Source organism: Actinokineospora sp. (genome assembly GCF_052390155.1).
Taxonomy (GTDB): domain Bacteria; phylum Actinomycetota; class Actinomycetes; order Mycobacteriales; family Pseudonocardiaceae; genus Actinokineospora.
Genome location: NZ_JBQTHF010000030.1, coordinates 1 through 55,248, shown reverse-complemented (window position 1 = coordinate 55,248; position 55,248 = coordinate 1). Strand labels below are relative to the sequence as shown.

General features: G+C 69.2%; 60 protein-coding genes and 1 tRNA gene (1 of these 61 only partly in view). 38 read left to right on the top strand and 23 right to left on the bottom strand.

The window, feature by feature from the left end:
• On the top strand, positions 1-629 hold the 3' portion of the coding sequence (gene paaE, locus ACT4N7_RS11810; protein ID WP_444828709.1) for a 1,2-phenylacetyl-CoA epoxidase subunit PaaE. It extends 448 nt beyond the left edge of the window; the window shows 629 of its 1,077 coding nt (coding positions 449-1,077); the start codon falls outside the window, past its left edge; it ends in the stop codon at positions 627-629.
• Positions 630-638: 9 nt separating this feature from the next.
• On the opposite strand, the gene ACT4N7_RS11805 is transcribed toward paaE, so the two are convergent.
• A complete protein-coding gene (locus ACT4N7_RS11805; RefSeq protein WP_444828707.1) occupies positions 639-1,103 on the bottom strand; it encodes an SRPBCC family protein in 465 nt (154 codons plus the stop codon).
• A 72-nt stretch (positions 1,104-1,175) separates the two neighbouring features.
• Positions 1,176-2,009, bottom strand: a complete 834-nt coding sequence (locus tag ACT4N7_RS11800; protein ID WP_444828706.1) for an inositol monophosphatase family protein — start codon at positions 2,007-2,009, stop codon at positions 1,176-1,178.
• A gap of 176 nt (positions 2,010-2,185) precedes the next feature.
• Between ACT4N7_RS11800 and ACT4N7_RS11795 the strand changes: the two genes are divergently transcribed.
• The 3 genes from ACT4N7_RS11795 to ACT4N7_RS11785 are packed head-to-tail and all read left to right on the top strand — an operon-like array spanning position 2,186 to position 5,121.
• Positions 2,186-3,301 carry a glycosyltransferase family 4 protein gene (locus tag ACT4N7_RS11795; RefSeq protein WP_444828705.1) on the top strand — a complete coding sequence of 372 codons (1,116 nt, stop codon included), beginning with the start codon at positions 2,186-2,188 and terminating at the stop codon, positions 3,299-3,301.
• 1 nt (position 3,302) lies between these two features.
• Positions 3,303-4,412: a glycosyltransferase gene (locus tag ACT4N7_RS11790; RefSeq protein ID WP_444828704.1), complete on the top strand. Its 1,110-nt coding sequence runs from the start codon at positions 3,303-3,305 to the stop codon at positions 4,410-4,412.
• Between the two features lie 22 nt (positions 4,413-4,434).
• Positions 4,435-5,121, top strand: a complete 687-nt coding sequence (locus tag ACT4N7_RS11785; RefSeq protein ID WP_444828703.1) for a demethylmenaquinone methyltransferase — start codon at positions 4,435-4,437, stop codon at positions 5,119-5,121.
• Here the strand turns inward: ACT4N7_RS11785 and ACT4N7_RS11780 are convergent, their stop codons facing one another.
• Both ACT4N7_RS11780 and ACT4N7_RS11775 read right to left on the bottom strand, forming a co-directional pair.
• A complete protein-coding gene (locus tag ACT4N7_RS11780; protein ID WP_444828702.1) occupies positions 5,122-5,841 on the bottom strand; it encodes a DUF4328 domain-containing protein in 720 nt (239 codons plus the stop codon). It lies immediately after the preceding gene.
• Positions 5,842-5,873: 32 nt separating this feature from the next.
• On the bottom strand, positions 5,874-6,572 hold the full coding sequence (locus tag ACT4N7_RS11775; RefSeq protein WP_444828701.1) for a DUF4328 domain-containing protein: 699 nt from the start codon (positions 6,570-6,572) through the stop codon (positions 5,874-5,876).
• A gap of 113 nt (positions 6,573-6,685) precedes the next feature.
• Here ACT4N7_RS11775 and ACT4N7_RS11770 point away from each other — a divergent pair, with 113 nt between their 5' ends.
• The gene (locus ACT4N7_RS11770; protein WP_444828700.1) at positions 6,686-7,987 is read left to right on the top strand and encodes a geranylgeranyl reductase family protein; all 1,302 of its coding nucleotides are present in this window, start codon (positions 6,686-6,688) and stop codon (positions 7,985-7,987) included.
• Between the two features lie 2 nt (positions 7,988-7,989).
• On the opposite strand, the gene ACT4N7_RS11765 is transcribed toward ACT4N7_RS11770, so the two are convergent.
• From ACT4N7_RS11765 to ACT4N7_RS11755, 3 genes are all read right to left on the bottom strand, one after another.
• The gene (locus tag ACT4N7_RS11765; RefSeq protein WP_444828699.1) at positions 7,990-8,424 is read right to left on the bottom strand and encodes an Imm1 family immunity protein; all 435 of its coding nucleotides are present in this window, start codon (positions 8,422-8,424) and stop codon (positions 7,990-7,992) included.
• Positions 8,424-8,645 carry a DddA-like double-stranded DNA deaminase toxin gene (locus tag ACT4N7_RS11760; RefSeq protein WP_444828935.1) on the bottom strand — a complete coding sequence of 74 codons (222 nt, stop codon included), beginning with the start codon at positions 8,643-8,645 and terminating at the stop codon, positions 8,424-8,426. Before ACT4N7_RS11760 ends, ACT4N7_RS11765 begins: the two co-directional genes overlap by 1 nt.
• Positions 8,646-9,042: 397 nt before the next feature.
• Positions 9,043-9,267, bottom strand: a complete 225-nt coding sequence (locus ACT4N7_RS11755) for a hypothetical protein (RefSeq protein ID WP_444828698.1) — start codon at positions 9,265-9,267, stop codon at positions 9,043-9,045.
• A gap of 194 nt (positions 9,268-9,461) precedes the next feature.
• Here ACT4N7_RS11755 and ACT4N7_RS11750 point away from each other — a divergent pair, with 194 nt between their 5' ends.
• The 26 genes from ACT4N7_RS11750 (at position 9,462) to ACT4N7_RS11625 (ending at position 34,756) form a co-directional block, all read left to right on the top strand.
• A complete protein-coding gene (locus ACT4N7_RS11750; protein WP_444828697.1) occupies positions 9,462-10,334 on the top strand; it encodes a DUF5753 domain-containing protein in 873 nt (290 codons plus the stop codon).
• Positions 10,334-10,546 carry a DUF397 domain-containing protein gene (locus tag ACT4N7_RS11745; RefSeq protein ID WP_444828696.1) on the top strand — a complete coding sequence of 71 codons (213 nt, stop codon included), beginning with the start codon at positions 10,334-10,336 and terminating at the stop codon, positions 10,544-10,546. The genes ACT4N7_RS11750 and ACT4N7_RS11745 overlap by 1 nt, the downstream gene beginning before the upstream one ends.
• 118 nt (positions 10,547-10,664) lie before the next feature.
• Positions 10,665-10,985, top strand: a complete 321-nt coding sequence (locus tag ACT4N7_RS11740) for a hypothetical protein (protein ID WP_444828695.1) — start codon at positions 10,665-10,667, stop codon at positions 10,983-10,985.
• Entirely contained in the window at positions 10,982-11,563 is a 582-nt protein-coding gene (locus ACT4N7_RS11735; RefSeq protein ID WP_444828694.1) for a hypothetical protein, read from the top strand. The genes ACT4N7_RS11740 and ACT4N7_RS11735 overlap by 4 nt, the downstream gene beginning before the upstream one ends.
• Positions 11,541-12,359 carry an alpha/beta hydrolase gene (locus ACT4N7_RS11730; protein WP_444828693.1) on the top strand — a complete coding sequence of 273 codons (819 nt, stop codon included), beginning with the start codon at positions 11,541-11,543 and terminating at the stop codon, positions 12,357-12,359. The genes ACT4N7_RS11735 and ACT4N7_RS11730 overlap by 23 nt, the downstream gene beginning before the upstream one ends.
• A 29-nt stretch (positions 12,360-12,388) precedes the next feature.
• Positions 12,389-12,976, top strand: coding sequence for an LppA family lipoprotein (locus ACT4N7_RS11725; RefSeq protein ID WP_444828692.1), 588 nt, complete (start codon positions 12,389-12,391; stop codon positions 12,974-12,976).
• Between the two features lie 86 nt (positions 12,977-13,062).
• Positions 13,063-13,224, top strand: coding sequence for a hypothetical protein (locus ACT4N7_RS11720; RefSeq protein WP_444828691.1), 162 nt, complete (start codon positions 13,063-13,065; stop codon positions 13,222-13,224).
• A complete protein-coding gene (locus ACT4N7_RS11715) occupies positions 13,221-13,616 on the top strand; it encodes an LppA family lipoprotein (RefSeq protein ID WP_444828690.1) in 396 nt (131 codons plus the stop codon). Before ACT4N7_RS11720 ends, ACT4N7_RS11715 begins: the two co-directional genes overlap by 4 nt.
• A 215-nt stretch (positions 13,617-13,831) precedes the next feature.
• Positions 13,832-14,230 carry an NADH-quinone oxidoreductase subunit A gene (locus ACT4N7_RS11710; protein WP_444828934.1) on the top strand — a complete coding sequence of 133 codons (399 nt, stop codon included), beginning with the start codon at positions 13,832-13,834 and terminating at the stop codon, positions 14,228-14,230.
• A gap of 25 nt (positions 14,231-14,255) precedes the next feature.
• Positions 14,256-14,804, top strand: a complete 549-nt coding sequence (locus tag ACT4N7_RS11705) for a NuoB/complex I 20 kDa subunit family protein (RefSeq protein ID WP_444828689.1) — start codon at positions 14,256-14,258, stop codon at positions 14,802-14,804.
• Positions 14,805-14,811: 7 nt separating this feature from the next.
• A complete protein-coding gene (locus ACT4N7_RS11700) occupies positions 14,812-15,576 on the top strand; it encodes an NADH-quinone oxidoreductase subunit C (protein ID WP_444828688.1) in 765 nt (254 codons plus the stop codon).
• Positions 15,573-16,901: an NADH-quinone oxidoreductase subunit D gene (locus tag ACT4N7_RS11695; protein ID WP_444828687.1), complete on the top strand. Its 1,329-nt coding sequence runs from the start codon at positions 15,573-15,575 to the stop codon at positions 16,899-16,901. The genes ACT4N7_RS11700 and ACT4N7_RS11695 overlap by 4 nt, the downstream gene beginning before the upstream one ends.
• Positions 16,898-17,755, top strand: coding sequence for an NADH-quinone oxidoreductase subunit NuoE (gene nuoE, locus ACT4N7_RS11690; protein WP_444828686.1), 858 nt, complete (start codon positions 16,898-16,900; stop codon positions 17,753-17,755). The genes ACT4N7_RS11695 and nuoE overlap by 4 nt, the downstream gene beginning before the upstream one ends.
• Positions 17,752-19,050 carry an NADH-quinone oxidoreductase subunit NuoF gene (nuoF, locus tag ACT4N7_RS11685; protein WP_444828685.1) on the top strand — a complete coding sequence of 433 codons (1,299 nt, stop codon included), beginning with the start codon at positions 17,752-17,754 and terminating at the stop codon, positions 19,048-19,050. Before nuoE ends, nuoF begins: the two co-directional genes overlap by 4 nt.
• Positions 19,047-21,485 carry an NADH-quinone oxidoreductase subunit G gene (locus tag ACT4N7_RS11680; protein ID WP_444828684.1) on the top strand — a complete coding sequence of 813 codons (2,439 nt, stop codon included), beginning with the start codon at positions 19,047-19,049 and terminating at the stop codon, positions 21,483-21,485. The genes nuoF and ACT4N7_RS11680 overlap by 4 nt, the downstream gene beginning before the upstream one ends.
• Complete coding sequence (nuoH, locus tag ACT4N7_RS11675) at positions 21,482-22,786, top strand: NADH-quinone oxidoreductase subunit NuoH (protein ID WP_444828683.1); 1,305 nt, start codon at positions 21,482-21,484, stop codon at positions 22,784-22,786. The genes ACT4N7_RS11680 and nuoH overlap by 4 nt, the downstream gene beginning before the upstream one ends.
• On the top strand, positions 22,783-23,304 hold the full coding sequence (gene nuoI, locus ACT4N7_RS11670) for an NADH-quinone oxidoreductase subunit NuoI (protein WP_444828682.1): 522 nt from the start codon (positions 22,783-22,785) through the stop codon (positions 23,302-23,304). The genes nuoH and nuoI overlap by 4 nt, the downstream gene beginning before the upstream one ends.
• A 55-nt stretch (positions 23,305-23,359) precedes the next feature.
• Positions 23,360-24,196: an NADH-quinone oxidoreductase subunit J gene (locus ACT4N7_RS11665; RefSeq protein ID WP_444828681.1), complete on the top strand. Its 837-nt coding sequence runs from the start codon at positions 23,360-23,362 to the stop codon at positions 24,194-24,196.
• Positions 24,193-24,492 carry an NADH-quinone oxidoreductase subunit NuoK gene (gene nuoK / locus ACT4N7_RS11660; protein WP_187218470.1) on the top strand — a complete coding sequence of 100 codons (300 nt, stop codon included), beginning with the start codon at positions 24,193-24,195 and terminating at the stop codon, positions 24,490-24,492. Before ACT4N7_RS11665 ends, nuoK begins: the two co-directional genes overlap by 4 nt.
• A 21-nt stretch (positions 24,493-24,513) precedes the next feature.
• Positions 24,514-26,457, top strand: coding sequence for an NADH-quinone oxidoreductase subunit L (gene nuoL / locus ACT4N7_RS11655; protein WP_444828933.1), 1,944 nt, complete (start codon positions 24,514-24,516; stop codon positions 26,455-26,457).
• Entirely contained in the window at positions 26,454-28,148 is a 1,695-nt protein-coding gene (locus ACT4N7_RS11650; RefSeq protein ID WP_444828680.1) for an NADH-quinone oxidoreductase subunit M, read from the top strand. Before nuoL ends, ACT4N7_RS11650 begins: the two co-directional genes overlap by 4 nt.
• Before the next feature lie 47 nt (positions 28,149-28,195).
• Positions 28,196-29,725, top strand: a complete 1,530-nt coding sequence (gene nuoN / locus ACT4N7_RS11645) for an NADH-quinone oxidoreductase subunit NuoN (protein WP_444828932.1) — start codon at positions 28,196-28,198, stop codon at positions 29,723-29,725.
• Between the two features lie 127 nt (positions 29,726-29,852).
• Positions 29,853-30,869: a polyprenyl synthetase family protein gene (locus ACT4N7_RS11640; RefSeq protein ID WP_444828679.1), complete on the top strand. Its 1,017-nt coding sequence runs from the start codon at positions 29,853-29,855 to the stop codon at positions 30,867-30,869.
• Between the two features lie 156 nt (positions 30,870-31,025).
• Positions 31,026-32,525: a sunset domain-containing protein gene (locus tag ACT4N7_RS11635; protein ID WP_444828678.1), complete on the top strand. Its 1,500-nt coding sequence runs from the start codon at positions 31,026-31,028 to the stop codon at positions 32,523-32,525.
• 148 nt (positions 32,526-32,673) lie between these two features.
• Entirely contained in the window at positions 32,674-33,807 is a 1,134-nt protein-coding gene (gene arfA, locus ACT4N7_RS11630; RefSeq protein WP_444828677.1) for a channel-forming protein ArfA/OmpATb, read from the top strand.
• A gap of 10 nt (positions 33,808-33,817) precedes the next feature.
• Positions 33,818-34,756 (top strand): sunset domain-containing protein, encoded by a 939-nt coding sequence (locus ACT4N7_RS11625; protein WP_444828676.1) that lies wholly within the window; start codon positions 33,818-33,820, stop codon positions 34,754-34,756.
• A 61-nt stretch (positions 34,757-34,817) separates the two neighbouring features.
• On the opposite strand, the gene ACT4N7_RS11620 is transcribed toward ACT4N7_RS11625, so the two are convergent.
• The 4 genes from ACT4N7_RS11620 to ACT4N7_RS11605 form a co-directional block, all read right to left on the bottom strand.
• Positions 34,818-35,885: a 2-oxoacid:ferredoxin oxidoreductase subunit beta gene (locus ACT4N7_RS11620; protein WP_444828675.1), complete on the bottom strand. Its 1,068-nt coding sequence runs from the start codon at positions 35,883-35,885 to the stop codon at positions 34,818-34,820.
• Positions 35,882-37,762 (bottom strand): 2-oxoacid:acceptor oxidoreductase subunit alpha, encoded by a 1,881-nt coding sequence (locus ACT4N7_RS11615; protein ID WP_444828674.1) that lies wholly within the window; start codon positions 37,760-37,762, stop codon positions 35,882-35,884. The genes ACT4N7_RS11620 and ACT4N7_RS11615 overlap by 4 nt, the downstream gene beginning before the upstream one ends.
• 202 nt (positions 37,763-37,964) lie before the next feature.
• The gene (locus ACT4N7_RS11610; RefSeq protein WP_444828673.1) at positions 37,965-38,774 is read right to left on the bottom strand and encodes an enoyl-CoA hydratase; all 810 of its coding nucleotides are present in this window, start codon (positions 38,772-38,774) and stop codon (positions 37,965-37,967) included.
• 11 nt (positions 38,775-38,785) lie between these two features.
• Positions 38,786-39,235 (bottom strand): Lrp/AsnC family transcriptional regulator, encoded by a 450-nt coding sequence (locus tag ACT4N7_RS11605; RefSeq protein WP_444828672.1) that lies wholly within the window; start codon positions 39,233-39,235, stop codon positions 38,786-38,788.
• Between the two features lie 75 nt (positions 39,236-39,310).
• On the opposite strand from ACT4N7_RS11605, the gene ddaH reads away from it, so the two are divergent.
• A complete protein-coding gene (gene ddaH, locus ACT4N7_RS11600; protein ID WP_444828671.1) occupies positions 39,311-40,207 on the top strand; it encodes a dimethylargininase in 897 nt (298 codons plus the stop codon).
• Between the two features lie 110 nt (positions 40,208-40,317).
• Here the strand turns inward: ddaH and ACT4N7_RS11595 are convergent, their stop codons facing one another.
• Together ACT4N7_RS11595 and ACT4N7_RS11590 are read right to left on the bottom strand one after the other, a co-directional pair.
• On the bottom strand, positions 40,318-40,959 hold the full coding sequence (locus ACT4N7_RS11595; protein ID WP_444828670.1) for a hypothetical protein: 642 nt from the start codon (positions 40,957-40,959) through the stop codon (positions 40,318-40,320).
• Complete coding sequence (locus ACT4N7_RS11590) at positions 40,952-41,233, bottom strand: hypothetical protein (protein ID WP_444828669.1); 282 nt, start codon at positions 41,231-41,233, stop codon at positions 40,952-40,954. The genes ACT4N7_RS11595 and ACT4N7_RS11590 overlap by 8 nt, the downstream gene beginning before the upstream one ends.
• A 274-nt stretch (positions 41,234-41,507) precedes the next feature.
• Here ACT4N7_RS11590 and ACT4N7_RS11585 point away from each other — a divergent pair, with 274 nt between their 5' ends.
• Positions 41,508-42,182: a GntR family transcriptional regulator gene (locus ACT4N7_RS11585; RefSeq protein ID WP_444828668.1), complete on the top strand. Its 675-nt coding sequence runs from the start codon at positions 41,508-41,510 to the stop codon at positions 42,180-42,182.
• Between the two features lie 19 nt (positions 42,183-42,201).
• Here ACT4N7_RS11585 and ACT4N7_RS11580 read toward each other — a convergent pair whose 3' ends face one another.
• Together ACT4N7_RS11580 and ACT4N7_RS11575 are read right to left on the bottom strand one after the other, a co-directional pair.
• On the bottom strand, positions 42,202-43,020 hold the full coding sequence (locus ACT4N7_RS11580) for a hypothetical protein (protein ID WP_444828667.1): 819 nt from the start codon (positions 43,018-43,020) through the stop codon (positions 42,202-42,204).
• 192 nt (positions 43,021-43,212) lie between these two features.
• Positions 43,213-43,608 carry a hypothetical protein gene (locus tag ACT4N7_RS11575; RefSeq protein WP_444828666.1) on the bottom strand — a complete coding sequence of 132 codons (396 nt, stop codon included), beginning with the start codon at positions 43,606-43,608 and terminating at the stop codon, positions 43,213-43,215.
• A 327-nt stretch (positions 43,609-43,935) separates the two neighbouring features.
• On the opposite strand from ACT4N7_RS11575, the gene ACT4N7_RS11570 reads away from it, so the two are divergent.
• On the top strand, positions 43,936-45,483 hold the full coding sequence (locus ACT4N7_RS11570) for a serine/threonine protein kinase (RefSeq protein WP_444828665.1): 1,548 nt from the start codon (positions 43,936-43,938) through the stop codon (positions 45,481-45,483).
• Here the strand turns inward: ACT4N7_RS11570 and ACT4N7_RS11565 are convergent.
• The 5 genes from ACT4N7_RS11565 to ACT4N7_RS11545 form a co-directional block, all read right to left on the bottom strand.
• Positions 45,465-46,955 (bottom strand): MFS transporter, encoded by a 1,491-nt coding sequence (locus tag ACT4N7_RS11565; protein WP_444828664.1) that lies wholly within the window; start codon positions 46,953-46,955, stop codon positions 45,465-45,467. The two genes, ACT4N7_RS11570 and ACT4N7_RS11565, sit on opposite strands and share 19 nt — an antisense overlap.
• A gap of 12 nt (positions 46,956-46,967) precedes the next feature.
• Positions 46,968-47,678 (bottom strand): SDR family oxidoreductase, encoded by a 711-nt coding sequence (locus ACT4N7_RS11560; protein WP_444828663.1) that lies wholly within the window; start codon positions 47,676-47,678, stop codon positions 46,968-46,970.
• A gap of 1 nt (position 47,679) precedes the next feature.
• The gene (gene ispD, locus ACT4N7_RS11555) at positions 47,680-48,411 is read right to left on the bottom strand and encodes a 2-C-methyl-D-erythritol 4-phosphate cytidylyltransferase (RefSeq protein ID WP_444828662.1); all 732 of its coding nucleotides are present in this window, start codon (positions 48,409-48,411) and stop codon (positions 47,680-47,682) included.
• Complete coding sequence (locus tag ACT4N7_RS11550) at positions 48,408-49,601, bottom strand: condensation domain-containing protein (RefSeq protein ID WP_444828661.1); 1,194 nt, start codon at positions 49,599-49,601, stop codon at positions 48,408-48,410. Before ACT4N7_RS11550 ends, ispD begins: the two co-directional genes overlap by 4 nt.
• A gap of 139 nt (positions 49,602-49,740) precedes the next feature.
• The gene (locus ACT4N7_RS11545) at positions 49,741-50,673 is read right to left on the bottom strand and encodes a 4-(cytidine 5'-diphospho)-2-C-methyl-D-erythritol kinase (RefSeq protein ID WP_444828660.1); all 933 of its coding nucleotides are present in this window, start codon (positions 50,671-50,673) and stop codon (positions 49,741-49,743) included.
• A 285-nt stretch (positions 50,674-50,958) separates the two neighbouring features.
• Here ACT4N7_RS11545 and ACT4N7_RS11540 point away from each other — a divergent pair, with 285 nt between their 5' ends.
• The 3 genes from ACT4N7_RS11540 (at position 50,959) to htpX (ending at position 52,994) form a co-directional block, all read left to right on the top strand.
• Positions 50,959-51,126: a hypothetical protein gene (locus ACT4N7_RS11540; RefSeq protein ID WP_444828659.1), complete on the top strand. Its 168-nt coding sequence runs from the start codon at positions 50,959-50,961 to the stop codon at positions 51,124-51,126.
• Positions 51,127-51,261: 135 nt separating this feature from the next.
• Entirely contained in the window at positions 51,262-52,050 is a 789-nt protein-coding gene (locus ACT4N7_RS11535) for a siderophore-interacting protein (protein ID WP_444828658.1), read from the top strand.
• 86 nt (positions 52,051-52,136) lie between these two features.
• Entirely contained in the window at positions 52,137-52,994 is an 858-nt protein-coding gene (htpX, locus tag ACT4N7_RS11530) for a zinc metalloprotease HtpX (protein ID WP_444828657.1), read from the top strand.
• Here htpX and rfbA read toward each other — a convergent pair.
• From rfbA to ACT4N7_RS11515, 3 genes are all read right to left on the bottom strand, one after another.
• Positions 52,991-53,881, bottom strand: coding sequence for a glucose-1-phosphate thymidylyltransferase RfbA (gene rfbA / locus ACT4N7_RS11525; RefSeq protein WP_444828656.1), 891 nt, complete (start codon positions 53,879-53,881; stop codon positions 52,991-52,993). The genes htpX and rfbA overlap by 4 nt on opposite strands.
• An 11-nt stretch (positions 53,882-53,892) precedes the next feature.
• Entirely contained in the window at positions 53,893-54,093 is a 201-nt protein-coding gene (locus tag ACT4N7_RS11520; RefSeq protein ID WP_444828655.1) for a hypothetical protein, read from the bottom strand.
• A 71-nt stretch (positions 54,094-54,164) separates the two neighbouring features.
• Entirely contained in the window at positions 54,165-54,656 is a 492-nt protein-coding gene (locus tag ACT4N7_RS11515; protein WP_444828654.1) for a YajQ family cyclic di-GMP-binding protein, read from the bottom strand.
• 132 nt (positions 54,657-54,788) lie between these two features.
• Here ACT4N7_RS11515 and ACT4N7_RS11510 point away from each other — a divergent pair.
• Positions 54,789-54,869 (top strand) — tRNA-Tyr (locus ACT4N7_RS11510).
• The last annotated feature ends 379 nt before the right edge of the window (positions 54,870-55,248 follow it).

The window sequence follows — 55,248 nt, the reverse complement described above, 5'->3', positions numbered from 1 at the left end:
ACGGCAACCGGCGCTCCGACACCGTGATGTTCGCCGAGGACCTGGCCGACCTCAAGGACCGGTACACGGCGCGGTTGCAACTCGTGCACGTGCTCTCCCGGGAGCCCAGCGACGTCGACCTGTTCTCCGGCCGGCTCGACGCCGCGCGGATGGCCGCGTTGTTCGACCGCGTGGTGCCCGCGTCCGATGTGGACCAGTGGTGGCTGTGCGGGCCGTTCGGGCTGGTCCAGGACGCGTACGCGCTGCTCGCTGACCGGGGCGTGCCCGCGAATCGGGTGCACCGCGAGCTGTTCTACGTCGATGAGCCGCCGCCCGAGCCCAAGCGGGTCGACGAGTCCCGAGTGGACGGTCCGACCGCGGCGGTGACCCTCGTGCTCGACGGCCGCGAGACCACGCTCGCGCTGCCGTTCGACGAGCCGATCCTCGACGCCGCGCAGCGGGTGCGCGCCGACCTGCCGTTCGCCTGCAAGGGCGGCGTCTGCGGCACGTGTCGGGCGAAGGTCGTCGCGGGTGAGGTCAGGATGCGCCGCAACTACGCCCTTGAGCAGCACGAACTCGACGCGGGCTTCGTGCTGACCTGCCAGGGCCTGCCGGTCACCGACGCCGTCACGGTCGACTTCGACGCCTGACCGCGCGGCTCATGCCTCGGCGTGGGCCTTGACCGCGGCGAGGGTGCGCTCGATCGACTCGACGTTGTAGCCGGGTCGGTCGAGCCTGCCGGTGACCCGGGGGCCCATGAACCGGCGGATGAACCAACTGCCCACGCGGAACCAGTGCTCGGTCAGCCTGCAGCCCGCGTCGGTCGGCGTGATCTCGTACGACCAGCGCGAAACCCGCACGCCGAACGGGGTGCGGACGTCGAAGGTGAACAGGCGCTCGGGCTCGCAGGCCACGATGGTGACCTTCGTGTGCCACTGCCTGCCGCCGTTGCGGTTGGTGCCGCGGAACGCCGCCCCTACCGCCGGACCGATGGCGCCGTCCACCCACCGGCCGCCGGTGTTCTCGGGGCTGAACGTGCCCATGCTCGGCAGATCGGTGATCATCTCCCACACTCGCCGCGGGTCGGCGGCGACGTCCACGCTGCGCGAGATCGACGGCTCCACCGGGAAAACGTAGCCGGCACCGCCGGGCCCGGACAATACGTGCGGCGGTACTCGGCACGGTCGAAGACGAAGTCAGCCGATGGCGGTCTCCTGCCACCAGCCGAGCACCTGGTCGGCCACCCCGGGCGCGGCGACCAGCAGGCCGTCGATCGGCAGCGGGGAGTCCGCGCCGTGCCGGTCGAGGACGACCACGCCCACCTCGATGGCCAGCGCGACCGACCCGGCCACGTCCCACTCGTGGTAGCTGTGCAGCACCGCCGCCGCCGCGTGCCCGAGCGCGACCTGGGCGATCGCCAGCGCCGCCGAGCCGAGCACCCGGACGCCCGCGTGCGCCTCGGCCGCGCGCTCGATGAACCCGCCCATGCCCGGCCACGGGCCGTTGCGCGCCAACTCGGTGCACACGATGGCGCCCGCGGTTGTCGTCCGGTCGGTAAGCGAGACCCGCTGCCCGTTGGCGCGCGCGCCCCGGCCGCGGGCCGCCGCGTAGATCTGGCCCCGATACGGGTCGGCGACGACGCCGACGACCGGGCCCTCGGCGTCCACCAGCGCGAGGCTGTAGGCGCACCACGGCATCCCGGCGACGTAGTTCGCGGTGCCGTCGACCGGATCCACCACCCACCGGTACTCCGCGTCCTCGGCGCCGATGTCCGCGCCGAACTCCTGTCCGACGACGGGCATGCCGGGGAACTCCGCGGTCAGCACGCGCCGGGTGTGCCGCTCCAGCGTGCGGTCGGTGTCGGTCACCCAGTCGAACGGGGAGTCCTTGACACCCGGCCTGGCCCCCCGCCCGGCGGTCGCCACGATGACATCGGTGGCGTCGTTGGCGAGGCGTCCCGCGACCTCCAGGGCTCGGGACAGCAGGCCGGGTTCCACCGGTCTGCGGGGACGGGAGGACAAGAGCGTCATGCCAACCTAGGGTGACCACGCCGGATGTCGGCCGCACGACCGGAAGATGACGGTGCGTCGATCGCCAGGCCAAGGTTGGTCGTTGCGGCGATACCCACCCCGGTGTTCGGGAGCAGTTCGCCGCAGCGTCACGCCTCGTCCCACCGCACGGTCATGCCGGATGCAACGTTGCTGGTGTGCGCGTCGCGATTGTCACCGAGAGCTTCCTGCCGCAGGTGAATGGCGTCAGCAACTCCGTCCTGCGGGTCGTGGAACACCTACATCAGCGTGGGCACCAGGCGATGGTCATCGCCCCGGGCCCCGGGCCCGACCGATACCTGCACGCGAGCGTGCGCCGCGTCCGGGCGGTCGACGTGCCCGCCATCACCTCGTTGCCCATCGGTGTGCCGTCGCCGAAGATCCTGACCGACCTGGCCGAGTTCGACCCGGACGTGGTGCACCTGGCCTCGCCGTTCGTGCTGGGCGCCGGTGGGCTGTGGGCGGCCAAGCGGCTCGGCGTGCCCACGGTCGCGGTCTACCAGACCGACGTCGCCGGGTTCGCCGCCGCCTACGGCCTCAGCCGCGGCGCCCGCGCGGCGTGGCGGTGGATCCGCAGGCTGCACGCGGGCGCCGACCGCACCCTGGCGCCGTCCACGGCGGCCGTGCGGGATCTGACCGACCACGGCGTCCCGCGCGTGTTCCGCTGGGCGCGCGGTGTCGACACGCGCCGGTTCGCGCCGGAGCACGTCGATCGCGGGCTGCGCGCGGAACTCGCGCCCGACGGCGAGCTGCTGGTCGGCTACGTCGGCAGGCTCGCCCCCGAGAAGCAGGTCGAGCAGTTGGCCGCGCTCAACGGCAAACCCGGGGTCCGGGTCGTCGTGGTCGGCGACGGCCCCGACGCGCGGACACTGCGCGAGCGGCTGCCCGACGCGGCGTTCCTCGGCTTCCGCGGCGGCGCGGACCTGGCCGCGGCGTACGCGAGCCTGGACGTGTTCGTGCACACCGGTCCACATGAGACGTTCTGCCAGGCGGTGCAGGAGGCGATGGCGTCGGGCGTGCCGGTGATCGCGCCGGACGCCGGCGGCCCGCGGGACCTGGTCGACCACGGCCGCACCGGGTTCCTGCTCGACCCGGCCACCTTCGGCGCCGACCTGGACTCCACAGTGGACAGATTGACGGATGCGTTGCTGCGCAGGCGCATGGGCGCCGCCGCCCGCTCTGATGTGCTCGGCCGAACGTGGAGCGCGGTGTGCGAAGAACTGCTCGGGCACTACGACGAGGTCACCGTGGGAAGACGGTCGAAGGCGGCCTGAGGTGCGCATCGTGCAGCTCGCCAACTTCTACGGTCCACGATCCGGCGGTCTGCGGACCGCGCTGCACCACCTCGGCGCGGGCTACGTCGCCGCCGGTCACGAGGTGACGCTGGTCGTCCCGGGCCGCCGCCGCCACGACGAGCGGCTGCCCAGCGGCGTCCGGCGGATCACCCTGCCCGCGCCGAGCATCCCCGGTACCGGCGGCTACCGCGCGGTCGACCCGCTGCGCGTCAAGGCGCTGCTGCCGGGCCTCGCGCCGGACCGGCTGGAGGTCTCCGACCGGCTCACGCTGCGCGGCATGGGCCACTGGGCGCGCGAGCGGGGCGTGCCCAGCGTGGTCATCTCCCACGAGCGGCTCGACCGGCTGCTGGCCCAGTTCCTGCTGCCCGCCCCGCTCGCCCGCCGCGGCGCCGACGCGGCGAACCGGCGGATGGCCGCGAGCTACGACACCGTCGTGTGCACCACGGCGTTCGCCCGCGCCGAATTCGACCGGATCGGCGCGGCCAACGTGGCCCGCGTCCCGCTCGGCGTCGACCTCGCCGCCTTCGCTCCGACCCGCCGCGACGGCGACCTGCGCGCCACCCTGGCCCGCGGCGCCGACGCCCTGCTGGTGCACTGCGGCAGGCTGTCGGCGGAGAAGCATGTCGAGCGCAGCGTCGACGCGGTGGCCGAGCTGCACGGGGCGGGTCACCGGGTCCGGCTCGTCGTCGCGGGTGACGGGCCCCGGATGCCCGCGCTGCGGCGCCGGGCGGCGGACCTGCCGGTGACCTTCCTCGGCTTCGTCGCCGACCGTGCCGACGTCGCCCGGCTGCTCGCCACCGCCGACGTCTCGCTGGCGCCCGGTCCACATGAGACGTTCGGCCTGGCCGCGCTGGAGGCGCTGGCGTCCGGCACGCCGGTGGTCGTGTCCGAGTCCTCCGCGCTGGGCGAACTGGTGCGGCCGGAGTGCGGCGCCGCGGTGTCCGACGACGCCCCGGCGTTCGCCTGCGGGGTACAGGGTCTGCTGTCGGTGCCCGAGTCGGACCGGCGCGCGGCGGCCCGGGCCCGCGCCGAGCAGTTCGACTGGCCGACGTCGGTGCGCGGGATGCTGACCGCGCTGAGCCTGGGGTGAGGGTCTCTCGTAGCATTCGGCCATGGCTCGCGCCGGTTTGGACAAAGACCCACACGACATCGCCGAGATGTTCGACGGGGTCGCGAAGGGCTACGACCGGACCAACTCGGTGATGACGCTCGGTTTCGACCGGCGCTGGCGCGACATGACCGCCCGGGTGCTCGACGCGGGCCCCGGCGAGAAGGTGCTCGACCTGGCCGCGGGCACCGCGGTGTCCACCGTGGAGTACGCCCGCTCCGGCGCCTGGTGCGTGGCCGCCGACTTCTCCCTGGAGATGCTCAAGGGTGGCGCGGGCCGCGGCGTGCCCAGGGTTGCCGCGGACGCGTTCCACCTGCCCTTCGCCGACGACGCCTTCGACGCGGTCACGGTGTCCTTCGGGCTGCGCAACATGTACGACACCGTCGCCGCGCTGCGCGAGATGCGTCGGGTGGTCCGGCCGGGCGGGCGGTTGGTGATCTGCGAGGTGTCCCAGCCGCCGCTGCGGCCGCTGCGCTGGCTCTACCGCAACACCGTGCTGCGCGCGCTGCCCCTGGTCACCAAGCCGTTCTCGTCGAACGCCGAGGCGTACGCCTACCTCGCCGAGTCCATGCGCGACTGGCACGACCAGCGCACGGTCGCCGAGCTGATCTCGCTGGCGGGCTGGCAGGACGTCGAGTGGCTGAACCTGACCTTCGGCGTGGTGGCGCTGCACCGGGCCGTCAAGGGCTGATCAGCGGATCGCGACCCGACCCGTCTGCCACCGGTCGATCCGCCACATCACCGCGAGCACCGACCCGGCCGCGACCAGCGCCAACCCGCCGCTGACCGCGTTCGCCAGCATGACCGCCCGGAACGTCGCGACCGTGCTGTCCTCGGCCAGCACGTGGATGGCGAACTGGTCGATGGCGTGCATGGCCAGGAACGTTCCCCACCACAGGCCGACGAGCACGCTCGCCCGCACGTCCCGCAGGTCGCCGCCGCGGGCGGGGACGTCCGGCCTGCTCGCCCGCCACACGTCGGCGACCACCATCTGCGGCCACCACAGGTTCGCGACCGGCACGAACCACGACCCGAGCGCCCACCGGATGCGCCGCCGCTGCGGGGCGTCGCAGATCCGCGCGGAGTTGATCCGGGCGCGCCAGAGCCAGGCCAGGAAGGCCATGCCGGACAGCGCGAGGCCGCCCAGCCACGCCCACGACAGCAGCGTGCTCAGCCGGTCGGCGTCGGTCAACTCCGCGTCGGTGACCGTCGGGGCGGCCGAGAACACGTCGATTACCAGCAGGTACGACCGCCACGACTGCCACAGCGCGAGCCCGGCGACCGCTGTCGTCAGCATGATGAGCGCAGACGCCACGAACCGGGCGAGTCGGGCGGGCCGCACCACCGGCCGCTCGTCGGGCAGCCGGAGCGGGGCCATCCCGAACGGGTCGGTGCGGTCGGGATCGGTCACGATCGGCTATCGCGAGTTGTCGCCGGGACGTTTCAGCGCGGCTGCGCCTGCCAGCCGTCGATCTGGCGCATGACCTGGATGATCAGCACAGCCGCCACGACGTAGAGCAGCGCACCGAGTGTCTCCGCGATCGCGGCCGACCGGATCGTCTCCGGGGTGATCTCGTCGCCGAGGAACTGGGCGGCGACGAACCGGTCGAGTGCGAACCCGGCCAGCCACAGGCCCCACCACCAGCCGAGGGTGTCGCTGCCGCGGACCTGGCTGAGGAAGTCCAACCGCCGGGACGTGTCCGGCCTGCTCGCCTTCCACACGTCGGTCACCACCTGGAACGGGAACCACAGGTTCACCACCGGGCACACCCAGGCGCCGATGACCCAGCCAGTGGCGCGGCGGTGCCTGGCCTCGCAGAGCACCTCGGAGTTGAACCTGGCCCGCGAGAGCCACACGACGAACACGGCGGCGGTGACGAGCAGTGCGCCCAGATATCCGAAGCCCATGCCCTGGGTGAGGGAGTCCGCCGCGTAGAGGTCGTCCTCGGTGACGCCGAAGTCGTCGGCGAGAAACCGCTCGACCACGAAGTAGGTGTGCCAGGTCGTCCAGGCGCTCAGCAGGCCGACCCCCGCGGTCACGGTGATCAGGATGGCGGCGGCGATGCTCCAGCCGCCGGTCGTGCGCAGCAGCAGGTGGGTGCGCGGGTGCACCGGGGCATAGGTCGGCTCAGGCATGGTCATGGGGCTCCCCCAGGAGTCGGATGGGCACAGCCACGAGACATCGCACACGGCGCCCGCTTCGTTTCACCCATCTAGACTCGGGGGAGTACGTGAAGACTTTCACAAGGAGCGTCATGACCAGTTCGATCAGCCGCCGCAAGGCGGGCGAGGACGCCGAGGTCATCGTGGTCGGCGCGGGCCCCGCCGGATCCACCGCGGCGACCTACCTCGCCCGGGCCGGGCTCGACGTGCTGCTCCTGGAGAAGAGCACCTTCCCGCGCGAGAAGGTCTGCGGCGACGGACTCACCCCGCGCGGCGTCAAGCAGCTCATCGATCTCGGTATCGACACCCGCGAGGAGGCGGGCTGGCTGCACAACAAGGGCCTGCGCGTCGTCGGCGGCGGCGTGACCCTCGAACTCGACTGGCCCGACCTGGCCACCTTCCCGCCCTACGGCGTGGTCCGCACCCGCCAGGACTTCGACGAGATGCTGGCTCGCACCGCCCAGCGCGCGGGCGCGCGGCTGCTGGAGCGGACCACGGTCACCGGCGCGGTCACCGACGAGCGCACCGGCCGCGTGGTGGGTGTGTCGGCGAAGGTGGGCGCCGATCGCACCCCGGTCACCTACCGCGCGCCGATCGTCCTGGCCTGCGACGGCGTCTCCGCCCGGCTCGCCCTCTCGGTCGGCCTGGACAAGATCGACAGCAGGCCGATGGGCGTCGCCGTGCGGCGGTACTACGCCAGCCCGCGCAGCAAGGACGACTACCTGGAGTCGCACCTGGAGCTGTGGGACCGCACCGACCCGGCGAACCCGGCGCTGCTGCCCGGGTACGGCTGGATCTTCGGCATGGGCGACGGCACGGTCAATGTCGGCCTGGGCATCCTGTCGACGTCGAAGGCGTACGGCAGCACGGACTACCGCCAGCTCATGCGGTCGTGGCTGGACGGCACCCCCGAGGAATGGGGTTTCCGCGAACACAATGCCACCGGCAAAATCGGCGGCGCGGCGTTGCCCATGGGCTTCAACCGCACCCCCCACTACCGCGACGGCCTACTGCTCGTCGGCGATGCAGGCGGCATGGTCAACCCGTTCAACGGTGAGGGCATCGGCTACGCCATGGAGTCGGCCCGGCTGGCCGCCGAGTGCGTGATCCAGGCGCTGGCGCGGGCTGAGGGGCCTGCCCGGGAGCGTGCCCTCGCGGGCTACCCGATCGCGCTGAAGCAGGCGCTCGGCAGCTACTACCGGCTCGGCAACATCTTTTCCAAGCTGATCGGCAACCCGGTGGTGATGCGCACGGCCACCAAGTACGGCCTGCCGCGCGCGACGCTGATGAAGCTCGTGCTCAAGCTGCTGGCCGGCCTGTACGACCCCAAGGACGGCGACGCCTTCGACAAGGTAATCATGGCCGCCACCCGAATGGCGCCCAGCGTGCGCTGAGGTCAGGATGGAGGGTTCGCTGGGAATGACCTCGTCGAGGCTGCGGGCCGCCATTCGATACCGGTCGGACGAGTTCGGGTTGTCAAGAATTCCGTCAACACGTCGAACGCGGCCTCGATATCGAGTTCAGCGTGCGGCGGCAGATACGAATCGTGCAGACCGCCCAGGTGGTACCTCACCCATTCGGAGTTGGTGCCGTCTGCCGGGACCATACTCGTAGTGTTGGTCAGCCAGTGCAGCGCTCCCAGTTGCCGGTTGATGCCGAAACTCAGCGACACGGCGTCCGGTGACAGCGGATCATCTGGGCCGGCAGATACGATCCACAGACACGGCATCTCGATGTTTCGCGTAGTGAACTGGCGAAATAGTTTTACGAGTCCGATATTGTCTGGCAGATTGTCCACATGGAGGAATGCGTTGTCGAGGACGTTTTCCATCAGAATGGCGCCTTGCCTTCATAGGTACGATTGAACGGATTCCCGTCGGCATCGCTTCCGAGCACAGTAAGGGATTGGCCTCGGGGAATGAAGTAGGGAAGTAGGGCGTCGCACCCTCGTCGTTCGTTCGGTTCCGATCCGCTCGGGGCGTGATTCATGATCACTCGCGCCGACCTGGCGCCCGACTTAGCCGGATATCGGTCACCATGCCGGGTTTCCAGTCCCGCGCGCAGTCTGGGCGGCGTGGCAGTGGTGACTGGTTGGGCACTTTCGCTGCCCGTAGCGTTTCAAACGCCCCCTCGGAGGACATGCTGTGCCGCGCCGTCGAGTCGAAGCCGCAGTGCTTCCAGGCGTCCGCCGACCGTTTGCAGGTCAGTTTGTACAGACAGTGCTTCGACGGTGAACTCCTGGCCGATGGGTCCGCCGATCTGCTGGATCTGCTACGCGATAGTCGACAGCACTTCGCTTGCAGCCCGGACGTGTTCCACCGGCGTTTGTTGGCTTGCGGCGTTCAGAATTGCGGCTGCCTGTTCTAGGTGTCCAGACACAGTTTTCCTCCGTGTTAGTTGTGGAACCGGTCGTCGCGTTGACTTGTGCGACGCGCTATACTTCTCACAATCAGTCTTCGTCGTCGGTGGGGAATTCGCCCGCGTCGAACCTGCGGAGGGCTTCGGCGAGGTCGGCGGCCGTGGACCGGGCGGCCCGCCGACTCAGTTCGATGGTCAGGTTGTTGCCGAACGAACCGCCGAAGGTGACTTCGATGGTGCCGTTGCGGCAGAGGAGGACCTTTCCCGGGCTGTCCCCGTCGATGGTGGACCAGGTGCTGATAGCGAGGTTGCTCATGGACCTCTCCTTGCGTCGGTGGCTGGTGGGCCGGCGAGGCCGCGGGGGCGGATCGACCCGACTCCTGAGGGATCCGGTGTCGGCGTCGAGCCCGCGACCTCGCCGACTTGCGCAATCTATATCGCGCATGTTGCGCTGCGCAGTAGCCTGATCGGGTACTGGTTGGGACTACGGAGCGTCGTTAGGGTGTCGCCATGCCATCGGAGAGGAACCGCCGCAAGGTCAAGCTCGGCAAGTACATGGCCGCACTGCGCAAGCGCGCCGACCCGGAGTTGATGCCGGAGCGGGTCGGCAACCTGATGGAGGTGGCCATGACCACCATCACCAGGATGGAGAGCGGCCACCAGGTGCCGAACGTGCACCTGCTGCACGCGATTCTCGGTCTCTACAAGGTGTCCGACGCCGAGCGGGTCGAGGCGGTCCGCCTGTTGAAAGCGGCCAAACAGCGGGTCGCCACGGTCGAGCACGCCGCCGACCTGGCCTCGACCTATGTGGACTTCCGCCGCAACGAGTCAGAAGCGACGACGGAGCGCACGATGGAGTCCGCCGCGATTCCCGGGATGTTGCAGACCGCTGGCTACGCCTCAGCCATCGCCGACGCGGCCTGGCCGTTCAACCAGAAGCGGCCCGCAGGGTGGGAGAATCGCGCCGCAGACGAACGACAAGGTCGACAGCGGTTGCTCACCAAGGACAACCCGCTCCAGTTGCACGCCGTGATCGATGAGGCGGTGATCCGCCGGGTGGTGGGTGGTCCCGCGATCATGGCCGAACAACTCCGACACCTGCTCGCCGCGAGTGATCAACCAAACGTGACCATCCAGATCGTGCCGTTCGACGCGGGCGCCTACGGCGCGATGTCCGGATCGGCGATCATCCTTGGATTCGATGACGACGATGATCTCGGAACTGTCTACCTGGAGTACGCGGCAGGCGGTGAGTCGGTGGAGAATCCCGAGGATGTGGCCGCGTTCGTCACCACGTTCGATCATGTGAGTGGGAACGTGGCGCTCCAGCCGGATCGGTCGGCGGATCTGATCCGGGAGGCACTGAACCGACTTGAGGGATGATGACCTGGCGAAAGAGTAGCTTCAGCGGCAACGCCAACGCCTGTGTTGAGGTGTGGCGGAAGTCAAGTCTCAGCGGCAACGCCAACGAGTGCGTCGAGGTGGTCGGGTCGCTGGACCGGTTGCGGGACAGCAAGAATCCGACCGGACCGGTGCTGCGGGTCGACCTCACCGCCCTGCTGGCCGAGATCAGGTCCGGCCAGTTCGCCCGGTAGCGGCCACCCCGGCTGAGTCGATCGGTCGCCGGGTAGGTAGGACTACTCGACTTCCGTTCACACCCCGCCTTGGCGGGTTCCTCGGTGCGACGATGGGGGGCACGTCGACAGGGGGGCCATGAGCGGGTACGGAGTGCAGATCGAGGAGATTCGCGCTGCAGCGCGAGCGGCGCACTCGGCCGCGCGGCAGCGGGGCGCGGTTGACGAAGCCGGGTTGCTGTCCGGCGTGCGGCTGGCGATGGTCGGTTCTCGGTCGACCGAGTTGTTGGCCCGGGTCGGTGTGTCCTGGCGCCAAGCCGTGGACTACTGGTGCGGCACGATGACCGGCCACGCCGAGGCGCTCGGACAGTCGGCGGACGCCTATGCGGCCAACGAGGAAGCGGCGGCGCGAGACTTCCGGGTGATCACCGGGGCAGACGGCACCGCGAGGCCCGTGTGACGGCCGGATTCGGTGAAGTGCGGATGTGGGACGCCGAGCCGCTGCACACCGCCACCGGCGAACTCAACGGCCGGTGCACGCTGCTACTCGGCCTGGCCGACGAGGTGGACGCAGTCGCGGCGACGCCGAGTTGGATGGGTGAGACGGCGGTGTCGGCAGCAGACCGGCTGAGGCTGCTGCGCGACGGTCTTGAGGACGACCTCGCCGAGGTCGCCGCGCTGCGCCAGGCGATGGGCGAGACGGCCGACGCGGTCAGCGGACTGCGGAACGGCATCGCGGAGATCGACTACCTGGCACAGGCACACGACTTCCGGGTCGCCGACGACGGTGTCGTGCATGACAACGGTCCCCGCGATGTGCCCGGCGACGAGCGGGCGCGCGCTGATCTCGCCCGCGAGCGGGAGCGGATCAGGGTCGAGTCGGCAACCTCGACGGCGTGCCCGCCGCAGACCGGGACAAGGCCAACCGCGCCCGCATCCCATCGAACGGGCGCGACTGGAGGCCGAACGCGACCGCGTCCAGGCATCCGGCGATGCCGAGGCGTTCGAGCGGGTGATGGGCAAGCTCAAGGCCCTTGACGGCATCGAGACCATGCTGGCCAACGGCGATCGGCACCTGCTCGTGCTGGACACCTCAGGCGACCGGACTCGTGCCGCCGTCGCCATCGGCGATGTCAGCACCGCCGACCATGTCGCGGTGTTCACCCCCGGCATGAACTCCAGCGTCGGCGGCAACATGCCCGGGTACGACAACGACATGAACGAACTCAGGGAACGGACCGAACAGGAACTCAAGTATGCGAACCGGCCGCAGGAAACCGTTGCTGTGGTGACCTGGCTGAACTACGAGCCACCAACGACCGACAGCATCTGGGAGTCGGCGGGTTCGCTGTCGGACGACCGGGCCACCGACGGCGCGAACCGGCTGGCGCCGTTCCTGGAGGGGATCAACGCGAGCAGTCGAACCGATCCGCACCTGACCGCGCTCGGCCACTCCTATGGCTCGCTGACCACCGGAATCGCGCTGCGTGACCATCCCAACACCGGGGTGGACGAGGCGGTGTTCTTCGGCTCGCCGGGTCTCGGTGTGGACAGTGTCGCCGAACTGCACATCCCGCAGGACCACGGCTACAACATGGCCGCGTTCGACGACCCCGTGACCCATGTCGGGCTCACCGAGCACCACGGCCCGGCTCCCCACGCAATCCAGGACATGACTCAACTGTCCACAAAGGAACACATCGCGCCGGACGGCAGGCGATTCGATGCGTCATCCGGTCACAGTGAGTATCTCCGGGCAGGTGACGACTACACCACCAGTGAGTGGAACATGGCCAATGTCATCGCGGGCACCGGCACCGGTGCGCGCTTGTGAAATCCGGCGACGCACGAGAGGAGAGTCGGGTGTTCGGCAAGTCCGCACGGAAGTCAGCAGTGTTCGCGGCCAGACTCGTGGCGGTGCTGGCGTTAACCGCTTGCGGATCATCCAACGGCCGGACGCCCGTCACAACGATGGAAACCACCAGCGCCGACAGCGCCGACCAATACCGGGAAATGCAGACACGTCCTGACATCGAGGAGATCACCCGACGCTACGAGGAACTCACCTCAACTATCCGGCGACGCACCGTCACCGACCTCGGATTGCCGCCATGGATCACCAACGACAAGCTCAGCAGGTCGGGCTGCCGCGCCTACCCGGGGGTCAGTCAGAACGATAAGGAGGCTCGCGGTCTGCCTATCTGGTACGTCGAGGCGAACATTGCTGACGAGAAGTGGCCGGACGCTGTTCGAATCGTGACTGAGATCGCGAACGGCTATGGGTTTGGCGACGTGACGACCGTGGTCGATGGACCGGGACGTCACGAGATCTCGATTACCGATCGGTACGGCGGCGAACTCATCTTCGGGACCAGGATCAATACCGCGTTGTCCGTGCGTACCGGCTGTCACCTGCGGCCCGCGAGTGGTGAGACCCCGACCACGTCGTGACCGTCGTGGCGCACAGAGGGTCGCGGTTCGCGCTGTGAGCGGCGTCCTACCGAGAGGAGAGTCGGGTGTTCGCACGGAGGTCGGCAGTGTTCGCGGTGGCGGTGCTGGCGTTGGCCGGATGCGGATCGTCGACCGGCAGGCCACCCGTCACCACCATGGAAACCACCAGCGCTGACAGCGCAGCCCAGTACCAGGAGATGCGGGCCCGCCCCGACATCGAGCAGATTACCCAGCGCTACGACGAGTGAGAGCCGCTATCCGAGAGCGGCTCGTGACAGTCGGAATTGGCCCCTGGGTTCAGCTCGACAAGATCAGCAGGTCCGGGTGTCGGGCATACCCGGGAGTCAGTCAAGACGACAAGGAGGCCCGTGGTCTGGCCGGTTGGTACCACGACGCGAGCATCTCTGACGAGACGTGGCCCGAAGCCGTGCGAGTCGTCGTCGAGATCGCGGGCGGCTACGGATTCGATGATCTGACTACAGTGGTTGACCGGCCGGGCGACCACGAAATCTCGCTGACCGACCAGTACGGCGGCGAACTGATCTTCGGTACCAAGCTCGCCACGATCCTGTCCGCGCGCACTGGCTGTCACCTGCGGCCCGAGAGTCGTTCGTCGGGTGCGGCTCCGACGACTTCGTGAGCGCCGTGGCGCCCGGGGGGTCGCGGTTCGCGCTGTGAGCGGCGTCCTACACTGTGGCCCGAAAGTCTGTGGAGCGCTTCACAACTCAGCGGTCTCGCTTGTGAATGTTTTCACAAACTTCGCCTCGATCGGTTAGGTCCGCCTAACAACCAGTGGTGCGAACCGCGACCCCTAGGGTTCGGCCGGAGGAAGCGGGAAAGGACGCCGAAGTGTCGATGCTCGTGGCCCAGTCAGCGGACGTGTCGTCGGACCTGGGGGTTTACCTTCCCCTGGTCGTGATGTTCGTCCTGGCCGCGGCGTTCGCGGTCTTCTCCGCGCTGCTCGGGCCGCTGCTCGGGCCCAAACGCTACAACCGCGCCAAGTTCGAGGCCTACGAGTGCGGGATCGAACCTTCGCCGCAGCCGGTGGTGGGTGGCGGTCGGGTGCCGGTCGCGTACTACCTCACGGCGATGCTGTTCATCCTGTTCGACATCGAGATGGTGTTCCTCTACCCGTTCGCGGTGTCCGCGGACTCCCTCGGTCTGTTCGGACTGGTCGAGATCTTCTTGTTCATCGCCACGGTCGGCTTCGCGTACGCCTACGTCTGGCGGCGCGGCGGCCTGGACTGGAACTAACCAGCGGGGAAGGGAGGCAGACGTCATGGGCATCGAGGAGAAGCTCCCCAACGGAATCATGTTGGCCAGCTTGGAAAAGCTGGTGAACTGGGGCCGGAAGAACTCGTTGTGGCCTGCCACGTTCGGGCTCGCGTGCTGCGCCATCGAGATGATGACCACCGGCGGCCCGCGCTACGACATCGCCCGGTTCGGCATGGAGGCGTTCCGCGCCTCGCCGCGGCAGGCGGACCTGATGATCGTCGCGGGCCGGGTCACCAACAAGATGGCCCCGGTGCTGCGCCAGATCTACGACCAGATGGCCGAGCCGCGCTGGGTGCTGGCGATGGGCGTGTGCGCGTCCTCGGGCGGCATGTTCAACAACTACGCCGTGGTGCAGGGCGTCGACCACATCGTGCCGGTGGACATGTACCTGCCCGGCTGCCCGCCGCGCCCGGAGATGCTGCTCGACGCGATCCTCAAGCTGCACGCCAAGATCCAGGACGAGCCGATCAACGCCACCCGGGCCGCGATCCGCGCCGCCAGCGGGGCCCGCACCGAGCTGATCGCGTCCACCGTGAAGTTCGCGAAGAAGTGATTCGGACATGACTGAGAACCCCACCACCGGCGGCGAGGGCTCCAGCGCCCAGCGCCCGGACGACGGCCTGGAGCCGAACGTCGAGCTGGCGCGCCCGGCCGAGCACCAGGCGCCGGTCGTCACCGGCAAGGCCCGCGAGGGCATGTTCAACATCCAGGGCACCGGCGACACGTCGGGCTTCGGCGGCCTGCGGCTGCCCGCGTACAGCCCGGCCCCGGCCGAGCGCCCCTACGGCGGCTGGTTCGACGAGTTCACCGACGACCTGCGCGCCGCGATGGCCAAGCGCGAGATCCCGGCCGAGGCGATCCAGCAGGTCACCGTCGACCGCGGTGAGATCACCTACTACCTCCACCGCGAGCACCTCGTCGCGCTGTGCTGGACGCTGCGCGACGAGCCCGCGCTGCGCTTCGAGCTGTGCAGCTCGGTGTCCGGTGTGGACTATGGCGTCGACGTCCCGCAGCGGCTGCACTCGGTCTACCACCTGACTTCCATGACGTTCCGCAGGCGCATCCGGCTGGAAGTGGCCGTCGAGGTCGAGGACGCGCACATCCCGTCGGTCGTGGAGGTCTACCCGACGGCGGACTGGCACGAGCGCGAGGCGTGGGACATGTTCGGCATCGTCTACGACGGACACCCCGCGCTGACCCGCATCCTCATGCCGGACGACTGGGACGGCCACCCGCAGCGCAAGGACTACCCGCTCGGCGGCATCCCCGTGGAGTACAAGGGCGCGGAGATCCCTCCGCCCGACCAGCGGAGGTCGTACTCGTGACCACGAACGAAGCCACCGAGGAGTCCTACGCCGACGCGCGCGAGACCACCGAGGGCCGCGTCTACACGGTCACCGGCGGCGACTGGGACGAGGTCCTGGAAGACGCGATCCACGACGAGCGCATCATCATCAACCTGGGCCCGCAGCACCCGTCGACGCACGGCGTGCTGCGCCTGGTGCTGGAGCTGGAGGGCGAGACCGTCACCCAGGCCCGTTCGGTGATCGGCTACCTGCACACCGGCATCGAGAAGAACTGCGAATACCGCACCTGGACCCAGGGCGTCACCTTCGTGACGCGGATGGACTACCTGGCGCCGCTGCACAACGAGGCCGCGTACTGCCTGGCGGTGGAGAAGCTGCTCGGCGTCGAGGCACCGCGGCGCGCGCAGGTCATCCGGGTGATGCTGATGGAGATCAACCGGATCAGCTCGCACCTGGTCGCGCTCGCGACCGGCGGCATGGAGCTGGGCTCGCTGACCGCGATGACGTCGGGCTTCCGCGAGCGCGAGGAAGCGCTGCACCTGCTGGAGTTCCTCACCGGCCTGCGGATGAACCACGCGTTCATCCGGCCGGGCGGGCTCGCGCAGGACCTGCCGGACGGCTTCGAGGTCAAGGTCAAAGAGTTCCTCCAGGTGATGAACAAGCGCCTGCCGGACTACGACAAACTCCTTACGGGGCAACCGATCTGGCGCAACCGGCTCAAGGACGTCGGCTACCTCCCGGTCGACGCGTGCCTCGCGCTCGGCATCACCGGGCCGATCCTGCGGTCGGCCGGGCTGGCCTGGGACCTGCGCAAGACCGAGCCGTACCTGGGTTACGAGGAGTACGACTTCGAGGTCCCCACCTCGAACGCCGCCGACTCCTTCGCCCGCTACCTGCTGCGGCTGGAGGAGATCCACCAGTCGCTGCGGATCATCAACCAGGCGCTCAAGAAGCTGGAGCCGGGGCCGGTGATGGTCGAGGACCAGAAGATCGCCTGGCCCGCCAAGCTGACCATCGGCAGCGACGGCATGGGCAACTCCCTTGAGCACGTCCGCAAGATCATGGGCCAGTCCATGGAGTCGCTGATCCACCACTTCAAGCTGGTGACCGAGGGCTTCGCGGTGCCCGCGGGCCAGGTGTACGTGCCGGTCGAGTCGCCGCGCGGCGAGTTGGGCTACCACCTGGTGTCCGACGGCGGCACCCGCCCGCTGCGCGTGCACGTGCGCGAACCCAGTTTCGTGAACCTGCAGTCGATGCCCGCGATGTCCGAGGGCGGCATGGTCGCCGACGTGATCGCGGCCGTCGCCTCGATCGATCCCGTGATGGGGGGGTGTGACCGTTGAGCGCGGAACAGACGCACCAGGCGACCGTGCCGGACACCGACGTGGTGGGCATCGCCCCGGTGCCCGCCGGGCACCTGGTGACCGAGACCGCGGCGGACCTGAGCGTGTTCGGCGCGGACATCACCGCCAAGGCGCTGCAGATCGTCGGCCGGTACCCGCAGTCCCGCTCGGCGCTGCTGCCGATGCTGCACCTGGTGCAGTCGGTGGAGGGCAAGGTCAGCCAGGCGGGCATCCAGTTCTGCGCCCTGCAGCTCGACCTGAGCGCGGCCGAGGTCAGCGCGGTCGCGACGTTCTACACGATGTACAAGCGCAAGACGTGCGGCGAGCACCTGGTCAGCGTGTGCACCAACACCCTGTGCGCGGTGCTCGGCGGCGACGCGATCTACAAGACTCTCGGTGAGCACCTGGGCGAGGACGGGAAACGCCTGGGCCACAACGAGACCGTGGGCGAGCCGGGCACGCCGGGCTCGATCACGCTGGAGCACGCCGAGTGCCTGGCGGCCTGCGACCTCGGCCCGGTGCTCCAGGTCAACTACGAGTTCTACGACAACCAGACCCCGGAGTCGGCGGTCGCGCTGGTCGACGCGCTGCGCGCGGGCGAGCGGCCCGCGCCCACCCGGGGCGCCCCGCTGCGCGACTTCCGCACCGCGGAGCTGGAACTGGCCGGGTTCTCCCCGGTGGACGAGTTCGTCTACCGGTCCGGTGTGGACGGTCCGTCGGCCGCGGTGGAGACGCTGCGCGGCGCGCAGTTGGCCGCCGACCGGGGCTGGACCGCCCCTGTCATGCCGAACCCGCCTCTGCCTGCCGAAGAATCGCCTGCGGGTTCGAGTGTCAAAGCAGGGGAGCAGAAGTGACCACGCCGAACAAGCCCGCCCCGGTCACCCCCGTGCTGACCAAGCGCTGGCTTTCCCCGAAGTCCTGGACGATCAAGACCTACGAGCAGTTGGAGGGCTACACCGCGCTGCGCAAGGCACTCGCGGGCACCCCGGAGCAGCTCGTCCAGGTCGTCAAGGACTCCGGCCTGCGCGGCCGCGGCGGCGCGGGCTTCCCGGCGGGCGTCAAGTGGTCGTTCATGCCGCCCAACGAGGACAAGCCGCACTACCTGGTGATCAACGCCGACGAGGGCGAACCCGGGACGTGCAAGGACATCCCGCTGATGATGGCCGACCCGCACTCGCTGATCGAGGGCTGCGTCATCGCCGCGTACGCGATGCGGTCGCACCACTGCTTCATCTACGTGCGCGGCGAGGCGCTGCACTGCATCCGCAGGCTCAACGCGGCGGTGAGCGAGGCGCACGAGGCGGGCTACCTGGGCACCGACATCCTCGGCTCCGGGTTCGACCTGGAGATCACGGTGCACGCGGGCGCGGGCGCGTACATCTGCGGTGAGGAGACCGCGCTGCTCGACTCGCTGGAGGGCCGTCGCGGCCAGCCGCGGCTCAAGCCGCCGTTCCCCGCCGCCGCCGGTCTCTACGCGGCGCCGACCACAGTGAACAACGTCGAGACCATCGCCAGCGTGCCGTTCATCGTCAACGGCGGCTCCGACTGGTTCCGCACCATGGGCACCGACCGCTCGCCCGGTCCGAAGATCTACTCGATCTCCGGGCACGTCGAGCGGCCCGGGCAGTTCGAGGCGCCGCTGGGCACCACGCTGCGCGAGCTGCTGGAGCTGGCGGGCGGCATGAAGGACGGCATCCCGCTGAAGTTCTGGACCCCGGGCGGCTCGTCCACCCCGATGTTCACCGCCGAGCACCTCGACGTGCCGCTGGACTTCGAGGGCGCGGCGGCGGCCGGGTCGATGCTGGGCACCACGGCGGTCATGGTCTTCAACGAGACGGTGTCCGTGCCGTGGGCCGTGATGAAGTGGACCGAGTTCTACGAGCACGAGTCGTGCGGCAAGTGCACCCCGTGCCGCGAGGGCACCTACTGGCTCGCGGGCATCCTGCAGCGGATGGTCGCGGGCCAGGGCACCGAGGCGGACATCGAGACGCTGCTCGACATCTGCGACAACGTGCTGGGCCGGTCGTTCTGCGCGCTCGGCGACGGCGCGGTCAGCCCGATCACCAGCGGTATCAAGTACTTCCGGGACGAGTTCCTCGCCTTGTGCGACCAGAACGCCAAGCCCGCACTCGCAGGAGCGCACCGATGACCATCGCGCCGGAGAATCCGTCCACAGTGGACAAACTGCCCGTGCCCGATGGGCATGTGGCCTTGGTCGTCGACGGGGTCGAGGTGGTCGCGCCCAAGGGCGAACTGGTCATCCGCACCGCCGAGCGGCTCGGCATCCAGATCCCACGGTTCTGCGACCACCCGCTGCTGGAGCCCGCGGGCGCCTGCCGCCAGTGTCTGGTCGAGGTCGAGATGGGCGGGCGCCCGATGCCCAAGCCCCAGGCCTCGTGCACGATCACCGTCGCCGACGGCATGGTGGTCAAGACCCAGCTCACCTCGCCGGTCGCCGACAAGGCGCAGCAGGGCGTGATGGAGCTGCTGCTCATCAACCACCCGCTCGACTGCCCGATCTGCGACAAGGGCGGCGAGTGTCCATTGCAGAATCAGGCGATGGCCCACGGCCGCACCGAATCGCGGTTCGTCGAGACCAAGCGCACCTTCGCCAAGCCGCTGCCGATCTCCACCCAGGTGCTGCTCGACCGCGAGCGCTGCGTGCTCTGCCAGCGCTGCACCCGGTTCTCCGCGCAGATCGCGGGCGACCCGTTCATCGAACTGCTGGAGCGCGGCGCGCAGCAGCAGATCGGCATCGCCGAGGAGAAGCCGTTCCAGAGCTACTTCTCCGGCAACACCATCCAGATCTGCCCGGTCGGCGCGCTCACCAGTGCGGCGTACCGGTTCCGGTCGCGCCCGTTCGACCTGGTGTCCACCCCGAGCGTGTGCGAGCACTGCTCGTCGGGCTGCGCGGAGCGCACCGACTGGCGGCGCGGCAAGGTCATGCGCAAGCTCGCGGGCGACGACCCCGAGGTCAACGAGGAGTGGATCTGCGACAAGGGCCGCTTCGCCTTCCGCTACGCGCGGGCCACCGACCGGATCACCCGGCCGATGGTGCGCGACGCGAAGACCGGTGAGCTGGTCGAGACGAGCTGGACCGACGCGCTGCAGGTCGCGGCCGAGGGGCTGACGAAGGCCCGCGCAGGCAAGGGCGCCGCGGTGCTCGCGGGCGGTCGGCTCACCGTCGAGGACGCCTACGCCTACGCCAAGTTCGCCCGGATCGCCTTGCGCACCAACGACATCGACTTCCGCGCCCGGCCGCACTCGGCCGAGGAGCTGGACTTTCTCGCCTCGACCGTGGTCGGCACCACCCCCGAGCACGGGGTCACCTTCCGCGGCATCGAGTCGGCCCCCGCGGTGCTGTGCGTGGCCTTCGAGCCGGAGGAAGAGGCGCCGATCGTGTTCCTGCGGCTGCGCAAAGCGGCCCGCACGAACAAGACCACGGTGTTCCACATCGGACAGTGGGCCACCCCGAGCGTCGAGAAGACCGGCGGCACGCTGCTCGCCTGCGCCCCTGGCGCCGAGCCGGGCGCGCTCGACGGCCTTGCCACGCACGCCCCGGACGTCACCGACGCACTGGGCAAAGCGGGCTCGGTGATCCTCGTCGGCGAGCGCGCCGCCGCGGTGCCGGGCCTGTTCACCGCGGTGCTGCGGCTCGCGGCGGCCACCGGGGCCAAGGTCGCGTGGATTCCGCGCCGGGCGGGCGAACGCGGTGCGCTGGACGCGGGTGCCGCGCCGAGCCTGCTGCCCGGCGCCCGGCTCGTCGCCGACGCCAAGGCCCGCGCGGTCGTCGAGCAGGTCTGGGGCCTGGCCGAAGGCGCGCTGCCCGCCGAGCCGGGCCGCGACACCGACGCCATCCTCGCCGCGGCGGCGGACGGGCAGCTCGACGCGCTGGTCGTCGGCGGTGTCGACCCGTTCGACCTCGCCGACCCGGTGCTCGCCGAGCGGGCGCTCGCGGCCGGGTTCGTGGTCAGCCTGGAACTGCGGCACAGCGCGGCCACCGCGCACGCCGACGTCGTGCTCCCGATCGCCCCGTCGGTCGAGAAGTCCGGCAGCTACCTCAACTGGGAGGGCAGGCGCCGCGAGTTCGGCAGCACCCTCGACGGCACCAGCGCGATGCCGGACTGCCGGGTGCTCGACTCGCTGGCCGTCGAGATGGACGCCGACCTGTTCACCCAGACCCCGGCCGCCGCGGCGGCCGACCTGGCCCGGCTCCCCGCGGTGGCCCGCACCGCGACCGCCCCGAACGTCGCGGCGCGTCCCGCGGCCGAGGGCCAGGTCGTGCTGGCCACCTGGCGGATGCTGCTGGACAACGGGTCGCTGCAGGACGACGAGCCGCACCTGGCAGGCACCGCCCGCCCGGTGGTGGCCCGGCTGTCGCGCAAGACCGCGACCGACTTCGGCGTCAACGGCACGGTCAGCGTGTCCACCGACCGGGGCGCGATCACGGTGCCGGTCGAGGTCGCCGACCTGCCGGACGGCGTCGTCTGGCTGCCCGCCAACTCCGGCGACTCGGCCACCCGCCGAGTGCTGGGCGCCGGTCACGGTGACGTCGTGACTGTTGATCCAGGAGGGAACGCATGACTCGGGCCCAACTGCTCGTCGACGACCCGATCTGGCTGATCCTGATCAAGGCCGTCGTGCTGCTGCTGCTCGGCGCGCTGATGACCATGTTCATGATCATCTGGGAGCGCAAGGTCGTCGCCAGGATGCAGCACCGGCCCGGCCCCAACCGGGTCGGCCCGAACGGCTGGCTGCAGTCCATCGCGGACGCGATCAAGCTCCCGTTCAAGGAGCAGATCATCCCGGACACGGCTGACCGGAAGGTCTACTTCCTGGCGCCGATCATGTCCACGATCCCGGCGTTCCTGGCGTTCTCGGTGATCCCGTTCGGCCCCGAGGTCTCGATCTTCGGCGAGCGCACGGTGTTGCAGTTGGTCGACCTGCCGGTCGGCGTGCTGGTGATCCTGGCCTGCTCGTCGATGGGCGTGTACGGCATCGTGCTCGCGGGCTGGGCCTCCGGCTCGCCGTACCCGCTGCTCGGCGGCCTGCGCTCGGCGGCACAGGTGATCTCCTACGAGATCGCGATGGGCCTGTCGATCGTGGCGGTCATCCTCTACACCGGCTCACTGTCCACAGGCGACATCGTGGACGCGCAATCCAGCGGCTGGTACTTCTACCTGCTCGTACCGAGTTTCCTCATCTACTTCGTGTCGATGATCGGCGAGACCAACCGGGCCCCGTTCGACCTGCCCGAGGCCGAGTCGGAGCTGGTCGGCGGCTTCCACACCGAGTACAGCTCGATGAAGTTCGCGCTGTTCTTCCTCGCCGAGTACGTCAACATGGTCATCGTCTCGGCGTTCGCCACGACGCTGTTCCTCGGCGGCTACATGGCCCCGTGGCCGCTCTCGCAGATCAACGACAACATGTTCAACACCGGCTGGTGGCCGGTGCTGTGGTTCTTCGCCAAGACGTTCTTCTTCCTGTTCGTCTTCATCTGGCTGCGCGGCACGCTGCCCCGGATGCGCTACGACCAGTTCATGCGGCTGGGCTGGCGCATCCTGGTGCCTGCCAACCTGGTGTGGATCGTGCTCGTGGTGGCGCTGCGCGCGTTCCGCAACGAGGCGTCGATCTCTCCGACCACCATCCTGGTCGCGGGCGGCATCGTGCTGCTGCTGCTCATCGGGCTCAGCTTCCTGCTGCCCGAGCGTGCGGTGTCGGACCCCGGCGACCAGAGCGTCCCGGTCACCGGCGGCGGCTACCCGGTTCCGCCCCTGGACCTGCAGATCCCGGCCAAGCCCTCGGACAAGCCGGTCCGCCCGCGCCGCGCCCGGCGGGAACGGGCCGCGGTCGGCGCCGGTCCCGAGAAGGAGTCAGAGCAGTGAGCGTCTTCGATCCCTTGAAGGGATTCGGGGTGACCTTCGCGACGATGTTCAAGAAGGTCGTCACCGAGGAGTACCCGGAGAACTTCCCCGGCACCGCGCCGCGCTACCACGGCCGCCACCAGCTCAACCGGCACCCGGACGGGCTGGAGAAGTGCGTCGGCTGCGAGCTGTGCGCGTGGGCCTGCCCGGCGGACGCGATCTTCGTCGAGGGCGGCGACAACACCGACGACGAGCGCTACTCGCCCGGCGAGCGCTACGGCGCCGACTACCAGATCAACTACCTGCGCTGCATCGGCTGCGGCCTGTGCGTCGAGGCGTGCCCCACCCGCTCGCTGACCATGCTCAACGACTTCGAGCTGGCCGACGACGACCGCCAGCGGCTGATCTACACCAAGGAGCAGCTCCTCGCGCCGCTGCTGCCGGGCATGGAGCAGCCGCCGCACCCGATGCGCCTGGGCGACCACGAGCAGGACTACTACGTCAACGGGCCCGAGCTTGCCACCGGGGAGGCGAAGTGAGCACGAAGTCACCGGCCGTCCGCGAGCGGCGGCACGGAGTCTGCGAGGGGGCGGCGTGAGCGCGTTGCTGTTGGCCCAGGAGGCGGCCACGGTCAGCACCGGTGAGGCAATTGCCTTCTGGGTGCTCGGCCCGCTCGCCCTCGCGGGCGGTCTCGGGATGATCTTCGCCCGCAGCGCGGTGCACTCCGCGCTGTTCCTGGTGATGACGATGCTCAGCCTCGGTGTGATCTACATGGTCCAGCAGGCGCCGTTCCTCGGCTTCGTGCAGATCATCGTCTACACCGGCGCGATCATGATGCTGTTCCTGTTCGTGCTGATGCTGGTCGGCCGCGACTCGTCCGACTCGGTGGTCGAAGTCCTGCGCGGACAACGGTTGTGGGCAGGCGTGCTGGGGGTCGGGCTCGCGGTGCTGATCGTCGGCGCCGTCGCCCGCTCGCTCACCGACGTCACCCCCGCCGGGCTCGCGGGCGACCTGGCCAACGGCGGCGACGGCAACGTCGCCAACCTCGGCCGCCTGATCTTCACCGACTACCTGTTCCCGTTCGAGCTGACCTCGGCCCTGCTGATCACCGCCGCCATCGGCGCGATGGTCCTGGGCTACGTCGACCCGCACACCCGGGGCAAGAAGACGCAGCGCGAACTGGTCGAGGCCCGCTTCCGCGGCGAGCACGACCGCCCGTCGCCGCTGCCCGGACCCGGGGTGTTCGCCACGTCCAACTCGGTGGCCACCCCCGCGCTGCTGCCGGACGGCTCGGTCGCCCCCGAGTCGCTGTCGCGGCTCATCGAGGCCACCGCGTCGGCGAAGCTCGACGAGGAGCGCAAGGCCGTCGCGGGCACCCTGCCCGGCCCGAACGCCCGCTCGCTCGCCCCCGGCAAGGAGGTGGCCGAATGACTCCGACGTACTACCTGCTGCTTTCCGCGCTGCTGTTCACCATCGGCGCCGTCGGTGTCCTGGTGCGCCGCAACGCCATCGTGGTGTTCATGTGCATCGAGCTGATGCTCAACGCGGTGAACCTGACGCTGGTGACGTTCGCGCGGATCAACGGCGACCTGTCCGGCCAGGTGATGGCGTTCTTCGTGATGGTCGTGGCCGCCGCCGAGGTCGTGGTGGGTCTGGCGATCATCATGTCGATCTTCCGCACCCGCCGGACCGCCTCGGTCGACGACTCCAACCTGCTGAAGTACTAGGGGATCTCCGTGACGGGAACCATGAACCTGGCCGCCGAGGTCCAGCAGGCATCCGGGGCCGCGAGTTCGGCGTGGCTGCTGCTGGTGCTGCCCGCGATCGGCGCTGTCGTGCTGCTGGTCGGCGGCAGGCGCACCGACAAGATCGGCCACCTGCTCGGCAGCGGCACGGTGATCGCCGCGTTCGGCTACGGCGTGATCCTGTTCCTCGGCAGCACCTCGCTGCCCGCTGGCGAGCGGCTGCAGAACCTGCACGTGTTCGACTGGATCTCGGTCACCGCGCTGCAGATCGACTTCGGCCTGCGGATCGACCCGCTGTCGCTGACGTTCGTGCTGCTGATCACCGGTGTCGGCGCGCTGATCCACATCTACTCGATCGGCTACATGGCCGACGACCGCGACCGGCGCCGCTTCTTCGCCTACCTGAACCTGTTCATCTCGGCGATGCTGCTGTTGGTGCTGGGCAACGGGTTCGTGACGCTCTACTTCGGCTGGGAGGGCGTCGGTCTCGCCTCCTACCTGCTGATCGGCTGGTACCAGGGCAAGGGCTTCGCGGCCACCGCGGCGAAGAAGGCGTTCCTGATGAACCGGGTCGGCGACGTCGGCCTGGCGCTGGCGATCTTCCTGATGTTCAAGACCATGGGCACCACCCAGTACACCGAGGTGTTCGACCGGATCGGCGAGCAGTCGACCACGACCGTGGTGGCCATCGGCCTGCTGCTGCTGCTCGGCGCGTGCGGCAAGTCCGGCCAGTTCCCGTTGCAGGCCTGGCTGCCGGACGCGATGGCGGGCCCGACGCCGGTGTCCGCGCTGATCCACGCGGCAACCATGGTCACCGCGGGCGTGTACCTCATCGCCCGCTCCAGCCCGATCTACTCGCTGCCCCAGGCCGCGGACGCCCGGCTGGTCGTGATGATCGTCGGCGCGGTCACCCTGGTCATCGGCTGCGTGATCGGCTGCGCGTACGACGACTTCAAGAAGGTGCTGGCCTACTCCACGGTCAGCCAGATCGGCTACATGATCCTGGCTGTCGGTCTCGGCCCGGCCGGCTACGCGTTCGGCATCCTGCACCTGCTCACGCACGGTTTCTTCAAGGCCGGGCTGTTCCTCGGCGCCGGGTCGGTCATGCACGGCATGAACGACGAGGGTGACATTCGGCGGATGGGCGGGCTGGCGCGCAAGATGCCGGTCACCTTCATCACCTGGACGCTGGGCTACCTCGCGCTGATCGGCTTCCCGTTCCTGTCCGGCTACTTCTCCAAGGACGCCATCATCGCCGCGGCGTTCGGCGAGCCGGGTACCCGCGGCTGGATCTTCGGCGGCGTCGCGCTGCTGGGCGCGGGCCTCACCGCGTTCTACATGACGCGCCTGCTGATCCTCGTGTTCCTGGGCAAGCCCCGCTGGGAGAACCTGAAGTCCGAGGACGGTCGCAGCTACCACCCACACGAGTCGCCAGCGACCATGACCATCCCGATGATCGTGCTGGCCGTCGGCTCGGTAGCGGCAGGCGGAGTCCTCATCGGACTGCTGCCCGACTGGCTCACCCCGTCGATCGGCGCGCTGGTCGAGGTCGAGGGCCCGCTCTCGCACGGCCTGATCGGCATCCTCACGGTCGCCATCTCGTTGCTCGGCGCGGCCGTCGCGTTCGCGATCTTCGGCCGCGGCGAGCAGCCGGTCACCCGGCCCGAGCGGGTGTCGTTCCCGGTCCGCGCCGCGCGCGCCGACCTCTACGGCAACCACCTCAACGAGGCGCTGTTCGGCAGGCCGGGAATCTGGCTCACCCGGGCGCTGGTGTACGTCGACAACCGGGGCGTCGACGGGTTGGTCAACGGCATCGCGGCGGGCCTGGGCGGTAGTTCCGGCCGGTTGCGCCGGACCCAGACCGGTTTCGTGCGCTCCTACGCGCTGTCCATGCTCGGAGGGGCGATCCTGGTGGTCGCCGCACTGCTGATGGTGAGGTTCGCATGACATCCGGTACGGGGTCATGGCTGCTGGCAGTGCTGCTGCTGCTGCCACTGGTCGGCGCGGGCGCGGTCGTCGCCCTGCGCGCCAACGACCGGGTCGCCAAACTCACGGCGCTCGGGGTCTCCATCGCCGAGTTCGTCGTCGCGGCGGTCGCGTGGGCGAGCTACGAGCCGAGCGGTGCCCGGTTGCAGTTGGCGTTCTCCTTCGACTGGATCCCGTCGTTCGGCGTGCACATCTCCTTCGGCGTCGACGGCATCGCGCTGGTCATGATCGCGGTGATCGCGCTGCTGGTGCCGCTGGTGATCGGCGCGGGCTGGGCGGACAAGCTGCCAGAGGGCCGCACCGCGGGCGGGTTCTTCGCGCTGATCCTGCTGGAGCAGGCGCTGACCGTCGGCGTGTTCGCCGCGACCGACGTGTTCCTGTTCTACGTGCTGTTCGAGATCATGCTGATCCCGATGTACTTCCTGATCGGCTCCTACGGCGGGGCGCGTAGGCAGTACGCGGCGATGAAGTTCTTCCTCTACTCGTTCCTCGGCGGCCTGATCATGCTGGCCTCGGTCATCGGCTGTTACGTGCTGGCGGCCGACGAACTGGGCCAGGGCACCTTCGACTGGGCCACCCTGGTCCGCGTGGTCAGCGACGCGCCGCTGTCCACCCAGATCTGGCTGTTCTTCGGCTTCTTCATCGCCTTCGCGGTCAAGGCGCCGCTGGTGCCGCTGCACACCTGGCTGCCCGACGCCACCGCCGAGGCGCCCATCGGCGTCGCGGTGCTGCTCGTCGGCATCCTGGACAAGGTCGGCACGTTCGGCTTCCTGCGCTACCTGCTGCCGATGTTCCCCGCGGCAAGCGCCAAGCTCGCGCCGCTGGTGCTCATCCTGGCCGTCGCGGGCATCATCTACGGTTCCCTGCTCGCCACCGGCCAGACCGACATGAAGCGGTTCGTCGCCTACGTCTCGATCGCGCACTTCGGCTTCATCGCGCTGGGCATCTTCGCGTTCAGCTCGCAGGCGATGGCGGGCTCGGTCACCTACATGGTCAACCACAGCATCGCCACCGGCATGCTGATCCTGGTGATCGGCATGGTGGTCGCCCGCGGCGGCTCCACCCGCATCGCCGACTACGGCGGCATGGCCAAGCTGACCCCGCTGCTCGCGGGCATGCTGCTGATCGCGGGCCTGAGCACGCTGTCGCTGCCGGGAACCGGCTCGTTCGTCAGCGAGTTCCTGGTGCTCATCGGCTCGTACCCGAACGCGCCGGTCTACACGATCATCGCGACCATCGGCATGATCTTCGCCGCGCTCTACGTGCTGTGGCTCTACCAGCGGGTCATGACGGGCCCGCTGCGGGGCAGCGCGTTGCTTCCCGATGAACCGCTTGCGGGTTCGAGCATCAATACCGATGAACCGCTTGCGGGTTCGAGCATCAATACCGATGAACCGCCTGCCGGGTCGAGCGGTGCCGCTGGTGGTGTCGGGGTGCTGGCCGACCCGCGGGTCGGCGCGAAGAAGGCGATCTTCGACCTGAACGTCCGGGAGAAGGCGGTGCTCGCGCCGCTCGTCCTGCTGATCGTCGGGCTGGGTGTGTTCCCGAAGCCCGTGCTGGACACGGTGACGCCGTCGGTGGCGGACACCATGTGCGAAGCGCGGCTGGTCGACCCGGTCCAGTCCGCAGAGAGGCAACTGCAGTGTCCGTGATCTCTTCGGTCTTCCTCCTCGCGCAGGAGCAGCCCGCACTGCCGAAGGTGGAGCCCCCGCCGCTCAAGCCCGTGGTGCCGATCCTGATCGTGCTCGGCGCGGCGTGCGTCGGCGTGCTGTTCGAGGCGTTCCTGCCGCGTCATCAGCGCTGGCCCGCCCAGGTGGTGCTGTCGCTGGCCACCCTCGCGGCCTCGGGTGTGGCACTGGCGATCTACCTGACCGATGCGCCTGCCGCGGGTGAGTTGGCCCTGTACGGCACCATCGCGGTCGATCGGCCCGCACTGTTCCTCTGGGGCACGCTGCTCGCGTTGTCACTCGGCGCGATCCTGCTCATCGCGGACCGCTCGGTCGAGCCCGGCGGCGCGTTCGTGGCCAGTGCCGCGATCCGGCCGGGCACCGTGCAGGACCGCGCGCAGGTCGCGTCCACCGGCATGCAGACCGAGGTCTTCCCGCTGACGCTGTTCGCGCTCGGCGGCATGATGATCTTCTGCTCGGCCAACGACCTGCTGACGATGTTCATCGCGCTGGAAGTGCTGTCGCTGCCGCTGTACCTGATGTGCGGCCTGGCCCGCCGTCGCAGGCTGCTGTCGCAGGAGGCCGCGGTCAAGTACTTCCTGCTCGGCGCGTTCGCCTCGGCGTTCTTCCTCTACGGCGTGGCCCTGCTCTACGGCTACGCGGGCTCCGTGCGGCTCGCCGACATCGCCGCCGCCGCCGCGGGCACCGACCGCTCCGACACGCTGCTGTTCGGCGGCATGGGCCTGCTCGTCGTCGGCCTGCTGTTCAAGGCGTCGGTCGGCCCGTTCCACACCTGGACACCCGACGTCTACCAGGGCGCGCCGACCCCGGTCACCGCGTTCATGGCCGCCTGCACCAAGGTCGCCGCGTTCGGCGGCATCCTGCGCGTGCTGCAGATCGCGTTCCAGTCGACGAGCTGGGAGTGGCGCGGCGTGCTGTGGGGCGTGGCGATCGCGTCGATGGTCATCGGCGCCGTCCTCGGCCTCACCCAGACCGACGTCAAGCGGATGATCGCGTACTCCTCGGTGGCGCACGCGGGCTTCCTGCTGGTCGGTTCGATCGCGCTGACCGACAAGGGCCTGTCCGGCACGCTGTTCTACCTGCTCACCTACGGCTTCACGACGCTGGCCGCGTTCGGCGTGATCAGCCTGGTCCGCGACTCCTCCGGTGAGGCCACGCACCTGTCCCAGTGGGCGGGCCTGGCGAAGCGGTCGCCGCTGGTCGCCGGTGTGTTCACGTTCCTGCTGCTCGCGCTCGCGGGCATCCCGCTGACCAGCGGGTTCGTCGGCAAGTTCGTCGTGTTCGAGGCCGCGCTGGCCGACGGCATGGCCCCGCTGGTGGTGATCGCGCTGGTGGCCTCGGCCGTGGCGGCGTTCTTCTACCTGCGGGTGATCGTGCTGATGTACTTCAGCGAGCCCGCCGCCGACGGCCCCACGGTCACCGTGCCGGGTGCCTTCACCACGGCCGCGATCACCCTGGGCGTGCTGGTCACGCTGCTGCTGGGCATCGCGCCCGCGTTCGCCCTCGACTGGGCGGCGGGCGGCACGTTCGCCATCCGGTAGCCGAGCGTCACGTCCCGAAGGCCACCTCCACGCCGGGGGTGGCCTTCGAGACATTCGGGGCAAGTCGTGGTCGGTTGACAAGTAGGCTCGGCAGTCAGTAGCCAAGCCAATCGAGGGTGCCGCCGACGTGACTGCCACCGACGACTCCGCCGTTCCCGAGCTGACCGCCTCGCTGGGGCTCGACAGCGCCGATCCCGCGCTCGTCCAGGCCGTCGTGGATGGGCTGGGCAGGGTCGAGGAGCTGCTGCGCACCGTGGTGCACAGCGACGTCGATTTCGTCGACCAGGCCGCGCTGCACCTGGTGAAGGCCGGTGGCAAGCGCTTTCGGCCGCTGTTCACCGTGCTGTCCGCACAGTTCAACGAGGGCAACACCGACAGCGTGATCGCCGCGGCCGCCGCCGTCGAACTGGTCCATCTCGCCACCCTCTACCACGACGACGTCATGGACGAGGCCACCATGCGCCGCGGCGACGCGAGCGCCAACGCCCGGTGGGACAACTCCATCGCCATCCTGACCGGCGACTTCCTGTTCGCGCACGCCTCGATGCTGGTGGCCGATCTCGGCGCCGTCGCCACCAGGGTGATCGCGGAGACCATGCGCGAGCTGGTCACCGGCCAGATGCGCGAGACCGTTGGCCCCCGCGACGACGACCCGATCGAGCACTACCTGTCGGTCATCGCGCAGAAGACGGGCTCGCTCATCGCCACCTCCGGCCGCTACGGCGCCATGTTCTCCGGCGCGACCGCCGCGCAGACCGAGACGCTCTACCGGTTCGGCGAGATCATCGGCGCCGCGTTCCAGATTTCCGACGACGTCATCGACATCGCCTCGCCCGCGGCCGAGTCCGGCAAGACGCCCGGCACCGACCTGCGCGAGGGCATCCGCACCCTGCCGATGCTCTACGCCCTCGCCGAGGACGCCGATCACCGGCTGGCCGAGCTGCTGGCCGGGCCGATCGCCGACGACGAGGGCGTCGAGGAGGCACTCACCCTGCTGCGGAAGTCGCCGGGGCTGGAGCGGGCGCGGCAGACTCTCGACGAGTACGCCGACCGCGCGTTCGCCGAACTCGCCGCGCTGCCCGCCGGCCCGGCGCGCGAGGCGCTCGAACTATTGACACGTTATGTAGTCGCCCGAACCCGTTAGGGTACGGTCACGACACTATCTCGGTGGAGAAACTGTAAAGTCTCGCCGAATTTGGTGGCTCTCTGCCGGTGGCTCACTCGACCGCAGTAGCCTCCCCTAGGCTTGGACGACGGTATTACGCGTCACCGTGGCGCGGCCGGGAGGGAGTTAAGGCCGATGCCGTTCTTCGGTCAGGTGTGGCTCTGGAGCCTCGCCGGGTTCCTGGTCGGCGCGTTGCTCTGCTGGGCGCTGATCGCGAATCCGGCCCGCAGGCGCATCGCCGACCTGGAGAACAGACTCGCGGCTGTGCGCAGGCGGGGAGCGGAGCCGGTCGAGCAGCGACCCGACGCCGACGACTTCGGTGCCGCCCGGTACCCGGCCGCCGCACTGGTTCCCGGTTTCGCCGACGACGTCCGCGACGAGCCGCGGCACGAGCTCGACCGCTATGAGCGTCCCCGGTACGACGACGACGAGCCCGAGGACGAAGCCGCCCAACGCGGCGCCCTGCAGCTCTTCGAACCGGACCTGGACGAGCGTGACGACGACCGGCAGGCGGGCTCGTTCGACGGTGGCCTGTTCACCCGGCCCGGACAGCCCGACGAGGCAGTCGAACTGGCCGAGGCCACCCAGTACATCCCCGCCGCGCGGCTCGCGCCGGACGAGTCGGTCGAGGCACCCGCCGAGCTGGACGACGACGACCGCCGCGACTGGTTCGTCGGCGACGGCTCCGACGACCGCTCCGCCGACCAGCACCTGGTGGACGACCTGGACGACGACGACGGCGACCCGGGCGACCAGACGCTCTACGCCGACACCGGCGGCACCATTTTCACCCAGCACACCACGCCGATCCCGGCCGAGCTGATCAGCCGGATCGACGCCGAAGGCAAGGCAGAAGCAGCCGCCAAGGCCGACTACGCGCTGGTGGACGACCTGGCTGACGAGTCAGAAGCGGACGGTGCCGAGCGGAACGGCACCGACCCCGCGGACCACCACCACGAGCACTTCGCGGGCGCCATCCCGGCCATCGCGTCGGTCGACGCGGCCACCCAGTTCGTCCGACCCGTCCAGGTCGACGAGCCGGACGACGCCGAGCAGGACGCCGAGCAGGCCCACCAAGCACACACCCGGGTACTTCCCACGCCGCCCAAGCCCGTGTGGGCGGAGGTGGGCGGTCGGTCGGGAGAGTTCCCCGAGCCTGCTTCGGACGAGCCGGAAAGGACGCAGGCCGTGTTGCCGAAGCGGGTTCCCGCCAAGCCGCAGAACCGACAGCCGTTCGGTGTCGAGACCTCGCCCGCCGCCCCGGCGCGGCCGCTCGCCGCGGGCGAGGACGCCGGTGACCGCGAGCGGTCGCTGTTCGAGCCGGTGCTCCCGGCCGACGAGGTGACGAACTCCACACCGCTGCCGCAACTCCCGCAGCGCCCGCAGGGTGCCCGCACCCTGCAGTCGCCCACGGGTGGTCTCGACCCGTTCGTCGCGTCCGGCCCGTTCGGCCCCGGCTCGGCGCTGCCGCTGCCCGGCGGCCAGTCGCCGTCCGGCGAGTACAAGATCAAGGCCAGCGTCACCGCGCTGCGCTACTGCTCGCCGGAGTCGCCCAAGTTCGACCGGACGGTCGCCGAGGTCTGGTTCCGCACGGTCGGCGACGCCGAGCGAGTCGGATTCCGCCCACTCGGCTGACTTTGCGGAGCCGTTCGGTCACGTCGAGTGGCGATGTCCGATCAGGACTGATAGAAGACACCGTGTGCGCACCTGGCCTAGGCCGAGAGGTGGCGTTCGAGATCGTCCAATCGGGCGATCGGCGGTGTTCGTCCTATTCGGAGCGGCCATGCCAGGTTCCGCAGCAGATTTGCTCTCCCCCGGCGAGACACTCGTCCGCCACACGACGACGACCACGTACCCGAAGCGCGGCGGCTGGCTGCCCTGGCTGGTCGGCCTGGTGCTGATCACGGCCTTGCTGGCGGTGCTGGCCACGCTCGCGCCGTTCGGCGAGCGCGCCGCGGTCCAGGACGACCTCGGTGCGAAGTCCCGCGCGGCGCTCGTCGCCGCCGGGATCACCGGCGCGGACGTGCGGATGGACGGCGTCGTGGCCGAGGTGACCGGTGTCCAGCCAGGACAGGTCGACGCCGCGCGCGCCGCTGTCGAGTCCGTCGACGGCGTGTGGTCGGCGAACGTGGTCGGCACCGCGGCGGCGCCTGCCCAGCCGGGCACCGCCACCCCCGCGCCCGCTGTCGCGGGCGTTCCGTTGGGCTTCGCGCTCAAGGACGGCACGGTCACGCTCACCGGGTCGGTTCCCGACGAGGCCGCGCGGGCGGCGCTGGTCTCGTCCGCCACCGAAGCCGCGGGTGGCCGTCCGGTGGTCGACCAGCTCACCGTGACGCCCGGCGTCACCCTGCCCGCGCGGCCCGCGGAACTCGGCAAGGCCGTCGGCGCGCTCGGTGCGTCGGCGGGCGAACGGAGCGTGCGCTGGGACGGGGACACGGTCACCTTGTCCGGCAGCGTCGCGGGCGAGGCGGACAAGGCCGCCGCCGCGCGACAGGCGGCCGCCCTGGCGCCTGGTGCGACGGTCGACAACCAGCTCACCGTGGCGGCGCCCGCAGTGGACAAGCAGGCCGTGCAGCGACAGCTTGACGCGCTGGTCGCCGCGCAGCCGATCACCTTCCAGCCGAACACGGCCCTGCTCACCCCGGCCGGGGCGCAGACCGTGCAGGCCATCGCACCGCTGCTGTCCGGGGTGGCCGTGCAGGTCAGCGGCCATGTCGCGGGCACGCCGGGCAGGACCCTGGACGCGCAGGTGCTCAGCGAGCAGCGCGCGGCCACCGTCCAAGCGCGACTCGTGGAACTCGGCGTCGCCGCCGATCGCATCACCGCCAAGGGATTCGGCGACACCGCCCCCTTGGCACCCAACGACACCCCAGCCGGTCAGGCGGCCAACCGCCGGGTCGAGATCACCGTTGTCTAGGAGACGAGCTATGACGTATCTGTTCGGGCAGGTGTGGCTTTGGCTGCTGTTGTCCTTCCTGCTGGGCTCGCTGGTCACCTGGCTGGTCCTGAAGCTGTTCCGCAAGCCCAAGGTCGAGGTGACCGAGGAGCGGATCAGCGCGCCCGCGCGGCCGCGCGCCGCCGCGGGTGCGCACCGCGGCAACGGCGAGGCGGCCCAGGACCGGGTCGAGGTTCGGGATTCGGCGCTGGGCGCGCTGGACGACCAGGAGCGCACCTCTGTGCTTCGCTCGTCGGCGGACATCGACCCGCCGACCGGTGAGATCCCCGTGCTGACGGCGGACGGCCCGGCCGTCGAGTCCGAAAAGGACAAGTCCGCAAAGGACGGTGGCGCGCTGTCCGGCACGCTCGACGAGCCGGACACCGTCCGCGGCTTCGTCGCGCCTGTCGCGGATGTCGATGACACGCCGACCTGGGAGCCCGGCGACTACGAGGGTTCCGCGCGGCCGCTCGCCGACGGCTCCGCCCCGGCCGAGGAGTTCACGATCAAGGGCAACATGGACTCCATGCTGTTCCACACCGAGGAGTCCTCGTTCTACTCGGTCACCACGGCCGAGGTGTGGTTCCGCACGGGCGACGACGCCGAGCGGGCGGGTTTCGCCCCGTGGAACCGGGTCGGCCCGCGCGACCGGGGCGACGCGGAGGTCCCGGCGCAGGCGACCGCGCCGGAGCCGATGTTCCTCGCGACGACGACGCCCCCGTACGGTCCGGGTTCGGCGCTGCCGATGGCCGACGGGTCCGCCCCGTCGGACGAGTACACGGTGAAGGGCAACGCCGACTCGATGCTGTTCCACACCACCGACTCGCCGTACTACGGCCGCACCAAGGCCGAGGCATGGTTCAAGACCGCGGCCGACGCCGAGCGGGCGGGCTTCACCGCGTGGGATCGCAAGCGCACCACCGCGACCTGATCGCGGACAGCGAAACGGCCACCGCCCGCGGGCGGTGGCCGTTTCGGCGTCTTGAAGTGGATCAGCCGATGACGGTCCAGGTTTCCTTGCCGCGCAACAGACCCTGCAGGTCCGCGCGCTTGGCCTGCTTGGCCCGGGCCACCTGCTCCCGCGCCAGGTCGTCGTAGGTGTCGCGGCGCACCGACCGGAACACGCCGGTCACCGTGTGGCTCAAGTCCTGAGTGGACAGTCGGGACAGCGCGAACGCGTAGGACGGGTCCTCGGCGTGCGCGTCGTGCACGACCAACGCGTCCTCGCCGACCTCGCTGACCTTCGCCACCTCAAGGGACCCGAAGCCCGCACGGACCACGCCGTACTCGCCTTCGCCGCCGAACCGGATCGGCTGCCCGTGTTCGAGCGGGATCAACCGCTGCTCCGCCGCGCCCGGTTCCTTGAGCACGTCGAACGCGCCGTCGTTGAAGATCGGGCAGTTCTGGTAGATCTCGACCAGCGCGGACCCGCGGTGCTCGGCGGCCTGGCGCAGCACCTCGGTGAGGCCCTTGCGGTCGGAGTCGAGCGCGCGGCCGACGAACGTGGCCTCCGCGCCCAGCGCCAGCGACACCGGGTTGAACGGGTGGTCCAGCGAGCCCATCGGGGTGGACTTGGTGACCGTGCCCGGCTCGGACGTCGGCGAGTACTGGCCCTTGGTCAGCCCGTAGATCCGGTTGTTGAACAGCAGGATCTTGAGGTTCACGTTGCGCCGCAGCGTGTGGATCAGGTGGTTGCCGCCGATGGAGAGCGAGTCGCCGTCGCCGGTGACGACCCACACCGACAGGTCGGGCCGCGCGGTCGCCAGGCCGGTCGCGATCGCCGGGGCGCGCCCGTGGATCGAGTGCATCCCGTAGGTGTTCATGTAATACGGGAAGCGCGACGAGCAGCCGATGCCGGAGACGAAGACGATGTTCTCCCGCTTGAGCCCGAGCGAGGGCAGGAACGACTGCACCGCGTTGAGCACGACGTAGTCGCCGCAGCCCGGACACCAACGCACTTCCTGGTCGGACTTGTAGTCCTTGGCCTTCTGCGGTTCATCGCTGGTCGGAACGCCCGCGAGGCCGCTCAGGCTCGGAAACCCCAAGTCGATGGCTGTCACGTGACATCCACCCCCTTCACGATCTCGGCGAGCACGTCCTGCAGTTCCTCGGCTTTGAACGGTAGACCCGTGACCTTCGTGTAGCTGATGACATCGACCAGGAACTTTCCGCGCAGCAACAGCGCGAGCTGGCCCAGGTTCATCTCCGGCACCACGACCCGGTCGTACGCGGCGAGCACTTTCGCGAGGTTGGCCGGGAACGGGTTGAGGTGGCGCAGGTGTGCCTGCGCCACGTGGTGGCCGAGCTTGCGCACCCGGCGGCAGGCCGCGCCGATCGGGCCGTAGGTCGAGCCCCAGCCCAGCGCCAGCACCCGGGCCGCACTGGACGGGTCGTGCACCACCAGGTCGGGCACATCGATGCCGTCGACCTTCGCCTGCCGCAGCCGGACCATGTGCTCGTGGTTGTCCGGGTCGTAGGAGATGTTGCCGGTGCCGTCCTGCTTCTCCAGGCCGCCGATGCGGTGTTGCAGGCCGGGTGTGCCGGGCACCGCCCACGCGCGGGCCAGCGTCTCCGGGTCGCGCAGGTAGGGCCAGAACTCGCCGGAGCCGTCCGGGGCGTTGGGCTCGGTGGCGAACTCGACCGACAGGTCGGCCAGGTCGTCCACGTCGGGCACCAGCCACGGCTCGGACCCGTTGGCTATCGCGCCGTCGGAGAGCAGCAGCACCGGCGTGCGGTACTTGAGCGCGATGTGCGTGGCCTCCATCGCCGCCGCGAAGCAGTCGGCGGGCGACTGCGGCGCGACGATCGGCACCGGCGACTCGCCGTTGCGCCCGTACATCGCCTGCAGCAGGTCGGCCTGCTCGGTCTTGGTCGGCAGCCCGGTCGACGGGCCGCCGCGCTGCACGTCGATCACCAGCAGCGGCAGCTCGGTCATCACGCCGAGGCCGATGGTCTCCGACTTCAGCGCCACCCCCGGCCCGGACGTGCTGGTGATGCCCAGCGCGCCGCCGTAGCTGGCGCCCAGGGCCGCGCAGATGCCCGCGATCTCGTCCTCGGCCTGGAAGGTGGTGATGCCGAACTGCTTGTGCTTGCTCAGCTCGTGCAGGATGTCCGAGGCCGGGGTGATCGGGTAGGTGCCCAGCAGCACCGGCAACTTCGACTGTTGCGCGGCCGCCACGATGCCGTAGGCCAGCGCGGTATTGCCGGTGATCTGGCGGTAGGTGCCGGGGTTCAGCTTCGCCGGGGCCACCTGGTAGGTGACGGCGAACGCCTCGGTGGTCTCGCCGTAGTAGTAGCCCGCGCGGAAGGCCAATACGTTCGCCTCGGCGATGTCGGGCTTCTTGGCGAACTTCTCCCGCAGGAACCGCTCGGTGCCCTCGGTCGGCCGGTGGTACATCCAGGACAGCAGGCCGAGGGCGAACATGTTCTTGCAGCGCTCGGCGTCCTTCTTGCCCAGCCCGGTCTCGGCCAGCGCGCCCTGGGTCAGCGTGGCCATCGCGACCTCGTGGACCTGGTAGGTCGCCAGCGAGTCGTCCTCCAGCGGGTTGGCCGCGTAGCCGACCTTGGTGAGGTTGCGCTTGACGAACTCGTCGGTGTTGACGATCAGCGTGCCGCCCGCGGGCAGGTCGGCGATGTTCGCCTTGAGCGCGGCCGGGTTCATCGCGACGAGGACGTCGGGCCGGTCGCCCGGGGTGAGGATGTCGTAGTCGGCGAAGTGCACCTGGAAGCTGGAGACGCCGGGGATGGTGCCCTGGGGGGCGCGGATCTCGGCCGGGAAGTTGGGCATGGTCGACAGGTCGTTGCCGAACGCCGCCGCCTCCGAGGTGAACCGGTCGCCGGTGAGCTGCATGCCGTCGCCGGAGTCGCCCGCGAAGCGGATCACCACCCGGTCGAGCTTGGTCACCGACGAGCCGCCAGTGTCACCGCTTGTGCTCATGTGCCCGCCGATCCCTCGCTCTGACCGCCGCACCGGGTAGGTAACCCATCATCAACCCGTCTCCCACCCTCTAACGGTAGGCATCGTGCCGTGCGCCGCCCTCGCAACGCGCCAGAGATCACAGTCAGGACACCGTGACCCGATTTCGAGTATCCCCGACAAACCTGACATGGACCTGATTTTAGTGTAACTTGCGGTTACACTATCCCGGATCGTGGGCAGCCACGTCCGGTGTGTGGATAATCCGCTGGCCACTGGAGATCCGGGCCCGCAACCGGGCCAGCAAGGCCGCGAACTCGGGCTGCTCCATCGAGGCCAACTGGGCCACCAGTTCGGTCTCCACGGCGTCGGCGTGCTCCGTGCGCCCGGCCGTGATCCGCATCGTCCGCTTGATGGACAGCACCAGGTCCCGCGGCCCGGCCACCGCGGGCGCGGCCAGCACCACCGCCGCGTCGATGAGCGCGTCGTGGTCGCCCGCCACGGTGTGCAGCACCAGCCCGGCTCGCTCCGCCTCGGCCGCGTCCAGGATACGGCCGAACAGGGTCATCGCGGTGGCTGTCTGCGGGCCGACGATCCGCTGGAGCATCCACGTCATGCCGCCGCCGGGGTGGATACCCAGTTGCAGGAACCGCGGGTCGAACCGGGCGGCCGGTCCCGCCAGCCGCACGTCCGCCGCCAGCGCGAGGTTGAACCCGGCGCCGACCGCGGCTCCACCCACCGCGGCGATGGTCGGCAGCGTCGACCGGGCGACCGCCAGGAATCCCGCGTAGATCGCCCGCAACCCCTTCTCCCGCGACTCACCGAGCACCGTCAGGTCGGCCCCCGCGCAGAACGCGGGCGGTGTGCCGGTGACGACCAGCGCGGACACCGCCGGGTCGGCCTCGCACTCGGCCACCAGCTCGGTCAGCCGCGCGGACATCGGCAGCGTCAGCGCGTTGCGGCGGCCCGGGTCGTTCAACGTGATCACGGCGACGCCGTCGCGTCGCTCTAGCAGGACAGGGTCCGAGGTCATGGCTGCCGACCCTATCCGGGCTCCGGCGCGGGCGGCCGCTCCAGGAGCGTGGAGAGGACCACGGTGGAGACCGTGCGGGACACCATGTCCAGGCCGCGCAGCCGCTCCAGCGCGTCCTCCAGGTGGTGGATGTTCGCCGCCCGCAGGTGCACGATCGCGTCGGCCGCCCCGGACACCGTGTACGCCGCGACGACCTCGGTCAGCGGTTCCAGCCGCCTGCGGATCCGGTCGGGGGAGACATTGCCCTGGCAGTGCACCTCGACAAAGGCCTCCGTGCCCCAGCCCAGGGCCTCGGGATTCACCACCGCGGTGAACCCGCGCAGCACCCCGGTCTCCAGCAGCCGGTCCACCCGCCGCTTCACCGCGGGCGCCGACAGCGACACCACCTTGCCGATCTCCGCGTAGCTTGATCGAGCGTCGGCCACGAGCCGCGAAATGATTCGCTGATCTATCACGTCCACACGCAACATTCTGCATGCTTCAGTGCACGAAAGCGACATTGTCTGTTGGTCGACACTGGCCTTACATTTCGATCCATGACGTCCGCACCTGCGCGCACCTCCCTAGCGCTTCCCGGCTCGACCGCGTCCGTCGAGGTCGCGACCGAGGCCCGAGTGCCCACTGTTCGCAGGTACCTCATGTGCGAACCGAGGTACTTCACGGTCGAGTACGTGATCAACCCGTGGATGGACCCCGACCAGCCGGTGTGCACGGAGACGGCGGTCAAGCAGTGGACGGTGCTCAAGGAGACCTACGAGCGCCTCGGCCACCGGGTCGAGACCATCGCCCCCCAGCCCGGCCTGCCCGACATGGTGTTCTCGGCCAACTCGGGCACCGTCGTCGACGGACGTGTCCTGGGTGCCCGCTTCCGCGCGCCCCAGCGCGCCGCCGAGGCGGACCACTTCCGCCGCTGGTTCCTCGACCACGGCTACCGCGATGTCGTCATGCCCGCCCGGATCAACGAGGCCGAGGGCGACTTCACGTGGACGGGCGAGGTGCTGTTGGCGGGCACCGGCTTCCGCACCGACCCCGGCGCGCACGCGGAGGCGCAGGAGGTCCTCGGTGTCCCGGTGATCTCCCTGCAATTGGTCGACCCGCGCTATTACCACCTCGACGTCGCGCTGGTGGTGCTGACGGAGGCCACTCCGTCTTCGCGGGCGGAGATCGCGTACTACCCGGAGGCGTTCTCTCCCGGGACTCAGCGTGTTTTGCGGCGGTTGTTCCCGGATGCTGTTGTCGCCACCGAGGAGGACGCGGCCTGCCTCGGTTTGAACGCGGTGTCCGACGGCCGCAACGTGGTGCTTCCGATCGAAGCGACCCGACTGGCTGACGTCCTTACGCGGCGGGGGTATGAGGTTCACCTGGTCGACATCGCCGAACTCCGAAAGTCCGGCGGCGGGCCAAAGTGCTGCACGATGGAACTTAGGGACTAGTCGACAACTCTCCGTATCGATCAACGCCCAGCGACTGGCCGCTTTCGCCGGACACTGCTGCGTCATTGCTCACCTTCCGGGTGTGCAGCGCAGGCGACCCGCGTGCGGACTTAACTGACGACTGTCTCCATAGGAACAATGCGAGACTCACCGAGTCGACGGATGAGGTGTGCGGCGACGACCCATCGAATGGCCGGGTCGTCGAACTCCACGGACGCCGGACCGATGGCCAGGGGCGGAAACCCAGCCTGATAGAGGACGCCACCGACCCCGGCAATCGGGCAGCGTCCGACTCGAACCACCACCGCACGGCGACGCAACGCCGGACACAAGCGCACCGATAGCCCTACGCAGGGCACGCACACGGGCGGTTCGGTGACGCCCATCCGGTTCGGCCAGCCCGGCCAGTCCTCCCGGTGGTCCTGGAGCAGCCACAACACGCCGTCGCTGGACTGGTCTGCCGGGCCGCCGCACACCTGACACAGCAGCCGACGCATCGCGCGCCGCTGGCGCAACGGATGCACCTGAGCGAAGGCCGGTCGGCCAGCTCCCTGGCGCAACGTCATCCGCCGCCACAACACACCATGCTCGTCACGGTCGAACCTGCACTCGTCCGCGTAGCCGATCCCGCCGGGATGCGCGACGAGCACCGACGACGGAGCCTGCTCCGTACTCCAGGCCGTCACGTACGGCGCCACAACGGGCCGCATCGACGGTTGCGACGGCGAATCGAGAACATCAGCGCTATTCATCAGCCGGACCACCCCCGTCGTGAAGCAAGTGCCGAGGGTGAGTTGGGGCCGGATCGACCAGGTCGGCCAGGTGGGTGGCTTCCTGAGCCAGTTCATGACAGAAGGCGGCCAGGTCGTGTTGCGCGGCGACGGTCGGCGGGCACTGGATGGTCATGTTGACCGGGTCGAAGTACACGACGAGGACCGGCACGCCGCCGGGCAGGAGAGACACCGCAGCGGCAGCGTTCGGGCCGGGCGCGCACGCGACCTGGTAGGTGGTGCTGTACCCGGTCATGATGGCGACCTGCCCACGCTGGTCGACTTCGTACTACGCGCGCCGTGAGGTATAGCCATGTCGTTCGTCCTCTCCAGACGGCTCGTTGTCGCTGTTCAAGGAGGGTCAGTGGCCCTCCCTAACCGTGACGTAAGTGATCTTGTGCGTCAGACAATCCGATCGTATACGTAGCTTCGTATACGCACAAGGTCTGCGTATACGAAGGCTGTTAAGCTGCGGTCGCTGGCCACCGATGAGGGCGTGAACGATGCCCACGGCGAAGGGATCAAGATCGATGACTGAGCCTGCCTACGTTTCGATCGCAGGCGAGTACGCGCGACGAATCCGAGGAGGCGAGCTGCCGCCCGGAACCCAACTGCCGAGCTATGCCGAGATCGCCAAGCAGTTCGGCGTCTCCGACATCGTTGTTCGAAAGGTGATCGAACTGCTCCGCAGTCAGGGCTTGGTGCGGCCCGTGCGGCGTCGCGGAATCTTCGTAGCTGACCGCCCGAACCTGGTTCGAATCTCGCCAGAGCGTCAGTTGCAGGTTCCCGAAGTCACGTTCGGAACTGAGTCGGAGCGCGAGATTCACGTCGAGCGGGAGGCTGCAAAGGTTCACGCCACCGACGAACTTGCCGAAGTCTTTAGCCTCGCGGCAGGCGACGAACTCACCCACGTCATCACTCGTGTCTCCGAGAGCGGCCGGCCGATCTCGATCTCGGACACCTATCAGCCGCTGGGCATGACCGGCACCGCAGGTGCGGAAGTGCTCGAAGAGACCATCACCGAGCAATTGCCAACGCCGGCGCATGCGGAGTGGTTGCGCACGTCTCCCGGCGACCTGGTCAAGTCGATCCGGCAGCAGTTCGTGGCCGCCGATGACCGGGTGATCATGATCTCGAACGTGTCCTACCCACAGGATCGATACGACGCATTCGTGTTCAGGATGAAGCTCACGCCGGACGCCTGAGCATGTCGATCCAGGGCTGCTAGCGACGCACCCAACCCTGGGCGACATCCAGCAAGTTCCACCAGGACACGAACTGCGCGTCCTCTGACTCCAGCTCCCACTCTGCGGACAGGGCATTGAAGAAGGCGTCATCCCCGGTCATCCCGCCCTGAGGCTGACCGATGAAGATCAGTTTTCTGCCGCCGGACTTCTCGAACGCGGCAAGAGCCTCGGAGGCCATCGTGTTGCCCCAACCGGGCGGCCAGCACAGCAGCAGGACCTGATCCGTCCGGTTTCCGAGAGCAACAACCTTCTCGACCTGGTGCCAGACATCCTCCTGCTTTCCTGAACGAGGAAAGGAGCTGTTGTCAACCTTGTCGGGCGGCTCGGAATCGTATGCCTTGACCTCTACACCTGCGCGCGCCACCTGGTCCGCCCAGTACCCGCGACCCGCCCCAAGCTCCACTATTGGGTGACCGTCGCAAAACGCAGACACCCACTCCAGGGTCTCCGGCGAGGGGATCGCATACGAGTAGGTGGCTTGCAGCATCATCTGCGCGTACGCAAGCCGAGCGCTTCCCTCCGGGTTGCCACCGTTCACAACCCGACGGCCTTCATGCTCGGACACTGAAGGCGCCACGACGTCCCAGTACGGGTTGGGGCTCACCGCCGTACCGCCAGTCATGTAGTGGACCAGCCGCAGATCGAACGCCGCATCCCGTTGAACATCGCCCGTTCCGGCGAGGCCGGGCGCGGTGTCCAGATACTCACTGACTTTGGGGTACTCGGTACGAAGACGCTGCCCGTCATCCAGCAGCGCAAGCAGCTCGGCGCGGCGCTCCGGTGTCAAGGCAACCATGAATTCGATCCTTCCAGATCCGCACCGTGACCACCTCTCCAGCAGAGGATGCAAGCAGTCCGAGACGAACTGGTCCGGTGCCGCAACGGCTACCGCTGTACCGCGGAAACGATGGCCCGGCACCGAACATCGACCTGGCCTGGGAGAGTTCCGCGCACGGAATCGTTCCAGGCCAGGTCGACAGGTGACCGACTAGAAGTTTCGTACCGCCCAGTAGTAGGTGTCCGCCAGGAAGTCGCACGGCGGCTGGTAGGCGAAATCACCTCCGAAGAAGTACGCGCACTGCTGGTGCAGCAGGTTTCGGAAGGCGTTGTCGCAGGCCAGGTTTCCGTATCCGACCCGTTGTTCGCAGAGGTCGTGATTGGCGCACGGGCCCCGGAAGTCGACTCTCCGGGAAAGGCCCCCGACTATGGGAATGATGTTGGGCTGGTCCGGCGACCTGGTGCAGTAGTCGTGGAAGGCGCCCAGGTTCGGGTTGTAGACGTAGTTGCGGGGAATGGGTACGAAGCTGGCCGCCTGAGCGGTTCCAGCGAACAGGGTCAATGCCCCCATGGTGACCGCCAAGACCAGCGCGAATCGCTTCGTCACCGACCGGAACGGGCGTCTGAAGCGCTTTCTGCGCGCGGCAGGCGCGGTGCTTTCCATCGATTCCCTGGACATGATCACACTGCCTTTCGGGGAGTGTTCGAGCAGTAACGGAAACGTAGACCAGTCCTGGTTGTACTGGTGTCGGCTGATCGACCCTCACGAACCCCTATTCGTGTGCGGTTCGCCAGATAGCGATCATGGAATAGATCGGCCAGGCGCCCGGTGGAACCTGGCCTGCCCGGCCGCGTCCTTCACCCTGACCAACTTTGTAGCGTTTTGGGGGTCAACAGCGAACCCAGGATGCAGGGGTTCAAGGCTAGGGGCGGGATGAGCGAGCAGTTCGGGCCCTACCGGATCGAGGGATTGCTCGGCCGTGGCGGCATGGGTGAGGTGCACCGCGCCTACCACCTGGTGCTGCAGCGGTACGTGGCGCTCAAAGTACTGCCCGCCCAGCTGGCCGAGGACGAGGAGTTCCGGGCCCGGTTCCGGCGCGAGGCGAAGCTGCTGAGCAGGCTGAGCGCCCCGCACGTCGTGCCGATCAACTCGTTTGGTGAGATCGACGGGCGGATGTTCCTGGACATGCCGCTCATCGACGGCCGCGACCTGCAGAAGGTGCTCGAAGACGGGCCGCTGGGGCAGGACCGGACCGTCGCCGTCATCGGTCAGGTGGCGCAGGCGCTCGACGCCGCGCATGCGGCCGGGCTGGTGCACCGGGACGTGAAGCCGTCCAACGTGCTGATGTCCACTGTGGACGGCGCGGATTACGTCTACCTGCTGGACTTCGGAATCGCCCGCAGCACCAGCGGAACCACCGGCCTGACCAGCACCGGCATGGCGATCGGCACCCTGGACTACATGCCGCCGGAGCGGTTCGCGAGCGGGCGGGCCGACACCCGGTCCGATGTGTACTCGCTGGCCTGTCTGCTCCACGAATGCCTCACGGCCACCAAACCCTTCCCCACCGGCGATCTGCCCGCCCTGATCCACGCGCACCTCTCCTCGCCGCCACCCCGCCCCACCGCGCACCGGCCGGACCTGCGGGTCGGGTTCGACGCCGTGGTGGCCAGGGGGATGGCCAAGGAACCCGGGAACCGCCACGGCAGCGCCGGGGAACTCGCCGCGGCCGCACGCGGCGCGCTGGCGGGCGACTACGTGCCGCCACCGCCGGTACCCGTGCCGATACCCCCGCGGGCACCGCTCGGCTCGCCGACCACCGTGCACCCGGTGCGGGCTCCGACGCGGCTGGGCGGGCCGAGCGAACTGATCCCCGCCCCGGTCTTCCTCGCCCCGCCGCCACCCGGCAACTCGCGCTCGCGAGTGCTCCTGGTCGTCATCGCCGTGGCCGCGGTGCTGCTCAGCGCCACGGTGACGTCGGTCGTGCTGCTGTCGGACAGGACGGGCGCCGCCGGCGACGGCGGCACGACCACGAGCACGACATCGGCCACCACCCCGTCGCGCACGACCAGCCCGACCACCACGACCAGCCCGACCACAACGACCAGAACGACAACGTCGAGCCGGAAGACCACGTCCCGCACGACGACCGAGAGCACCACGACCAGCCGCAGGCGCACCACCACCGCCACCCCGTCGGCACCGCGGGCGAGGGGAACGGCGGACTTCCACTCGTGCACGGCCCCGCTCCCGGCGAGCAACCTGGGCCGGGAGATCTCGTTCACCGTCCTCAACCGGACCGACGGGACGCTCTACATCTACTACCTGGACACCACCGGGACCTGGCGGCCGTGGTACCAGCTCGCCGCGGGCGCGACGTTCTCGAACCTGACCGCCGAGGGCGGCTGGTGGCAGGTGGTCGGCGCGAACAGCTCGTGCATCACGATCTTCCGCTATCCCAGTCAGATCGTCATCGAGTGACGTCTGCCCGCGGCAGGCAGATAACGCACGGCGAGCGTGGCCGCGACCAAGGTCACCACGGCGCAGGACAGGGCCACGATGCCGATCGCCTCCGTGTACGCGGTGGCGGCACCGGTTCTGAGGACAGCACCGGTCTGGCCGCCGATGCGGTCCGCGACCGTCATCGCGTCGGACACCGAAGACGTCGCGTCCGGGTCGATTGCCAGCCCGCCGATGTCCGCCGAGACCTTGGCGTTATAGGCGAGATTCGCCAGGGAGCCGATGATGCCCACCCCCATGACGCTGCCCACGTGCCGAAACATGGTGATCAGTGCTGACCCGAGGCCGGCGTCTTCCGGTCGGAGTACGGCCATGGCGAGGTTCGTCGCCGGTGTCTGCGCCAGTCCGACGCCTATTCCGATGAGGCCGAGCGAGAGCACCGTCAGCCACAGTCCGGCATGCCAACTCAGGAAGGAGAGCGATATCAGTCCGACGGTCAGCAGGCCCAGTCCGCAGGCGACCACGCCGCGCACGGAGTAGCGGTCCGCGACTTTGCCGGACACGAGCGACGCCAGCAACAGGCTGAGGGCCAGGGGCACAATCACCAGCCCCGACTCGGTCGCGCTGAAACCGATCACCACCTGGAAATAGACCGGTGCCAGGAAGAGTATGCCCATCACCGAGAAGAAGAGCAGGAAGATCGTGGTGCAGGCCCAGCGGAAACCGGGATTTCGCAGTGGCGACCAGCGCGCGTGACGATCGGCCCTCCGCCGCCAGAGTCGGAGGCCGATCACCGAGGCGATGCCGACGCACGCCGCCAGCACCGTCGTGCTGGTCAACTGCCCCCGGCCCACCGTGATGACGCTGTACGCCATCGCCACGATGACCACGCTGACCAGCACTGTTCCCGCGAAGTCGATCCGCACGGCATGCCCGCCGACCGGTGCTTGCTGGACGAGAGCCGCGAACCCGAGCAACGCGAGGCCCGCGGCCAGACCGCTGGTCAGGAAAATCGCCGCCCACCCGAATTGGTCGACCAGGTAACCACCCGCGATGGGCCCGAGCGGCATTCCCAACGCTGTCGAACCTGTCCACACCGCGACTGCCCGGCCCTGAACGGATGCGGGCAGGCTGGTGCGAATGATTGCCAGCGTCATCGGGGCGACTATGGCGCCGCCGATCCCCATGACGGCTCGGACCACTATCAGCGTGTCCGCCGACGATGCGAATACACCCACCAGCGCGGCGGCGGCGAAAATGGCCAAACCCCAGACCAACGTGGTCTTGTGGCCCCATCGGTCGCCCACCAGACCGGCGATGAGCAGGATGGAACCGCCCGCGATGCTGTAGGCGACAATGATCCATTGCAGTTGGTCGGTGCTCGCGCCCAGAGTGCTCGCGAAGTCGGGCAACGCGACATTTGCCGCTGTGCCGTTGAATGCCAGGATCAGCATGCTCAGGCTCGACAACCCGAGTATCAGCCAGTGCCGCATCCGGGCCGTTCCTCAGTTCTCCGACGACATGCCGCGCATGCTCCAGAGCAGTGTCCGCATGGACCGCGGCTGGCTGGTGACCGTGTGCACCATCTCCGCGACGTCCTCCGGTCGCAGCATCTCCGACAGACCGGCCATTTCTGGACAACGTCCACGCGACAACGCGAACTCGGTGGCGATCGCGCCCGGACACAACGTCACCACGCGGACATCGCGCCCGCGCAGCTCGCGATCCAGGGACCCGGCGAGCCCCACCAGGCCGTGTTTGGTCGCGGCGTAGACCGCCTCGTCCGCACGTCCCCGCAGCCCCGCCACCGAACTCACCAGGACGATGTCCCCGCCCCGTTCGAGCAGGTGCGGTGCCGCCGCCCGCACGCTCCAGATCGTGCCGGTCAGGTTGGTGTCGATGATCTGCTCGATCTCCTCGTCCGAATAGTCGAGGATGCCGCCGTAGGCGCCGATTCCGGCATTGGCCACCAGGATGTCGAGGCCGCCGAACCGCTCGACGGCGGTCTCGACCAGCAAATGGGCGTCGTCCGACCGGCGGATATCGCACTCGACCCAGGCGGTTCGGTCCGCGTCGAGATCCGCGGTGAGCTCCTTGAGCCGATCGCCGCGGCGCGCCCCCACCACCACGTTGACCCCGGCCGCGTGCAGCCTCCTGGCCGTGGCCGCGCCCACGCCCGAACTCGCACCGGTGATCACTGCCACCTTTCCGGTCACGTTACGCACCCGCCTTCGGTGTGGTCGCCATGATCAGCTCCGCGAGCCGGAGATCCCGCTCGATCGTGATCTTGAAGTTGTCCGGGTCGCCCGGGACGACGAGGACGTGGCCGCCGCTGTTCTCGACCGCGGCGGCGTCATCGGTGTGCGTCTCGCCGGACTCGTCCGCCAGGCGGTAAGCGCGCATCAGGCACGCCCGGCAGAACAACTGCGGCGTCTGCGCCGCGCGCAGGGAGTCCCGGTCGAGGGTGCCCGTCGAGCTGCCGTCCGGCTCGACCCCGCGAATGGTGTCGAACAGGCGAATCCCGGGGACGACGCCCGCCGGTCCGGGCGAAGGACCGTCCAGGAGACACCGGAACATCCGGTCGATCACACCCCTTGGCACGAACGGCCGGGCCGCTTCGGCGACGGCCACGTAGCGCAGGTCCGGGTCGAGGGCGTCCACGCCTCGGGCCGCACTCCGCTGCCGAGTCGAGCCGCCTTCGACAACCTGGACTCGGCCTCCGTCGGGAAACGAGTCCACGACGTCGCGGGTGGCGGCGACGGTCTGCCGATGGGCGACAACCACCACGTCGCCCACCTCGTCATTGGCGAGAATCGAGTCGAGCGTCCACGCCAGCAGGGGCCGGTCCGCCACCGACACCAGCGCCTTCGGCCCATGGCCGAGCCGCTGGCCATCGCCCGCCGCGAGTACCACGACACCGACTCGCCCGTCTTGATCCGAGCTGTTCATTCGACCCCCTGGTCGACCAGCAAGTCGTACGCCCGGTTCAGCACCGCCGCCACGTCGGGCCAGTCGAAATGCGTGCCATTGTGTCCGCTGTCGAGCAGCAGCGACCCGTCGTCCTGTGTCTGGCAGATAATGCTCAGCCGCGGAAACTTGATGAGAACGTCCTCCTGGTCGAACCAGGTGAACTCGCAGCCCAGCCCGGGCAATTGCGGGGCGCGCTGCGGCGGCATCATGTTGAGATAGAGGTACGGCCCGGGTGCCGGCAATTCCAGGTGGGCGAACCGGTCCTTGATGGCCTGAAACGGCGCATACGAGTGTCGCAGTGCGCCGAGCGTGGCTTCCCGGACCACGCCCGCGGCCGCGTCGAGCGTCATTCCGCGCGTCAATTCGACGCGCAGGAGCAGCGGGTTGTTGTAGTAGCCGATCCCCTGCCGGGTGCGGACATTGTTCCGTCGCGATATGGGCAGGATCAGACCCAGATCCACCTCGCCGGTCACCTGGTGGAACGCGGTGAAAAGGGCGGTGCTGATCAGTGTGAACGGCGTCAGACTGCCGAGTCGCGCGCACTTGTCGGCGAGCGTGTCGGCGGAGATCTCTCGGTTCCACGTGCCGCTCGCCGCCGGTTTGCCGACGACATGGCGCAGCGGAAGTCGTGGCGTCGGCCCGAGTTCGGCCCACCTCGGCCGCCAGTACTCGAACGCGGCGTCCGCCCTGGCGCCGCGCAGCCACTCGTGCTCGGCCGCGGCGAACGCGGCGAAGTCCGACACCTCGGTGTCGGGCAGATCGTCACCGGTCGAGAGTTGGCGCCACACGGTTTCGAGGTCCCGCAGGAAGACCGGGATCGACGCGCCGTCGAAGATGATGTGGTCTATCGCGATCCCGAGCGTGCAGTACTCGGGGTGTCGAATGAGCAGCGCCCTGGCCAGCGGCGGAACGGAAAGCTCGAAAGGGTGACGCAGTTTGTCGAGCGCGTTGTTCTCGTGCGCTTCCCGGTGTCCCGGTCCACTTGAGGACAAGTCCACGACGTCCAGCGGACAGCTCACCGAGTCCGCCGCCGCGCACAGGGCGAAGTCGACGACGTCGCGATCTGGAAAGAAATAGCGCAGCGCGCTGTGCCGTCGCACGATGGCGGTGAGCGCACGCCCCAGCAGCGTCTCGTCCACGTCGCCATGGATGCGGAGTCCGAAGATCACCGGATGTCTGCGCCAATTGGCCGACTCGGTGTCCGAGGCCAATCGGCCCGCTTGGTTCGCGACCGTGTGCACGCGTCGTGCGGTGGTTCGATAAGACATGAATCGCTATTCCCCTCCGTTAGCGATGACACTCTGCCGTTCAGTGTTCGTCTGGCACGACCTTCGGACCGTCGACCGGCCCGTACGCGTACTCGGCGCGCCGACACAGCGGTAACTCGGCCAACTCGGCCGCCATGTCCCGCGCGTGCGCTTCGTCGCGGCCGAGAAAGGCGCAGGTCGGCCCGGTCCCGGACACGATCGACCCGAGCGCTCCCGCGGTCGAACCCCAGTTCAGGAGCGTTCCGAGGTGCGGCGCGAGCGTCAGCGCCGCCTGCTCGGCGTCGTTGCTGAGCGCCTCCCCGAGCGCGACCGGATCTCCCGCGTCGAGCGCGTCAAGCAGCGGCTGGGCGAGTTCGATGGGGTCGACGTCGGCGCCGCGGAGACGGTCGAGTTCGCGGTAGACGCTGGGCGTCGACAGCGGGTGATGAGCGAACGCCAGCGCCCAGTGGATCGGCCGAAACGTCGGCAGCGCCTTGAGGATCTCGCCCCGGCCCTCGCCCACCGCGGTCCCGCCGAGCAGGGAGAACGGGACATCGCTGCCCAGCCGGGCCGCGATGGGGTGCAACTCCTCGGTACTGAACCCGAGTCGCCAGAGTGTGTTGCAGGCCACCAGCGCGGCCGCGGCGTCGGCGCTGCCACCCGCCATGCCGCCCGCGACCGGGATTCGCTTCGTGATGTCGATGCCGACCAGGGGAACCATGCCGACTTCCTCGGCCAGCAACTCGGCGGCCCGCGCCGCGAGGTTGGTGCGATCGGTGGGGACCGCGTCGGTGCCCGCGCCCGCCACTCGGACGGACAGGCGATCCGCGGCGGTCACGGTGACCTCGTCATAGAGCGAAACCGCCTGGAAAACCGTGACGAGATCGTGGTAACCGTCTGCGCGCAAGGCGCCGATCGAGAGCTGAAGATTGACCTTGGCCGGGACACTCACCGACACGCGGTGCGACAGCTCGTCCCCAACGAGCGGAGTCACCTGTTCCTCCAGACGCGATCAGCGGTGGTCCTGCCCGACCCTAACCCGCCGCATGCCGGCGAATCTTCTACAAAAGTTGGCACCCCGTTCGCCTTCGACCCGTTCGAGGAAGTGCTGGATCTGCGAGTCGTCCGCGAGATCACTCGGCCGCGGGGCCGCAATCGCGTACAGTCGGTGTCGACCGGCCTTGATCGCCGTGTCGGACAGCGGTCGCAGCCGCGTCCATGAGATTCCCCCGCGCTTCCCCTCGATCGAGGGCCATGCGGGCTACCACGAAGGAAAACCATGACCGAAGACAAGAAGTCGACCCCGGTGGTCGAACCGCGCCGGTCACGCGTGCCGCTGCCGGTGTTCCAGGGCATCCCCGACGACGCCGAGACCGCGGCCGCCGCGCCCGTCGTGCGCGCTGTCGCCGCCATGCCAGGACCGGTTTTCACCTCGCCGCAGTCCTAGGACGCGGCCCTCACCAGCTCGTCTGGGGCCGCTCGGCGGCCTCGTCAGCCGTACTGTCCCCTCCCGAGTCCGACCCTGCCCGCGAGAGTGTGGCCGGTTAGGTCGTGACTGGCTGGGCGGGCGAGGATAGCCGGTGTGAGTGCTAATTCCCCAGCCCCGGCCCGCCGCCGCTCGCGCAGGCAGGAGACGCGGCTCTGGCGTGTTCCGGTTGTGCGGGTCGAGCGGGTGACGCCGCGGCTGGCACGGGTGACAGTGCGCGACGACTCGCTCGCCGAGCTCGCGGGTGCGGGTACCGACCAGCACGTGATGATCTACCTCTACCCCGGCGACGTGGTGCTTCCCGAGCCGCTGACCTTGGAGTCCGCGCGTGGGCTGTGGTCGCAGGTCCGCCCGATGACCCGCACCTACACCGTTCGCCGACACGACCCGGTCACCAACGAGGTCGACTTCGACTTCGTGCTGCACGGCGACTCCGGCCCGGCCTCGGCGTGGGCCGAGCGGGTCGGCGTCGGCGACGAACTGATCTTCGTCGGCCCGTCGCCCGCCTACCAGCCTGATCCGGCCGCCGACTGGTACCTGCTCGCGGGCGACGAGACCGCGCTGCCCGCGATCGCCTCGATCCTGCGCGTGCTGCCCGAGGACAAGCGCGCGCTGGCGTTCGTCGAGATCGCGGACGCCGCCGAGGAGCAGCCGGTGCCGGGCATCACCTGGCTGCACCGCGGCGGTGTGCCCGCGGGTGAGTGCACTGTTCTGGTCGACACGATCCGAGCCGCCGAACTGCCCGGCGGGCTGCCCGAGGTGTGGATGGCGGGGGAGCGCGCGGCGATGCTCGCGGTACGCGCCCACCTGCTCGACGAACGCGGCTTCCCGCGACAGCGGGTGCGGCCGACCACCTACTGGCGCCTCGGCGAGAGTGGCAACTGACGCACTGTCCGGTTGGAACTTCTCGACCCGCGGACGCGTTGGTCAACCGGACTGAACGTCGACTTCACACCAGGGGAGGCGCACTCGTGCACAGCCACGTCAACGGGCTCAAAACCGCGCTTCTCCTCGGCGGTCTGAGCGCGCTGATCGTGGCGATCAGCTCGCTGTTCGGCCGCACGGCGCTGTTCGTCGGCATCGGACTCGTCGTCGTGATGAACGGCTACGCGTACTTCAACTCCGACAAGCTCGCGCTGCGCGCCATGCGGGCCCGGCCGGTGTCGCAGGCCGAGCAGCCCGCGCTGTACCGCATCGTGCGCGAACTGGCGACGGTCGCGCGCCAGCCGATGCCGCGGCTGTACGTCAGCCCGACCCAGGCCCCGAACGCGTTCGCCACCGGCCGAAACCCGCGCACCGCCGCCGTCTGCTGCACCACCGGCCTGCTCGACCTGCTCGACGAGCGTGAACTGCGCGGTGTGCTGGGCCACGAACTGTCGCACGTCTACAACCGCGACATCCTCATCTCCTGCGTGGCCGGGGCCCTGGCAGGCGCGGTGAGCATGCTCGCGAGCCTCGCGGTCTTCGCGGGCGTCTTCGGTGACGACGACGAGGACCGCGCCAACCCGATCACGCTGCTGCTGATCGCCCTGCTCGGGCCGGTGGCCGCGACGATGGTGCGGATGGCTGTCAGCCGCTCCCGCGAATACCAGGCCGACGAATCCGGCGCGCGACTCACCGGCGACCCGATGGGCCTGGCGTCCGCCCTGCGCAAGCTGGACGACGGCATCCGCGCGGCCCCCCTCGCGCCGGAACCCGCGCTGGTGTCCCAGTCGCACCTGATGATCGCCAACCCGTTCCGGCCGGGCGAGCAACTCGCCCGGCACTTCGCCAGCCACCCGCCGATCGAGGACCGCATCCGGCGCCTGGAGCGGATGGCAGGCGACTAACGCGCGCCCGCCGCCTGCGCCACGGCCATCACGTACTCGCCGTAGCCGGACTTCGCCAGCTTGGCGCCGAGCGCGTGGCACTCGTCCGGGGTGATGAAGCCGCGCTCCAGCGCGATCTCCTCCAGGCACGCCACCCGCACCCCCGTGCGGTGCTCCAGCACCTGCACGAACTGGCCCGCCTCCAGCAGCGAGTCGTGCGTGCCGGTGTCCAGCCAGGCGAAGCCGCGGCCAAGGTCCAATAGGCGCGCGCGGCCCTGGCGCAGGTACTCCATGTTGACGTCGGTGATCTCCAGCTCACCGCGCGCCGACGGTGTGAGGCTCTTGGCGATCTTGACCACGTCGTTGTCGTAGAAGTACAGCCCGGTGATGGCCCGATTGGACTTCGGCGCGGTCGGCTTCTCCTCGATCGAGACCAGCTTGCCCTCGGCGTTGACCTCGCCGACGCCGTAGCGCTCGGGATCCTTGACCCGGTAGCCGAAAAGCACGGCGCCGTCGGCCCCGCCGTCGATGGCCTCGGCGGCCGCGTGCAGCCGCTGGGAGAAGGCGTAGCCGAAGAAGATGTTGTCGCCCAAGACCAACGAGACCGAGTCGTTGCCGATGAAGTCCTCACCGATGACGAACGCCTCGGCCAAGCCGTTCGGCTCGGGCTGCTCGGCATAGGAGAACCGCATCCCGAGTTGACTGCCGTCACCGAGCAGGCGCCGAAAATTCGGCAGATCGACCGGGGTGGAGATGATCAGGATCTCCCGAATCCCGGCCAGCATCAGCACCGACAGCGGGTAGTAGACCATCGGCTTGTCGTACACGGGAAGAAGCTGCTTGGACACCGCCTGGGTGATCGGATGCAGCCGGGTCCCGCTGCCTCCGGCAAGGACGATGCCCTTCATCGCGGCTCCTGTCATGTCTGCTCTTCCATCGAGTACCGACCGCGATCGTGTCCCACCCGCTCGCGTTCAGCCCGAAGTGTGCGCAACTCGGCCCGCACCGCGCACGCCCGATGAAACCGCGGCCGGTCCCGCATCGCCAGCGCCAAGTCGATGGCCCGGCCAACACACGCCAGCCTGCGGTCGATGTCCTCCACGGCCAAGCTGTCCGGCATGACAACCTCCGAGTTCGGTGGTTGCCACTATCCCGCCGGCGCCGCCCGCGACGCTGCTCCCAGCGTGCGGATTAGCGGTAGTTGGTGAACTGCAGCGCGATGCCGAAGTCAGCCGACTTGAGCAGCGTGATGACGTCCTGCAAGTGGTCCTTCTTCTTGCCGGTCACCCGCAACTGGTCGCCCTGGATCTGCGCCTGCACACCCTTGGGACCCTCGTCGCGAATCCGCTTGGCGATCTCCTTGGCCTTGTCCGTCGCGATGCCCTGCACGAGGGTGCCGGTGACCTTGTAAACCTTCCCCGACAGCGCCGGGTCCCCGACGTCGAACGCCTTCTGCGAAAGATTGCGCTTGATCAACTTCTCCTTGAAGACCTCGATCGCCGCCGCGCAACGCTCCTCGGTCCCCGCCTCGAAAGTGATCGCCTCCTCACCCGACCAACTCACCTGCGCCCCGGTGTTACGGAAATCGAACCGGGTCGACAACTCCTTCGCCGCCTGGTTGAGCGCGTTGTCAACCTCCTGCCGGTCGACCTTGCTCACCACGTCGAATGACGGGTCCGCCACGTGCCTCGCACCTCCGCGTTCAGGGATCTCAGTCCGCTGGATGCTACCGCCGCACACCAGTAGGGGGACCCATCGGAACCCACCCGAACCGGTTGGGTATGGTTCCCCCCGTCCAGCGACGCTGGACATCCCGGCGGGTTGCCCGAGCGGCCAATGGGAGCGGACTGTAAATCCGTCGCGAAAGCTTCGAAGGTTCGAATCCTTCACCCGCCACAGGCTCAGGTGACGTGTGTCCGCGGTATGCGCGGACCGGGTCGCCTGTCCTTTTTTTCGGGGGTGCTACCCCCGGGCCCCGCCCGGAGGGCTTCGCCCCCGAACCCCCGTCGCGGTCGCGTACGGGGGGATGGGGGCCTTGGTCGTTGGCCTTCCGCTGTTGGGGTGTCTGGGATCGCTGTCAGGGTTTCCGGGGGACTGCTGTTGGGGTTTGGGGACTGCTGTTGGGGTTTCGGGGACTGGGTGGGTGGGGGCGTTCTGGTGTGGTGTGGGTGGGGCGGGCCCGGCCGCGTCCCAGCAATGCGCCGCCGGGCCCGGCGCCCGCATCGCCCGCGCGGGCCGCGCCATGAGGGCGCACATTACGCAGGGGAGCCAGCCC

Bases quoted from the DNA above. Each gene is read 5' to 3' on its own strand.
- nuoL (WP_444828933.1), top strand. From the start codon at position 24,514: ATGAACCTGGCCGCCGAGGTCCAGCAGGCATCCGGGGCCGCGAGTTCG.
- ACT4N7_RS11585 (WP_444828668.1), top strand. From the start codon at position 41,508: ATGACTGAGCCTGCCTACGTTTCGATCGCAGGCGAGTACGCGCGACGA.
- ACT4N7_RS11570 (WP_444828665.1), top strand. From the start codon at position 43,936: ATGAGCGAGCAGTTCGGGCCCTACCGGATCGAGGGATTGCTCGGCCGT.
- ACT4N7_RS11700 (WP_444828688.1), top strand. From the start codon at position 14,812: ATGACTGAGAACCCCACCACCGGCGGCGAGGGCTCCAGCGCCCAGCGC.
- ACT4N7_RS11595 (WP_444828670.1), bottom strand. From the start codon at position 40,959: ATGAATAGCGCTGATGTTCTCGATTCGCCGTCGCAACCGTCGATGCGG.
- ACT4N7_RS11590 (WP_444828669.1), bottom strand. From the start codon at position 41,233: ATGACCGGGTACAGCACCACCTACCAGGTCGCGTGCGCGCCCGGCCCG.
- ispD (WP_444828662.1), bottom strand. From the start codon at position 48,411: ATGAACAGCTCGGATCAAGACGGGCGAGTCGGTGTCGTGGTACTCGCG.
- arfA (WP_444828677.1), top strand. From the start codon at position 32,674: ATGCCAGGTTCCGCAGCAGATTTGCTCTCCCCCGGCGAGACACTCGTC.
- ACT4N7_RS11565 (WP_444828664.1), bottom strand. From the start codon at position 46,955: ATGCGGCACTGGCTGATACTCGGGTTGTCGAGCCTGAGCATGCTGATC.
- ddaH (WP_444828671.1), top strand. From the start codon at position 39,311: ATGACGTCCGCACCTGCGCGCACCTCCCTAGCGCTTCCCGGCTCGACC.
- ACT4N7_RS11800 (WP_444828706.1), bottom strand. From the start codon at position 2,009: ATGACGCTCTTGTCCTCCCGTCCCCGCAGACCGGTGGAACCCGGCCTG.
- ACT4N7_RS11680 (WP_444828684.1), top strand. From the start codon at position 19,047: ATGACCATCGCGCCGGAGAATCCGTCCACAGTGGACAAACTGCCCGTG.
- ACT4N7_RS11730 (WP_444828693.1), top strand. From the start codon at position 11,541: ATGGGCAAGCTCAAGGCCCTTGACGGCATCGAGACCATGCTGGCCAAC.
- nuoK (WP_187218470.1), top strand. From the start codon at position 24,193: ATGACTCCGACGTACTACCTGCTGCTTTCCGCGCTGCTGTTCACCATC.
- ACT4N7_RS11580 (WP_444828667.1), bottom strand. From the start codon at position 43,020: ATGGTTGCCTTGACACCGGAGCGCCGCGCCGAGCTGCTTGCGCTGCTG.
- ACT4N7_RS11520 (WP_444828655.1), bottom strand. From the start codon at position 54,093: ATGCCGGACAGCTTGGCCGTGGAGGACATCGACCGCAGGCTGGCGTGT.
- ACT4N7_RS11625 (WP_444828676.1), top strand. From the start codon at position 33,818: ATGACGTATCTGTTCGGGCAGGTGTGGCTTTGGCTGCTGTTGTCCTTC.
- rfbA (WP_444828656.1), bottom strand. From the start codon at position 53,881: ATGAAGGGCATCGTCCTTGCCGGAGGCAGCGGGACCCGGCTGCATCCG.
- ACT4N7_RS11770 (WP_444828700.1), top strand. From the start codon at position 6,686: ATGACCAGTTCGATCAGCCGCCGCAAGGCGGGCGAGGACGCCGAGGTC.
- ACT4N7_RS11615 (WP_444828674.1), bottom strand. From the start codon at position 37,762: ATGAGCACAAGCGGTGACACTGGCGGCTCGTCGGTGACCAAGCTCGAC.
- ACT4N7_RS11705 (WP_444828689.1), top strand. From the start codon at position 14,256: ATGGGCATCGAGGAGAAGCTCCCCAACGGAATCATGTTGGCCAGCTTG.
- ACT4N7_RS11755 (WP_444828698.1), bottom strand. From the start codon at position 9,267: ATGAGCAACCTCGCTATCAGCACCTGGTCCACCATCGACGGGGACAGC.
- ACT4N7_RS11740 (WP_444828695.1), top strand. From the start codon at position 10,665: ATGAGCGGGTACGGAGTGCAGATCGAGGAGATTCGCGCTGCAGCGCGA.
- ACT4N7_RS11775 (WP_444828701.1), bottom strand. From the start codon at position 6,572: ATGACCATGCCTGAGCCGACCTATGCCCCGGTGCACCCGCGCACCCAC.
- ACT4N7_RS11750 (WP_444828697.1), top strand. From the start codon at position 9,462: ATGCCATCGGAGAGGAACCGCCGCAAGGTCAAGCTCGGCAAGTACATG.
- ACT4N7_RS11635 (WP_444828678.1), top strand. From the start codon at position 31,026: ATGCCGTTCTTCGGTCAGGTGTGGCTCTGGAGCCTCGCCGGGTTCCTG.
- ACT4N7_RS11650 (WP_444828680.1), top strand. From the start codon at position 26,454: ATGACATCCGGTACGGGGTCATGGCTGCTGGCAGTGCTGCTGCTGCTG.
- ACT4N7_RS11610 (WP_444828673.1), bottom strand. From the start codon at position 38,774: ATGACCTCGGACCCTGTCCTGCTAGAGCGACGCGACGGCGTCGCCGTG.
- ACT4N7_RS11710 (WP_444828934.1), top strand. From the start codon at position 13,832: ATGCTCGTGGCCCAGTCAGCGGACGTGTCGTCGGACCTGGGGGTTTAC.
- nuoH (WP_444828683.1), top strand. From the start codon at position 21,482: ATGACTCGGGCCCAACTGCTCGTCGACGACCCGATCTGGCTGATCCTG.
- ACT4N7_RS11765 (WP_444828699.1), bottom strand. From the start codon at position 8,424: ATGGAAAACGTCCTCGACAACGCATTCCTCCATGTGGACAATCTGCCA.
- ACT4N7_RS11785 (WP_444828703.1), top strand. From the start codon at position 4,435: ATGGCTCGCGCCGGTTTGGACAAAGACCCACACGACATCGCCGAGATG.
- ACT4N7_RS11745 (WP_444828696.1), top strand. From the start codon at position 10,334: ATGACCTGGCGAAAGAGTAGCTTCAGCGGCAACGCCAACGCCTGTGTT.
- ACT4N7_RS11540 (WP_444828659.1), top strand. From the start codon at position 50,959: ATGACCGAAGACAAGAAGTCGACCCCGGTGGTCGAACCGCGCCGGTCA.